At 74.8% G+C, this 57201-nt stretch carries 49 protein-coding genes (2 of these 49 only partly in view); 37 read left to right on the top strand and 12 right to left on the bottom strand.

The genetic code is table 11. From position 1 onward, the window contains the following. The 5 genes from QSK52_RS27780 to QSK52_RS27760 all read left to right on the top strand — a co-directional run. Window positions 1–927 carry the 3' portion of a M18 family aminopeptidase gene (locus QSK52_RS27780; protein WP_285738915.1) on the top strand. 384 nt of this gene lie to the left of the window's left edge, so 927 of the gene's 1311 nt are visible here — the last part of the coding sequence; its start codon lies off the left edge, out of view; it ends in the stop codon at window positions 925–927. 76 nt (window positions 928–1003) lie between these two features. After that, a complete protein-coding gene (locus QSK52_RS27775; RefSeq protein ID WP_285738914.1) occupies window positions 1004–1780 on the top strand; it encodes a thioesterase II family protein in 777 nt (258 codons plus the stop codon). 14 nt (window positions 1781–1794) lie between these two features. Next, a complete protein-coding gene (locus QSK52_RS27770) occupies window positions 1795–3672 on the top strand; it encodes a non-ribosomal peptide synthetase (RefSeq protein WP_285738913.1) in 1878 nt (625 codons plus the stop codon). Beyond that, window positions 3669–4856 carry an argininosuccinate synthase-related protein gene (locus tag QSK52_RS27765; RefSeq protein WP_285738912.1) on the top strand — a complete coding sequence of 396 codons (1188 nt, stop codon included), beginning with the start codon at window positions 3669–3671 and terminating at the stop codon, window positions 4854–4856. Before QSK52_RS27770 ends, QSK52_RS27765 begins: the two co-directional genes overlap by 4 nt. 188 nt (window positions 4857–5044) lie before the next feature. Continuing rightward, on the top strand, window positions 5045–6313 hold the full coding sequence (locus tag QSK52_RS27760; RefSeq protein WP_285738911.1) for an MFS transporter: 1269 nt from the start codon (window positions 5045–5047) through the stop codon (window positions 6311–6313). 77 nt (window positions 6314–6390) lie between these two features. Here QSK52_RS27760 and QSK52_RS27755 read toward each other — a convergent pair whose 3' ends face one another. The 5 genes from QSK52_RS27755 to QSK52_RS27735 form a co-directional block, all read right to left on the bottom strand. Next, window positions 6391–7647 (bottom strand): ATP-grasp domain-containing protein, encoded by a 1257-nt coding sequence (locus QSK52_RS27755; protein ID WP_285738910.1) that lies wholly within the window; start codon window positions 7645–7647, stop codon window positions 6391–6393. Window positions 7648–7686: 39 nt separating this feature from the next. Beyond that, window positions 7687–8781 carry a hypothetical protein gene (locus QSK52_RS27750; RefSeq protein WP_285738909.1) on the bottom strand — a complete coding sequence of 365 codons (1095 nt, stop codon included), beginning with the start codon at window positions 8779–8781 and terminating at the stop codon, window positions 7687–7689. A gap of 108 nt (window positions 8782–8889) precedes the next feature. Then, on the bottom strand, window positions 8890–10248 hold the full coding sequence (locus tag QSK52_RS27745; RefSeq protein ID WP_285738908.1) for an aldehyde dehydrogenase family protein: 1359 nt from the start codon (window positions 10246–10248) through the stop codon (window positions 8890–8892). Between the two features lies 1 nt (window position 10249). Beyond that, a complete protein-coding gene (locus QSK52_RS27740) occupies window positions 10250–11467 on the bottom strand; it encodes a DUF362 domain-containing protein (RefSeq protein WP_285738907.1) in 1218 nt (405 codons plus the stop codon). 29 nt (window positions 11468–11496) lie between these two features. Next, window positions 11497–12168, bottom strand: coding sequence for a cyclase family protein (locus QSK52_RS27735; protein ID WP_285738906.1), 672 nt, complete (start codon window positions 12166–12168; stop codon window positions 11497–11499). Between the two features lie 382 nt (window positions 12169–12550). On the opposite strand from QSK52_RS27735, the gene aroF reads away from it, so the two are divergent. The 9 genes from aroF (at window position 12551) to QSK52_RS27690 (ending at window position 23366) form a co-directional block, all read left to right on the top strand. Further along, entirely contained in the window at window positions 12551–13606 is a 1056-nt protein-coding gene (gene aroF, locus QSK52_RS27730; RefSeq protein ID WP_285738905.1) for a 3-deoxy-7-phosphoheptulonate synthase, read from the top strand. Window positions 13607–13632: 26 nt separating this feature from the next. Further along, entirely contained in the window at window positions 13633–14730 is a 1098-nt protein-coding gene (locus QSK52_RS27725; RefSeq protein ID WP_285738904.1) for a phenazine biosynthesis protein, read from the top strand. A gap of 2 nt (window positions 14731–14732) precedes the next feature. Then, window positions 14733–16193 (top strand): isochorismate synthase, encoded by a 1461-nt coding sequence (locus tag QSK52_RS27720; protein WP_285738903.1) that lies wholly within the window; start codon window positions 14733–14735, stop codon window positions 16191–16193. Next, window positions 16190–17056, top strand: coding sequence for an ATP-dependent sacrificial sulfur transferase LarE (larE, locus tag QSK52_RS27715; RefSeq protein ID WP_285738902.1), 867 nt, complete (start codon window positions 16190–16192; stop codon window positions 17054–17056). The genes QSK52_RS27720 and larE overlap by 4 nt, the downstream gene beginning before the upstream one ends. Further along, window positions 17046–17879, top strand: a complete 834-nt coding sequence (gene larB, locus QSK52_RS27710) for a nickel pincer cofactor biosynthesis protein LarB (protein WP_285738901.1) — start codon at window positions 17046–17048, stop codon at window positions 17877–17879. The genes larE and larB overlap by 11 nt, the downstream gene beginning before the upstream one ends. Then, window positions 17876–19102 (top strand): nickel pincer cofactor biosynthesis protein LarC, encoded by a 1227-nt coding sequence (larC, locus tag QSK52_RS27705; protein ID WP_285738900.1) that lies wholly within the window; start codon window positions 17876–17878, stop codon window positions 19100–19102. Before larB ends, larC begins: the two co-directional genes overlap by 4 nt. A gap of 10 nt (window positions 19103–19112) precedes the next feature. Continuing rightward, window positions 19113–20309 (top strand): NAD(P)/FAD-dependent oxidoreductase, encoded by a 1197-nt coding sequence (locus QSK52_RS27700; protein ID WP_285738899.1) that lies wholly within the window; start codon window positions 19113–19115, stop codon window positions 20307–20309. A gap of 79 nt (window positions 20310–20388) precedes the next feature. Continuing rightward, entirely contained in the window at window positions 20389–21522 is a 1134-nt protein-coding gene (hisC, locus tag QSK52_RS27695) for a histidinol-phosphate transaminase (protein ID WP_285738898.1), read from the top strand. Between the two features lie 119 nt (window positions 21523–21641). Continuing rightward, the gene (locus QSK52_RS27690; protein WP_285738897.1) at window positions 21642–23366 is read left to right on the top strand and encodes an LCP family protein; all 1725 of its coding nucleotides are present in this window, start codon (window positions 21642–21644) and stop codon (window positions 23364–23366) included. 46 nt (window positions 23367–23412) lie between these two features. Here the strand turns inward: QSK52_RS27690 and QSK52_RS27685 are convergent, their stop codons facing one another. Both QSK52_RS27685 and QSK52_RS27680 read right to left on the bottom strand, forming a co-directional pair. Beyond that, window positions 23413–24864: a serine/threonine-protein kinase gene (locus tag QSK52_RS27685; protein ID WP_285738896.1), complete on the bottom strand. Its 1452-nt coding sequence runs from the start codon at window positions 24862–24864 to the stop codon at window positions 23413–23415. 106 nt (window positions 24865–24970) lie between these two features. Next, window positions 24971–25918, bottom strand: coding sequence for a quinone oxidoreductase family protein (locus QSK52_RS27680; RefSeq protein ID WP_285738895.1), 948 nt, complete (start codon window positions 25916–25918; stop codon window positions 24971–24973). Between the two features lie 92 nt (window positions 25919–26010). On the opposite strand from QSK52_RS27680, the gene QSK52_RS27675 reads away from it, so the two are divergent. The 19 genes from QSK52_RS27675 to QSK52_RS27585 all read left to right on the top strand — a co-directional run bounded on the left by QSK52_RS27675 (window position 26011) and on the right by QSK52_RS27585 (window position 48019). Next, window positions 26011–26445 (top strand): MarR family winged helix-turn-helix transcriptional regulator, encoded by a 435-nt coding sequence (locus tag QSK52_RS27675; RefSeq protein ID WP_285738894.1) that lies wholly within the window; start codon window positions 26011–26013, stop codon window positions 26443–26445. Between the two features lie 204 nt (window positions 26446–26649). Then, the gene (locus tag QSK52_RS27670) at window positions 26650–27642 is read left to right on the top strand and encodes an ABC transporter ATP-binding protein (protein ID WP_285738893.1); all 993 of its coding nucleotides are present in this window, start codon (window positions 26650–26652) and stop codon (window positions 27640–27642) included. Then, window positions 27642–28436, top strand: coding sequence for an ABC transporter permease (locus QSK52_RS27665; RefSeq protein WP_285738892.1), 795 nt, complete (start codon window positions 27642–27644; stop codon window positions 28434–28436). Before QSK52_RS27670 ends, QSK52_RS27665 begins: the two co-directional genes overlap by 1 nt. 127 nt (window positions 28437–28563) lie before the next feature. After that, a complete protein-coding gene (locus QSK52_RS27660; protein ID WP_285738891.1) occupies window positions 28564–29511 on the top strand; it encodes an ACP S-malonyltransferase in 948 nt (315 codons plus the stop codon). Further along, window positions 29498–31018: a class I adenylate-forming enzyme family protein gene (locus QSK52_RS27655; RefSeq protein ID WP_285738890.1), complete on the top strand. Its 1521-nt coding sequence runs from the start codon at window positions 29498–29500 to the stop codon at window positions 31016–31018. The genes QSK52_RS27660 and QSK52_RS27655 overlap by 14 nt, the downstream gene beginning before the upstream one ends. Further along, window positions 30999–31241: an acyl carrier protein gene (locus QSK52_RS27650; protein ID WP_285738889.1), complete on the top strand. Its 243-nt coding sequence runs from the start codon at window positions 30999–31001 to the stop codon at window positions 31239–31241. Before QSK52_RS27655 ends, QSK52_RS27650 begins: the two co-directional genes overlap by 20 nt. 13 nt (window positions 31242–31254) lie before the next feature. After that, window positions 31255–32460 (top strand): PLP-dependent aminotransferase family protein, encoded by a 1206-nt coding sequence (locus QSK52_RS27645; RefSeq protein ID WP_285738888.1) that lies wholly within the window; start codon window positions 31255–31257, stop codon window positions 32458–32460. Then, window positions 32457–34802, top strand: a complete 2346-nt coding sequence (locus tag QSK52_RS27640; protein ID WP_285738887.1) for a lantibiotic dehydratase — start codon at window positions 32457–32459, stop codon at window positions 34800–34802. Before QSK52_RS27645 ends, QSK52_RS27640 begins: the two co-directional genes overlap by 4 nt. After that, window positions 34799–35854 (top strand): 2,3-diaminopropionate biosynthesis protein SbnA, encoded by a 1056-nt coding sequence (sbnA, locus tag QSK52_RS27635; RefSeq protein ID WP_285738886.1) that lies wholly within the window; start codon window positions 34799–34801, stop codon window positions 35852–35854. Before QSK52_RS27640 ends, sbnA begins: the two co-directional genes overlap by 4 nt. Continuing rightward, window positions 35851–36882 carry a 2,3-diaminopropionate biosynthesis protein SbnB gene (gene sbnB / locus QSK52_RS27630; RefSeq protein WP_285738885.1) on the top strand — a complete coding sequence of 344 codons (1032 nt, stop codon included), beginning with the start codon at window positions 35851–35853 and terminating at the stop codon, window positions 36880–36882. Before sbnA ends, sbnB begins: the two co-directional genes overlap by 4 nt. Beyond that, on the top strand, window positions 36879–37631 hold the full coding sequence (gene fabG / locus QSK52_RS27625) for a 3-oxoacyl-ACP reductase FabG (protein WP_285738884.1): 753 nt from the start codon (window positions 36879–36881) through the stop codon (window positions 37629–37631). The genes sbnB and fabG overlap by 4 nt, the downstream gene beginning before the upstream one ends. 52 nt (window positions 37632–37683) lie before the next feature. Next, window positions 37684–37974 carry an acyl carrier protein gene (locus QSK52_RS27620; RefSeq protein WP_285738883.1) on the top strand — a complete coding sequence of 97 codons (291 nt, stop codon included), beginning with the start codon at window positions 37684–37686 and terminating at the stop codon, window positions 37972–37974. Window positions 37975–37976: 2 nt separating this feature from the next. Continuing rightward, window positions 37977–38507, top strand: coding sequence for a 3-hydroxyacyl-ACP dehydratase FabZ (gene fabZ / locus QSK52_RS27615; protein WP_285738882.1), 531 nt, complete (start codon window positions 37977–37979; stop codon window positions 38505–38507). 49 nt (window positions 38508–38556) lie between these two features. After that, window positions 38557–40584, top strand: coding sequence for a GNAT family N-acetyltransferase (locus QSK52_RS27610; protein ID WP_285738881.1), 2028 nt, complete (start codon window positions 38557–38559; stop codon window positions 40582–40584). A 28-nt stretch (window positions 40585–40612) separates the two neighbouring features. Further along, a complete protein-coding gene (locus tag QSK52_RS27605) occupies window positions 40613–41641 on the top strand; it encodes an aminomethyl transferase family protein (protein WP_285738880.1) in 1029 nt (342 codons plus the stop codon). Beyond that, window positions 41641–43965, top strand: coding sequence for a beta-ketoacyl-[acyl-carrier-protein] synthase family protein (locus tag QSK52_RS27600; protein WP_285738879.1), 2325 nt, complete (start codon window positions 41641–41643; stop codon window positions 43963–43965). The genes QSK52_RS27605 and QSK52_RS27600 overlap by 1 nt, the downstream gene beginning before the upstream one ends. A 446-nt stretch (window positions 43966–44411) precedes the next feature. Next, window positions 44412–45107, top strand: coding sequence for a hypothetical protein (locus QSK52_RS27595; RefSeq protein ID WP_285738878.1), 696 nt, complete (start codon window positions 44412–44414; stop codon window positions 45105–45107). After that, window positions 45104–46273: a hypothetical protein gene (locus QSK52_RS27590; RefSeq protein ID WP_285738877.1), complete on the top strand. Its 1170-nt coding sequence runs from the start codon at window positions 45104–45106 to the stop codon at window positions 46271–46273. The genes QSK52_RS27595 and QSK52_RS27590 overlap by 4 nt, the downstream gene beginning before the upstream one ends. 51 nt (window positions 46274–46324) lie before the next feature. Continuing rightward, window positions 46325–48019: a DHA2 family efflux MFS transporter permease subunit gene (locus QSK52_RS27585; protein WP_285738876.1), complete on the top strand. Its 1695-nt coding sequence runs from the start codon at window positions 46325–46327 to the stop codon at window positions 48017–48019. A 26-nt stretch (window positions 48020–48045) separates the two neighbouring features. On the opposite strand, the gene QSK52_RS27580 is transcribed toward QSK52_RS27585, so the two are convergent. From QSK52_RS27580 to QSK52_RS27560, 5 genes are all read right to left on the bottom strand, one after another. Further along, window positions 48046–49041, bottom strand: a complete 996-nt coding sequence (locus QSK52_RS27580; RefSeq protein ID WP_285738875.1) for a helix-turn-helix domain-containing protein — start codon at window positions 49039–49041, stop codon at window positions 48046–48048. A gap of 138 nt (window positions 49042–49179) precedes the next feature. Beyond that, on the bottom strand, window positions 49180–51042 hold the full coding sequence (locus QSK52_RS27575; protein ID WP_285738874.1) for an AfsR/SARP family transcriptional regulator: 1863 nt from the start codon (window positions 51040–51042) through the stop codon (window positions 49180–49182). A 62-nt stretch (window positions 51043–51104) separates the two neighbouring features. Then, window positions 51105–51311 (bottom strand): hypothetical protein, encoded by a 207-nt coding sequence (locus QSK52_RS27570; RefSeq protein ID WP_285738873.1) that lies wholly within the window; start codon window positions 51309–51311, stop codon window positions 51105–51107. Between the two features lie 167 nt (window positions 51312–51478). Further along, complete coding sequence (locus QSK52_RS27565; protein WP_285738872.1) at window positions 51479–51715, bottom strand: hypothetical protein; 237 nt, start codon at window positions 51713–51715, stop codon at window positions 51479–51481. A 246-nt stretch (window positions 51716–51961) separates the two neighbouring features. Further along, the gene (locus QSK52_RS27560; protein WP_285738871.1) at window positions 51962–53197 is read right to left on the bottom strand and encodes an ROK family transcriptional regulator; all 1236 of its coding nucleotides are present in this window, start codon (window positions 53195–53197) and stop codon (window positions 51962–51964) included. 143 nt (window positions 53198–53340) lie between these two features. Here QSK52_RS27560 and QSK52_RS27555 point away from each other — a divergent pair, with 143 nt between their 5' ends. From QSK52_RS27555 to QSK52_RS27540, 4 genes are all read left to right on the top strand, one after another. Continuing rightward, window positions 53341–54648 carry an ABC transporter substrate-binding protein gene (locus QSK52_RS27555; protein ID WP_285738870.1) on the top strand — a complete coding sequence of 436 codons (1308 nt, stop codon included), beginning with the start codon at window positions 53341–53343 and terminating at the stop codon, window positions 54646–54648. Between the two features lie 4 nt (window positions 54649–54652). Beyond that, window positions 54653–55651: a carbohydrate ABC transporter permease gene (locus QSK52_RS27550; protein WP_285738869.1), complete on the top strand. Its 999-nt coding sequence runs from the start codon at window positions 54653–54655 to the stop codon at window positions 55649–55651. Further along, window positions 55648–56490 (top strand): carbohydrate ABC transporter permease, encoded by an 843-nt coding sequence (locus QSK52_RS27545; protein ID WP_285738868.1) that lies wholly within the window; start codon window positions 55648–55650, stop codon window positions 56488–56490. The genes QSK52_RS27550 and QSK52_RS27545 overlap by 4 nt, the downstream gene beginning before the upstream one ends. 72 nt (window positions 56491–56562) lie before the next feature. After that, on the top strand, window positions 56563–57201 hold the 5' portion of the coding sequence (locus QSK52_RS27540; protein ID WP_285738867.1) for a GH1 family beta-glucosidase. The gene runs 705 nt beyond the window's last position; only the first 639 of its 1344 coding nucleotides appear in the window; its start codon is at window positions 56563–56565; the stop codon falls past the right edge of the window.

Raw genomic sequence — 57201 nt, 5'->3', positions numbered from 1 at the left:
GGACGGCTGACCCTGCGCGACGGCAGCTCCCGACTGCTGAAGATCGACGAACCGCTGTTCCGCGTCCCGCAGTTGGCCATCCACCTGGACCGCGGGGTGAACGACGGACTGAAGCTCGACCGGCAGCGCCAGACCCAGCCGGTCTGGTCGCTGGGCCGTGCGGAGCAGGGCGCGCTGCTGGAGCGGCTCTCCCGGGGGGCCGGTCTGGAACCGTCCGACGTGCTCGGCTGGGACCTGATGCTGCACGACCTCCAGGCCCCCGGACTGCTCGGTGCGGACCGCGAGTTCCTGGTGTCGTCCCGGCTCGACAACCTGGTCTCGGTGCACGCCGGGGTCGCCGCGCTGGTCGCCGCCGCCGAGGCGTGGCGGACGGGCGCGGTCGCCGCCGACGCCGTGCGCATCCCGGTGCTGGCCGCCTTCGACCACGAGGAGGTGGGCAGCGGCTCCGCGACCGGGGCCAAGAGCCCGCTGCTGGAGCAGGTGCTCGGCCGCTCGGTGGCCGTCCGCGGCGGCGGCGGCGAGGACTGGGCGCGGGCCGTGGCCGGCTCGTTCTGCGTCTCCTCGGACATGGCGCACGCCGTGCACCCCAACTACAGCGAACGGCACGACCCGGACAACCAGCCGCTCCCCAACGGCGGCCCCGTGGTGAAGATCAACACCAACCAGCGGTACGCCACCGACGGCACCGGCCAGGCCCTCTTCACCGCGGCCTGCGAGCGGGCCGGGGTGCCCTGGCAGTACTTCGTCGCCAACAACGGCATCCCGTGCGGCACCTCGATCGGGCCGCTCACCGCGGCCCAGTTCGGCGTGACCACGGTCGACGTCGGGGTGCCGGGCCTGTCCATGCACTCCGCGCGCGAGCTGGTCGGCGCGGCCGACCCCGCCCACCTGGCGCGGGCGCTCCTCGAGGTCGCCACCACCGGCTGACCCACCGCCCCCGCCGGTTCCGGGCCGCCGTCCGCGCGGCCCGGAACCCGGCGCACCTTCTCCTGGAGAGACCCACGTGTCCCCACGCACTTTCACCCTCAAGGGCGCCGACCCGGCCGCGGCGGCGCTGCGCGTCCTGCTCGTCCCGCACGCGGGGGCCGGGGCGTCGAGCGGCCTGGCCTTCGCCGGGCACGCGCCCGCCGACTGGCTGGTGGCGACGGTCCGGCTGCCCGGGCGCGAGTCGCGGATCCGAGAGCCCGTCCCGGAGCTGCCGGGCCTGGTCGAGGAGGTCGCCGCGGCGGCCGCGGCGCTGCCCGGCACGGCCCCGCTGGTCGTGGTCGGCGTGTGCTCCGGCGCGGTGATCGCCCTGGAGGCGGTGCGCGCCCTGCAGCGCGACGGCGGCGTCCCGGTCGCCGGGCTGGTCGTCGTCTCGCAGTGGGCGGTGACCGAGCGGCCCGACCCCGGCCGCCGCACCCTCCGGGACACCGAGGACGTCCCGGAGGTGCTGGCGCTCCTCGAGGGGTTCGGCGGCGTGCCCGACGCGCTCGCGGCCGACCCCGAGATGCTGCGGCTGCTGCTGCCCGGCCTGGTCGGCGACCTCCGCGCGGTCGAGGACTACCGGTCCGACCCGGAGCCGCTGCTGCACTGCCCCTTGCTGACCGTGTTCGGCGACGAGGACCCGCTGTGCCCCGAGGAGCGGACCGCCGACTGGGCGCTGTTCGCCCCGCGCACCCGCAACGTGCTGGTCCCGGGCCGCCACCTGCTGCTGGCCGAGGACCCGGCCGCCGTGGTCGACGCGCTGGCCGACCACCTCGACCTGTTCGCCGCCGCGCCGCTCCCCGCGACCCGATGACGAGGACCACCGCCATGACGACCGACCTGACCGCCGGGGCGAGCGCCGCCGCCACCGACCTGACCGCCGCCGGGCCCGACCACCCGCACCGGATCGACGCCCTGCTGCTGGAGCGCTGGGATCGCTCCCCGGAGCTGCCCGCACTGGTCAGCGGCGCCACCACCGTCACCATGGGCGAGCTGCGCGACCGGGTGCTGGCCGCGGCCGCGGCCCTGCGCGGGCACGGCGTGCGGCCCGGGGACCGGGTCGTGGTCTACCACGAGCGGTCCGTCGAGTTCGTGGTGGCGATGCTGGCCGTGGTGTTCGCGGGCGCCGCCCACGCCGCCGTGGACGTCGGCGAGCCGCCGGCCCGGACGCTGCGCACCGTCGAGGACTGCGCCCCGCGGGCGGTGCTGACCGGCCGGCTGCTGCGCGGCCGGCTGGCCGGCCTCCCCGCCGGGGTCCCGGTCCTCACCGAGGACGACCTCGCCGCCTGGCCCGCGGCCCGGGTCGCGGCGGGCGGGAGCGCCGACGACCCGGCGGTGGTGCTGTACACCTCGGGCTCCACCGGCCGTCCCAAGGCGTCGCTGATCAGCCACCGCGCCCTGGTCTCCCGGCTGCTGGCCCTGCAGGAGACGCACCGGATGGACGAGCGGGACCGGATGGTCCACCACACCGCGTGCAGCTTCGACATGTACCTCAGCGAGACGTACTGGCCGATGCTGGCCGGGGCGGCCGTCGTGATCGCCGAGCCCGGCCGCCAGCGCGACCCCGACCACCTCGCGGCGCTGATCCGCGAGCACCGGATCACCACCTTCTACTGCGTGGTCTCGCTGCTCGACCTCTTCCTGCTGACCCGCGACCCGGCGGAGCGCTACGACGGCCTGCGGCAGGTGCTCACCGGCGGCGAGCCGCTCGCCCCCGAGCTGGTCCGGCGGTTCCACGCCCGCTCCACCGCCTCGCTCACCAACCTCTACGGTCCGAGCGAGTGCACCGTCTACTGCACCGCCTGGGTGTGCCCGCGCGACCCCGACCCGGAGCAGGTGCTGATCGGCTCCGCGATCCGGGACACCGAACTGTGGATCCTGGACGAGCACGGCGCGCCCGTCCCGGACGGGGAGCCGGGCGAGCTCTGGATCGGCGGCGCCGGTCTCGCCCTGGGCTACCTGGACCGGCCGGAGCTCACCGCCGAGCGGTTCGTGGAGAGCCCGCCGGTGCGCCCCGGGGGCCGGCTCTACCGGTCCGGTGACCTGGTCCGGGCCCGTCCGGACGGGAACCTCGAGTTCCTCGGCCGGGTCGACAGCCAGGTGAAGGTCCGCGGCATCCGGATCGAGCTCGGCGAGATCGAGGCCACCGCGCTGCGGGTGCCCGGGGTCCGCCGGGCCGCGGTGGTCGCGCACGGCTCGGGCGGCGACCGGCGGCTCGCCGGGTACCTCGAACCGGCGGGGGACGCGGACCGGGAGGCGCTGGTGGCCCGGGTGCGCACCGCGCTGCGCACCTGGCTGCCGACCTACATGGTCCCGGCCGACCTCACGGTCGTCGACGGGCTGCCGTTGACCCCGAACGGGAAGCTGGACCGCCTGCTGCTGGAGCGCCGGGCCGCCGAGCGGGCCGCCGAGCAGCGGGCCGCCGGCCGGGAGGCGGCCCCGCCGGCGCCGACGGACGGGCCCGCCGGGCTGGAGCAGGTGGTGGCCCAGGAGTGGTGCCGGGCGCTGGGGCTGTCCGGGGTCGGCCCGGAGGACGACTTCTTCGAGCTGGGCGGCGACTCCTTCAAGGTGGTCGGCGTCGTGGAGGCGCTGCGCGCCCGGCTGTCCCTGGAGATCCCGCTGACCGCGCTGCTGCTGGAGCCGACCGTCGCCGCGTTCGCCGCGGAACTGCGCCGCCTCACGGAAGACCAGGAGACCGCCCGATGAGCACCGACACCGCCGTCCGCCCCGTCCGCCCCGTCCGCTCGTTCGCCGACCTCGCCCCGGGCCGGGCCGACCGGTCGCGCCCGGTGGTCACCCTGTTCAGCGGCGGCCTCGACAGCAGCTACCTGCTGCTGCGGCTGGTGCGGGCGGGCTTCACCGACGTCCACGCGGTCAGCGTCGACCTGGGCGCCGGGGAGGACCCGGACGAGCTGCGGCAGGTCGCCGAGCAGCTCTCCGTCCGGCTGCACCTGGTCGACGGCCGGGAGGCGTTCGCGCAGCGGTACGTCCGCCCGGCGATCGCCGCGCAGGCCGTCTACCTGGGGACGCACCCGATCAGCTCCTCGTTGAGCCGGCCGCTGATCGCCGAGCTGGCCGCGGGCATCGCGGCCGACCTGGACGCCTGGGGCGTGCTGCACACCGCCAACCGCTCGCAGAACACCCTGCGCCGTCTCAACGGGGCCTTCGACCTGCTCGGCTACCGGGGCCGCTACGGCACCCCGTACGACCTGGAGCCGGTGGACCGGGAGACGAAGACCCGGGAGCTGGAGGAGGCCGGGCTGGTCCACGTGAGCAAGCGGCTGGTCAGCATCGACGCCAACCTGTGGTGCCGGGAGTTCGAGTCCGGGGTGGTCGACGACCCGGAGGAGCACACCGTCCCCGAGCACCTCTACCACTGGAGCGTGCGGGACGGGGCGCCGGACGGGACGGTCGAGATCGGCTTCGAGGCCGGGGTGCCCGTCAGCGTGGACGGCGTCCGGCTGCCGCTGCGGGTGCTGGTGGAGGAGCTCAACCGCCGGGTCGGCGCGCACGGCATCGGCCGCTACAGCGGCCTGGAGCACCTGGCGGGCGGGCAGAAGGTGCTGGAGCTGCGCGAGATGCCCGCGGCCGCGCTGCTGCTGCCGACCTACCGGCACCTGGAGACCGCGACGCTGTCCGCCGAGACCGTCCGGGAGAAGATGCACGTCGAGCAGCTGTGGGTGCGGGAGGCGCTGGAGGGCCGCTGGTTCGGCGAACTGCGGCTGGCCGCCCAGGCGTTCGTCGACGCGTGCGCGGCCCGGGTCAGCGGGACGGTGCGCTGGCGGCTGCGGCCGGGCAGCGCCGAGACGCAGTCCATCGTGGCCCGGGCACCGCGCTACCTGCGCAACCGCGAGGACTGGGAACGCGATTCGGTCCGGCTCGACGGCTGAGCCGCCGGGCTTTTCCGCCCGGTCACCGGATCGGGGGAATTACTTCCGTTTGGTGGTGCCGGGCGGCTTGGCTATGTACGCTCAACCGGAATTGTTTCGCGCTTTCCGGGGGCCGGGAGGGAATTCGCCCCGAGAACCCGCGACCACCATCGGCCCGCCGAGCTCTCGACACTCCTTTGGAGACCCTCTTGTCACTCCTGCCGCGCTCCCGCTTCCCCGGTGAACGCTCGCTGGTCGCCGGAATAGCCATCGACGCACTCGGCTCCGGCATGTACGTCCCCTTCACCCTGGTTTTCTTCCAACATGTCACGAAGCTGCCACTTCCCACCATCGGGCTTGTGCTGACCGTCACCGGTTTGCTAGCGATGTCGGCATTGCCGATCGCCGGGGTGGCCGTCGACCGGTTCGGCGCGAAACGCGTGCAGCTCTCGCTGTATTTCATCCGCGGCATCGGATTCGCGCTGTACCCGCTGGCCCACGGAATTCCCGCGTTCGCCGTGCTGGCCCTGATCACCGCGGCCGGCACCCGGGCCTTCCCGGCCGCCCAGCAGGCCCGGATCGCCGAACTCGTCGACGGCGCCGACCGGGAGCGGATGCAGGCGCTCACCCGCAGCCTGAGCAACGCCGGTCTCGGCGGCGGCACCCTGATCGCCTCCACGCTGATCGCGCTGGTCGGCGGCTCCGGCTACCTGCTGGCCGCCTGGCTGAACGCCGGGAGCTTCCTGCTCGCGGCCGTCCTCGCCGCCCGCACCCCCGCCTCCGTCCGGCACGTCCGGGACAGGGCCGACAACCGCGGCGGCTACCGGCTGGTCGCCAAGGACCGCCCGTTCCTGGTGCTGACCGTGGCCAACCTGCTGGTGGCGCTGGGCTACTCCTCGCTCAGCGTGCTGCTGCCGGTGTTCGCCACCGACTGGCTGCACCTGCCCGAGGGCCTCACCGGCATCGCGTTCGTGGTGAACACGGTGCTGTGCGCCACGCTCAGCGTCCCGGTCGCCGCGCTGGCCCGGCGCCGCTTCGCCACCCGCACCCGGGCCGCCGCGTTCGGGGCGGGCCTGTTCACCGTCGCCTTCCTCGGCCAGGTGCTGCTGGGCGTGGTGCGCCCGCACAACGCCGCGGTCCTGGTGACCGCGCTGGTGGTCGGCGTGGTGGTGGCGACCGCCGGCGAGCTGGTGCACGGCCCGTCCTCGGGCGCGCTGTCCCAGGCCGCCGCCCCGGCCGGGCTGCGCGGCCGCTACATGGCCTCCTACCAGCTCTCCTGGTCGATGGCGTACGTGCTGGCGCCGACGCTGTTCACCACGCTGCTGGACGTCGACGGCCGGCTGCCCTGGCTGCTGGTCGCGGTCACCAGCGCGTTCGGCGGGCTGATGCTGCTGCGGGTCGAGCACCGGCTGCCCGCGGAGGCGGTCAACACCCCGCGGCCGCCCGTCGCCGGGAAGCAGCCGGTCACCGCGGCCTGAGGCCCGCGCGGGACGCCGAACGGCCGGGCCCCGGAACGCGGTTGCGTTCCGGGGCCCGGCCGTTCGCGCTCCCGGGGTCAGGCCGTCTCGTAGAAGCCCGGGCCGTCCAGGTACCGGGTGGTGAGCGCGTCCCGGGCCACCGCACTGGCGCTCTCGTTCAGCAGGTAGACCCGCAGCGGGAAGGTCCAGTCGTCGATCGAGCGGTGCAGCCGGCCGCCGGGGGAGACCCGGTACAGCACCTCGTGGAAGCTCTCCAGCGCCTCCAGCTCGGCCATCCGCGGGTAGGAGACCAGCGTCCCGGCCACCGGCGAGACCATGTTGACGATCCGGGCGTGCCGCAGCACCCGGTAGCCCTCCTCCCAGCCGTCGAGGAAGCGCTCGGGGTCGACGAAGGCGTCCACCACCCGGTCGAGCTGGCTCACGCCGAGCGCGGCCCCGGTCGGCACGTGGACGTCCGCGCCGCAGACCCGGGCGCCGGTCTCGACCAGGCGCGGGCCCTGCGGGGTCAGCTTGAGCTCGGTGTGCGCGGGCCCGTTGACGATCCCGAGGGCGTCCAGCACCTGGCGGGTGTGCTCGACCAGCAGGTCCTGCTCGGGGCCGCGGGCGGGCAGCAGCTCGGCGCCCGCGGCGACCTCGGGCACCCCGTTCGCGCTGAGGTGGTGCATCTTCCAGACGTCGGTGACCCGGTGCCGGCCGCCCAGGCTCACCGTGTTGACGATGTACTCGTGGCCGACCAGGTACTCCTGGGCCAGCACGGTGCTGTTGCGCTGGCCGAGCGCGCTGCGGGTGCCGATCAGGGCGTCGAACGCCTTGCGGACCTCCGCGGCGGAGTCGCAGAAGTACACGCCGTCGCTCCCGGCGCTGCTCACCGGCTTGAGCACCACCCGGCCGCCGGCCGTCGCGTACCAGTCGAGCAGGGTGTCGAGGTCGTCGGCCAGCACCTGGGACGCCGCGGGCACCCCGGCGGCCCGGACCGTCTCCAGCATCCGGTACTTGTCGCGGCGGGCGGCGCTCAGCGCGGTGCCGTTGGTGGGCAGCCCGAGCCGTTCGGTCAGGGCGTCGGCGAGCAGCACCGCCCGCTCGACGCCCGGGATCAGCGCGACCGGGCCGTGCGCGGCGACGGCCTCGGCGGTGCGGGCCAGGTCGCCGTCGTGGGCGAGGTCGGCGGTGAAGTCCGCGGGCCGGAAGCTCGCCGCGTACGCCTCGGGGATCTCGGGGGTGCTGCGCAGGTGGACGCAGTCGTAGCCGCGCGCCTTGAACAGCGGCGCGAGGCAGCGGGCGCTCGCGAACGCGTCGACGAGCACGACGGTGCGGGGAGCGGGGCCTGTGGTCATGGGGGTTCCTACCTCGTCGGCGCTCGGTGGCGGGGGCGGTCAGGCGGTGAGGAGGGCGATCGGGTCGCCGAACCGCATCAGTTCGCGGTACTGCACGGCCCGCGAGTGCCGCATGAAGCGCAGCACGCCGACGGCGCTCTCGGCCGCGGCGTCGGCGGCCACGATCGAGCTCTCGTCGCCGACCAGGGCCGCCGTGACGGCGATGTGCCGCTCGATGTCCTGCAGGTCGGCCTCCAGCAGGGCGTCGACGGCGACCGCGAGCTCCGGGTCGGCGGCGAACGCCTCCGCGAACGGCGGCGCGATCTTGGCCAGCCGCCGCATCGCCTGGCGGTACGCCTTGTGCTCGGGCTGGGTGCGCCCGGTCAGCGCGACCGGCACGGCGGGCGGCTGCATGGTCGGCCGCACCTTCGCGTCGTAGCAGGGGGCCGACATGTCACCGGAGTGGATCATGGCGGCGGTGAAGCCCCGGACGTACACCAGCGCCTCGGCGAGGGCGGCCAGCGCGGTGTCGCGGTCCCGGTCGAGCAGGGCCTGGGCGGCCCGGGAGACGGAGTGCGCGGCCGCGAGGTTCAGCACGAAGTAGAAGTGGTGGGTGACCACCCAGCGGGTCAGCTCGTCCTGCCCGGGCAGCTCCGGCACCGTGACGGCCTCCGGGCGCTCGACCGGCAGGGACGCCGGGGCCCCCTCGCCGGGCAGCAGCCGCTCCAGCACGGTCGCCATCGCGAGCACGATCGCCGCCCGGTCGTTGAGGTCCAGCCGGGCCCGCCGCAGGTCGGCGAAGGCGCGCCGGACGACGGTGGCGACCTCGTGCACCAGCAGCGGGTCGTCCAGGGGGGCGGTGCGGACGCCGAAGTACTCGTGGTTGGGGACGATCGGCACCAGGACCGAGGTGTCCAGCGGCGGCGCCCAGGCGGCGGCGGCCAGCTCGGCGAGGCGCTCGGCCGCCACGGCCGCGGCCGCGTCGACCGCGGGGCCCGCGCCCTCGGGGTTCAGCAGCTCGGTGCGCAGCCCGCGCAGGGCCGCGGCCGCGTCCCGCAGCGCGGCGGCCACCGGCTCGGCCGGGCGGGTGCGGGCGTGGACGGTGTTGTCCTCGGGGAGGACGACGATCGGCAGGGACGGCAGGGCAGGGGACACGTCGGACACCTCTACTGTTCGGCGGTTCGGCGGTTCGGAGGGCTCGGGAGGGCCACGGCGGGCCGGGGGGCCACGGCGGCGGGCCGCGCCGCCGGGAGGTCGGGGCGGTCAGGCCGTCAGGAGTTCCGGGGCGGCGAAGCCGCGGGCCTCCCGGAGGAACTGGCCGAGGTAGCCGTCGTGCGGCAGGTGCGGGTCGCGCCACCACTCGGCGACCCGGCCGTGCAGGACGGTGCGGATCCCGGGGGAGTCCAGGGCCTGCTCGACCAGGGAGTCGTCCTCGGTGAGCAGGGTCAGGGCCAGCGAGTCGTCCAGCGGGCCCAGGCCCCGGGCCCGCTCCCAGGGCGCCACCCACACGCAGGGGAACGGCAGTTCGGTGCCCAGCGCGGGGTGGTCGGGGCGGTCCACGCACGTCACGGCGGGGCGCAGCGCGGCGGCCCCGCCGGACACCAGGGGCACCGGGTCGTCGGGGTGGTGGCGGCCGACCAGGTCCGGCGCGCCGCCCGCGGCCCGGTCGAGGGCGGCGCGCAGGGCGACCGCCTCCGCGTGCGGGCGCACCGGCAGGACGGCCCGCTCGTCGGTGACCGGCAGGGCCGGGAGCCGGGAGAGCCGTTCGGCGAGGGCCTCGGCCAGGGCGCGGTGGTCGCCGGAGGTGAGGACGGCGGTGGTGTTGGTGCAGCGCACGCCGCCGTCCCCGGCGATCTCGGCGACCAGGTGGTCCAGGTCCGCGTCGTCGAACGGGCGGTCCAGCAGGACCTTGCTGCGCCCCGGGCCGCGGACCAGGACCCGGTCGTTGCCGCGCAGCCGGGCCACGGTGTCCTCGCTGCCGTAGACCAGGGCCAGGTCGGCGGCGTCGACCAGGCCGTCCGCCGCGGCGTGGGTGCCGGGCAGCAGGCTGACCCAGCCCGAGTCCAGACCGGCGGCCAGCAGGGCCCGGGCCAGCCGCAGCGGGGTGAACGGGTCGCGGGCGCCGGGGCGGACGGCGACCCGGTAGCCGAGCGCGATCGCCTGCAGCCAGGCCCCGTGGGTGCCGGGGTGGTTGCTGGGCGCGACCACGCCGAGGACGTCGCCGCGGCGGGCCCAGCGGGCGGTGCGGCCGGTGCCGACCGGGCGCTGGCGCTCGACGACCTCGCCGAGCCGGGCGCAGTCCGCGGGCATCCGGGCCAGGGCGCGCCGGGCCACCGCGGCCGGGACGCCGGAGGCCAGCGCCTGGCGCCGGACGTACTCCTCGGGCGTCTCGCCGCCCAGGGTGTCCTCGGCGAAGCGGCGTCCGGCCTCGGCGAGCACGGCCAGCCGGGCGGCCCGCGGCATCGCGGCGGAGCGGCGCATCGCCTTCACGGCGAGCCGGGTCACCAGGGCGGGGGCCTCGTTGACCTCGGCGAGCAGGCTCCCGTCGACGGCGTGCAGCGGGCGGGTGTCCCGCGAGGTGCGCTCCTCGCCCTCGCGCAGGACGGGTACGGACGGCGGCATGTCAGACCAACTCCTCGGGTGCCGGCCAGGAGAGGCCGTCGGTGGACTCCGGGTCGCGGCCCGGGACGCGGAACTGGGTGCGCTCCGCCTCGGAGACCTCCCGGCCCATCGCGTGGCGCAGGCCCGCGACCTGGATCGCCCGCGGCGGGCACCCCTCCAGGTAGACGCCGGCCTCCCGGTGCTCGTACATGGCGTTGCCGACCAGGACGACCTGGCCGCGCAGTTCGGGCAGCCGTTCCATCGGGCCGGAGACGATGGTGAGTTCGCCGGGGTGGGCGAGCAGTTCGTCGTGCAGCAGGCTCAGGGCGGCGGCCAGCCAGCGGCGGCAGTCCGGGCAGGCGGTGTCGGCGTGCAGGTGGATGCCCTCGCGGGGCGGGGTGAGCACGGCCGGTGCGCGGTCGATCTCGAAGGCGGCGTCCGCGACGCTCTCGCCGCGGACCTCGATCAGTCCGGGGTCGGCGGGGCCGAGGCCGCGCCGGGCGGCGTCGCGCAGGTAGGCGAGCTCCCACGGTTCGACGCCGGCGACGGTGGCCATGACGGTGTCCAGCGCGACGGCGTTGCGGGAGGCGGCGACCAGCCCGACCGGGCGGGAGTGGCCGGCCATCGGGTAGTTGCCCTCGATCACGGTCAGCGCGTCGCAGACCACCAGGTGCTGCGGGCGCAGCAGGTTGAGGTCGACGATGCTCTCCTCGACCCCGGCCATGTGCACGATGCGGGTGGTGAACCCGGGCAGCAGGCCGACCAGGTTCTTCATCGCGTTGGTGAGCACCACGCTGGAGTGGGTCCGCAGTTGGGGCGCGCCGATGAAGAAGTCGCAGTCCTGCACGATGTCGGGCACCGCGATCGGCACCCGCAGCGAGGTCGCCCCCGGGACCTGGACGATCCGCAGCGGGCGGTCGTCGAAGCTGACCACCCGGGCGTAGCGGTGCAGCGGGCTGCCGTCCAGCAGCTCCTTGAGCACGTGGGTGCGTTCCGCGACGAAGACCTCCGCACCGCGGGCCGCGGCCCGCCGGGCGACCGCCAGCAGGAGGTCGGGGCTGGTGATGAAGCCGGGCTTGCGCTGGAACATGTTGGGCTTGATGACGACGCGGTCGCCCCGGCCGAGGTCGTCCAGCGGGTCGCCGAGCAGGGCCAGGGCCTGTTCGACGGCGCCGTCGACGGCGGCGGCCGTCGGTGCCGGGGACCGGGTGAGGGCGACGGCCGTGGGGTCGGAGCTCATCCGGACTCCCTCTCGGTGCGGGCGGCCGGTCAGAACGGCCAGCCGTCGAAGACCACCGCGCGGGCCGGGGCGGCCTCCACACCGGCGATCTTGACCGGCAGCGCCATCAGCTGGACGACCCGGTTGGTGACCTGGTCGAGGTTCTGGATGTTCTCCAGGATCGGGATGCCGGCGCCCAGCAGGCGGCGGTGCACCTGGCCGCTGCGGTCGTCGGGGCGCTCGGTGATGCAGTCCATGCCGACCAGCCGGGCCCCGTTGTCGACGGCCCAGTCCGCGGCGGACAGGGTGGTGTACGGGGGCTTGTCCCAGTAGTCGTCCCGGCCGAGGTAGCGGTTGGGGTGGTCGGTGCGGATCAGCAGCCGGTCGCCGGGCTGCCACACGTCGCGCAGTGCCGTCTCCAGGTCCTCCCCGGTGACCGGGTCGAGGTCGCGCTTGTGCGAGAGGTCGGCGACGCAGGTGCGGCCCACGAAGGTGTCCAGGGGCACCTCGTCGATCTTCTCGCGGTCCTCGAAGAAGTGGTACCCGGATTCCACGTGGGTGCCGTTGTGCGGAAATATCTGGAGGTCGGAGAAGGTGCGGCCGCCGGACGCGGGGTCGGTCTGGGGAGTCATCGCGCGGCGGATTCCGAATTTCGGGTACCAGGGCGCGTCGTAGGAGGGCATTCCCTCGTGCCAGCCCTGGCTGATATCGATCATCTGCATGGTTTTCTCCATCGTGGGGGAGGGGCCTCGCGGCCTGCCGGCGACAATTTCATATCACGCCGAAAGTGGCCCCGGCGGGTGGTTCCGGAGGGGTCGACAGGAACTGGACAGGGCCGTTTCATGAAGTGGACACGCACCTTGACTGCCAGTCAACTGCCAAGGTAGACAACGGGAGTGACGGGTCCTGGAGATGGTCGGGATGTCCGTTTCCGGTACGGCTGTCGGGTTTTGCGATCGCCTGTCTTTGTGCGGTCCGGTTCGGCTGCAGATCTGCCGACATCTCCGCATCTCTTTATTTGCTTGCACCGCCGAATGGCGTTCGGTTAGCGTGCCGGCAATCCGTGGATATTCTCGCCCTATGGCCCCATGAAAGGGGAATCCCGTGATCGTGGTATTGCATCGTCATGCCACTCGCGAGCAGGTTGATTCGGCGCTGGAAATCCTTGCGGGGCACGGTGTCCCGGTGGTGTCCGGCACGGTACGGGGCGCGGTCGCGCTCATTTCCGAGCAGGACGTCCCGGCGGCGGTGGCAGCGGAGCTGGAATCCGCCCCGGCCGTCGAGCGGGTGGTCGTCGTCCCGGGCGTGCAGCGCCTCACCAGCCGGGTGTTCTCCCCGGAGGACACCCGGGTGGCGGTCGGTGCGGGCGGTGCCGTCGTGATCGGCGGCCCGGAGTTCGTGGTGATCGCCGGGCCCTGCGCGGTGGAGAGCCGGGCCCAGATGCAGGCCGCCACGGACGCGGTCGTCGCGGGCGGCGCCGTCATGCTGCGCGGCGGGGCCTTCAAGCCGCGCACCTCGCCGTACAGCTTCCAGGGGCTGGGCCTGGCCGGCCTGACCCTGCTGGCCGAGCAGCGCGGCCGCACCGGCCTGCCGGTGGTCACCGAGGTGGTCACGCCGAAGGACGTCGAGTCGGTCGCCGAGGAGAGCGACATGCTCCAGGTCGGCACCCGGAACATGCAGAACTTCGAACTCCTGCGGGAGGCCGGGGCGTCCGGGAAGCCGGTACTGCTCAAGCGCGGCATGTCCGCCACCGTCGAGGAGTGGCTGCTCGCCGCCGAGTACCTGATGCACACCGGCAACGGCGGCGTCGTGCTGTGCGAGCGCGGCATCCGCAGCTACGACCGCAGCACCCGGTTCACCCTCGACCTCGCCGCGGTCGCCGAGGCCAAGCGGCGCACCCACCTGCCGGTGATCGTCGACCCCAGCCACAGCACCGGGCAGCCGCACCTGGTCGGCCCGATGTCGCTGGCCGCCGCCGCGGCCGGCGCCGACGGCCTGATCATCGACGTCCACACCGACGCCGCCGGTGCCCTGTGCGACGGCCCCCAGGCGCTGACCGGGGAGCAGTTCGCCGCCCTGACGGCCCGGCTCGCCCCGGTGGTGGAGGCGGTCGGCCGCACGCTCGCCACCCGCCGCACGCAGTCCCTCGCCTCGGTCTGAGACCCCCACCCGCCCGGAGACAGCAGATGCCCGACACCACCGTGCCCTTCGACCCCGCCCTCCCGGCCGAGGAGTTCCTCCGCGCCGCGATGCGCTGGCACTTCTCCCCCGAGACCGGCTCCCCGTTCTGGCTCAAGCGCGCCGCCGAACTCGACTTCGACCCGCTGACCGACATCAACGGCTGGGACGACCTCGACCGCTTCCCCGACGTGAGCGAGGAGTGGCGGGACGTCCCCGTCGACGCCCTCGTCCCCGCCGGGACCGGCCGGGACGCCTGGGACTTCCAGGTCTTCGACAGCGGCGGCACCACCGGCCGCCCCAAGCGCATCGTCGAGTCCACCTCCCGCCGCAACGGGGTGCGCTGGGTCAGCGACGTCCTCACCGAGCACGGGATCCCCGGCGAGGGCGAGGGCCACTGGCTGCACGTCGGCCCCACCGGGCCGCACATCGTCGGCCGCTCCGTCGGCCTGCTGGCCCAGCTGCGCAGCACCTTCTGCCACTACATCGACTTCGACCCGCGCTGGGTCAAGGGCAGCGTCAAGGCCGGCCGCGCCGAGGAGGCCGCCCGCTACGTCGCGCACATCCTCGCGCAGGCCCGCGACGTGCTGGCCACCCAGCCGGTCTCGGTGCTCTTCGCGACCCCGCCGGTGCTGGAGGCGATCGCCGCCGACGAGCACCTGCTGTCCCTGGTCCAGCAGAAGGTGCGCGGCATCGTCTGGGCCGGCACCAGCATCGGCCCCGAGACGCTGCGCGCCTTCGAGGAGGAGATCTTCCCGGACGCCGTCGTCGTCGGCCTCTACGGCAACACCATGATGGGCATCGCCCCGCAGCGGCCGCGCACCGGCGAACCGGACGACGAGCGCTGCGTGTTCGTCCCGTACCACCCGTTCAGCCGGGTCCGGGTGGTCGACCCCGAGGACACCCGCACCGAGGTCGGCTACGGCGAGCGCGGTCAGGCCCGGATCAGCCTGGTCTCCCGCGACCTGTTCCTGCCCTGGACGCTGGAGCGCGACTCCGTGCTGCGGATCGCGCCCACCGCCGGCTACCCGCAGGACGGCCTGGCCGACGTCCGCCCGCTCACCGCCCCCGGCGGCGCGCAGTCCGTGGTCGAAGGGGTGTACTGAGCATGACGGTCGGCCACACCAGCACGGCGCTCGCCGAACGGCCCGACGCCCTCCTCGACGAGGACGACCTGCGCAGCCTGCTCGACACCTGCCGCTACGCGGTCCGCCGGGCGGCGACCACGGACACCCCGGTCCTCGCGACCTGGGCGGTGCCGGTGGAGGTCGACGACCCCGCCGCGCTCTGGGCCCGCGGCCGCGGCACCGCGACCCGCTCCCTGCTCTGGCGGTCGGCCTGGGGCGGCGGCACCGTCGTCGCCCTCGGCAGCGCCCACGACCTGCCCGGCACCGGCGCCGACCGGGTCGCGGCCGTCCGCCGCGGCTGGGCCGCGCTCTCCCGGCACGCGGTGGCGGGCGGCCTGCCCGGCGGCGGGCCGCTGGCCCTCGGCGGCTTCGCGTTCGCCGCCGGGGCCCCCGCCGCGCCCGGCCCGCTGCCCGACGCCCTGTTCTGGGTACCGGCGCTGCAGCTGCGCACCGCCGCCGACGGCACCGGCGAACTGCGGCTGAACGCGGTCCTGGGCCGCGACGGCGACGCCGGGCGGACCGCCGACGCGCTCGCCCGCCTCGCCGACCTCGTGCACCCCCGCGACCTCGGGGCCGTCCCCGCCGCACCGGCCCCCCGGCCCGCCGCGCACCTGCGCAGCAGCACCGAACTGCCCGGCGCCGAGGAGTGGAAGGGCCTGGTCCGCCGGGCGACCGACCGGATCTCCGCCGGCGACTTCGCCAAGGTCGTGCTGGCCCGCGAACTGCACGTCACCGTGGACGCGCCGTTCGACGTCCCCGCCGTGGTCGAGCGGATGCGCCGGGCCAACCCCGGCACCACGCTCTTCGCGGTCGACCACGACGGCCAGACCTTCCTCGGCGCCACCCCCGAGTACCTGGCCCGGGTCGAGGGCCGCACCGTGCACGCCCTCGGCCTGGCCGGCACCACCCCGCGCGGCGCCACGCCCGCGCAGGACGCCGAGTTCGAGCGCGAGCTGACCGGCAGCCACAAGCTCCGCCACGAGCACGACGTGGTGGTCCGGATGCTCCGCGACTCGCTGCACGGCGCCGGGGTCGAGGTGGCGGCCGCCCAGCCCACCCGGGTGCTCAAGCTCGGCACCGTCCAGCACCTGTCCACCGACGTCAGCGGCCGGCTCTCGCACACCGACCCGGCCGGGATCCTCGACTTCGTCGAACGGCTGCACCCGACCCCCGCGCTCGGCGGCCACCCGCGCGAGCGGGCGCTGCACTGGCTCGCCGAGCACGAGGGCTTCGACCGCGGCTGGTACGCGGGCGTGGTCGGCTGGAGCGACGCCGGGGGCCAGGGGGAGTTCGCCGTGGCGATCCGCTCCGCCCTGCTCCGCGGCAACACCGCCGTGCTGTACGCGGGCTGCGGCCTGGTGGCCGACTCCGACCCGGAGACCGAGTACGTCGAGACCCGGGCGAAGCTGCGCGCCATGATGTCCGCCCTGGAGGTCGAATGACCACCGCCCCGCCCGTGGCGGACCGGCTGCTCGACGAGCGACTCGCCCTGCTGGAGCGGGAGTTGACCTCCCTCGGCTCCGTCGTGGTGGCGTTCTCCGGCGGCGCCGACTCCGCGCTGCTGACCGCGGCCGCGGTCCGCGCGCTCGGCTCCGACCGGGTGCTCGCCGCCACCGGCGACTCCGCCTCCCTCTCGCACCGCGAACGCGGCGCCGCCGCGCGGACCGCCCGGCAGCTGGGCGCCCGGCACGTCTTCGTCCGGACGCACGAGCTGGAGTCCGACGGGTACCGGGAGAACTCCCGCTCCCGCTGCTGGTTCTGCAAGGACGAACTGGCCGGACGGCTGGTGGAGCTGGCGGCCGGGCACGGCCTGGCGCACGTCGCCACCGGCACCAACGCGGACGACCTCGCCGACCGCTTCCGCCCGGGCATCCGGGCGGCCGCCGGGCACGGCGTCGTCACCCCGCTGGCCGCCGCGGGCCTCACCAAGGCGCAGGTCCGCGCGGCCTCCCGGCGCTGGGGCCTGCCCACCTGGGACAAGCCCGCCTCGCCCTGCCTGTCCAGCCGGATCGCCTACGGCCTGACCATCACCCGGCAGCGACTGGACCGGGTCGACGCCGCCGAGCAGGCGCTGCGGGAGAGCCTGGCCCGGGCCGGGATCGCCAGCTACGACCTGCGGGTGCGCGACCTCGGGGAGCGCGCCCTGATCCAGGTCGACCGGGCGGCGGCACCGGCCGTGGCGGCCCGCCCCGAAGTCCTGGCGGCCGTCCGCGGCGCGGGGTTCGCCTCCGTCGAGGTCGACCCGCTGGGCTTCCGCTCCGGTTCGCTCAACACCGTGCAGGAGGAGGTCGACAGTGGACCGTGACACCGTGCGCGCCCTGCTGCACCGGGTGGCCGACGGCACCGAGGACGCCGAACGGGCCCTCGCCGCGCTGGTGGCCGGTCCGCTGGGCGGCGCCCCCGGCCGCAGCGGCGTGGAGGACCTCGGGTTCGCCCGCCTCGACACCCATCGGGCCCTGCGCACCGGCGACCCCGAGGTGGTCTACGGCGCGGGCAAGACCCCGGACCAGACCGTCGCGCTGCTGCGGGCCCTGGAACGCCAGCCCGGCGGCCGGGCCGGACTGGCGACCCGGCTCACCGACGAGGCCCTGGACGCGGTGGCCGCGGCCTTCCCCGCCGCCCGCCTCGACCGGACCGCCCGCTGCGCGGCCGTCGGCCCCCCGCTCGCCCGCCGCGGCCGGGTCCTGGTGGTCACCGCGGGCACCTCGGACGAACCGGTGGCGCGCGAGGCGGCCTTCGTGGCCGGTGAGTTCGGCTGCGACGTGGAACTCCAGCGGGACCTCGGCGTGGCCGGCCTGCACCGGCTCCTCGGGGCCCGCGCCGCGCTCGACGCCGCGGACTGCCTGATCGTGGTGGCCGGGATGGACGGCGCGCTCCCCAGCGTGGTGGCGGGCCTGGTCACCGCGCCCGTCCTGGCCGTCCCGACCAGCGTCGGCTACGGCAGCGCCTTCGGCGGCATCGCCCCGCTGCTGACCATGCTCAACTCCTGCGGCCCCGGCGTGATGGTGAGCAACATCGACAACGGCTTCGGCGCGGCCGTCGCGGCGGCCCGGATGGTCCGCCGGACCGCGGCGGCCCCCGCCGACCCGGCGGCCCCCGCCGACGGGCCGGGGCCGGTGCGCGGATGAGCGGCCCGGTCACCGCCTGGTTCGACTGCTCGGCCGGGGCGGCGGGCGACATGCTGCTGGGCGCACTGGTCGACGCCGGGGCCTCGCCCGCGGCGGTGCAGCGGGCCGTGGACGCGGTGGTGCCCGGCGTCCGGATCCGCACCGAGCGGGTGCGCCGCCGCGGGCTGGCCGCGACCAAGGTGCACGTGGAGACCGAGCCCGGTCCGCCGCACCGCACCTGGCACGACATCCGGGCCCTGCTGGCCGCGGCGGCCCTGCCCGGGCCGGTCCGGGACGCGGCGCAGGGCGTGTTCGCCCGGCTGGCCCGGGCGGAGGCGGCCGTGCACGGCATCCCCGTCGACGACGTCCACTTCCACGAGGTGGGGGCCCTGGACGCGATCGCCGACGTGGTCGGCGTGTGCGCGGCCCACCACGACCTGGGGGTCGTCGCGGCCACCGCGACCCCGCTGGTGCTGGGCGCCGGACGGACCTCCAGCGCGCACGGGCGGATCCCCGTCCCGGTGCCGGCGGTGCTGCGGCTGCTCGCCGACGCGGGCGCCCCGGCCGCGTCCGGGGGCTTCCGGTACGAGATGTGCACGCCCACGGGCGCCGCCCTGGTGCTCTCGCTCTGCTCGGGCTGGGGCGACCTGCCGCCGCTGGAGCTGTTCGCGACGGGGGCGGGCGCCGGCACCCGGGACCTGCCGGAGGTGCCCAACGTGGTCCGGGTCGTGCTGGGCCGCCCGTCCGCCGCCCCGCGGCCGGGCGCCGGGACGGCGGTGGCGGACGGCGGGACGGCGGTGGCGGAGGCAGTGGTGCTGGAGGCCAACGTCGACGACCTCGACCCGCGGATCTGGCCGCACGTGCTGGACCGGCTGCTGGAGGCCGGGGCGTCCGACGCGTGGCTCACCCCGGTGCTGATGAAGAAGGGTCGCCCCGCCCACACCCTGTCGGTGCTGTGCAGCCCCGAGCTGCTGCCCGCGCTCCGCGGGACGGTGCTCGCCGAGACGTCCACCATCGGGTTCCGCGAGCACCGGGTGGCCAAGCACGAGGCGGCGCGGGAGTTCCGCACCGTCACCGTGGACGGGATCGCCGTCCAGGTCAAGATCGCCCGGCACGGTGGCCGGATCGTCAACGTCCAGCCGGAGTACCGGGAGGTGGCCGAGGCGGCCGCCCGGCTGGGCCTACCCGTCAAGACCGCCCTGGCCAGGGCGGTCGCCGCCGCCGGGGACGGCGCGGAGAGCTGAGGACTGGACGATGGAGAACGTGATCGTCGTCGGCGGCGGCCTCGCCGGGCTGCGCACGGCGCAGGCCCTGCGGGAGCAGGGCTACCGGGGCGCGCTGTCCCTGGTCGGGGCCGAGCCGCACGGGCCCTACGACCGCCCGCCGCTGTCGAAGGAGGTGCTGTCCGGGGAGAGCGACGACACGGCCCTGCCCGCCGACTGGACCGCCCTGGACTGCCGGGTGCACCTCGGGCGGCGGGTCGGGTCGCTGCGGCTCGACCCGGACCGGCCGGGCGGCGTGCTGGGGACCGCCACCGGCGAGCTGCCCTTCGACGGGCTGGTGGCCGCCACCGGCGCCGCACCGGTCCGGCTGCCGGGCGAGGGACCGCAGCACGTCGTCCGGACCCTCGACGACGCCCTCGCGCTGCGGGCCGCCCTGCGCCCCGGCGCCCGGGTGGTGGTGGTCGGAGCGGGCTGGATCGGGGCCGAGGTGGCGACCGCCGCGGCCGCGAAGGGCTGCGCGGTGACGGTGCTGGAGGCGGCGCCGGCGCCGCTCGCCGACGCGCTCGGGCCGGAGGTCGGCGCGCTGACGGCCCGCTGGTACGCCGAGGCTGGGGTGGAGCTGCACTGCGGGGTCGCGGTCCGCTCGGTGGACCACGGCGGACTCACCCTCGGCGACGGCGGGCAGCTGGCCGCGGACGTCGTGGTGACCGGGGTCGGCGCCCGCCCCGAGACCGGCTGGCTGGCCGGCTCGGGCCTCGCGCTCGACCGCGGCGTGGCCGTGGACGCCTCGCTGCGCACCGCCCGGCCCGAGGTGGTGGCGGTCGGCGACTGCGCGGCCCGCTGGTCGCACCGCTACGGGCGCCGCCTCCCGGGCGGCCACTGGGACGACGCGGTGAAGGCCGCGGAGGTCGCCGCGGCCGCCCTCCTCGGCCGGGACGAGGTGTACGACCCGGTCCCGTACTTCTGGTCCGACCAGTTCGGCCGGACGGTGCAGTACGCGGGCGACCGGACCGTGGCGGACCGGGTGGTGCTCCGCGGGGCGCCGGACGGCCCCGGCTGGACGGTCCTGTGGCTGGACGGCGACCGGCTGGCGGCGGTCCTGGCCGTCGACCGCCCCCGCGACCTGCTGCAGGGCCGTCGGCTGGCCGCGGCCGGGACCCCCGTCGACCCCGACCTGCTCGCCGACCCCGACCGCCCGCTGCGCGCCGCGGCCCTCGCCGCGCACTGAACCGCCCCGCGGCCCGGCCCGCCCCGCAGCCCGCCCCGTAGCCCAGCCCAGCAGCCCAGCCCAGCAGGAGGAACCGGAGATGGCCGACGACGCCACCGCCCCGTCCACCCCGCGGATCCGTTCCGCGGTCGCCCGCCTCGCGGGCTACCGGCCCGGCCCCCCGGTGCGCTCGCCCGAGGGCCGCGCGTACCCGCTGGCCGCCAACGAGTCGCCGTACGGGCCGCCGCCCGCCGTGCTGGCGGCGATCGCCGCCGGCACGGCCGACGCCCACCGCTACCCCGACCCGGGCTGCGGGGCGCTGACCGCGGAGCTCGCGGAGCACCTCGGCGTACCGGCGGACGCCGTCGCGGTGGGCTGCGGCTCGGTCGGGGTGACCCGGACGCTGCTGGAGACCGTGGCCGAGCCGGGCACCGAAGTCCTGTACGCCTGGCGGTCGTTCGAGGCGTACCCGCTGCTGACCGCGCTCTCCGGCGCGACCCCGGTGGAGGTCCCGCTGCGCGACGGGCGGCACGACCTGGCCGCGATGGCGGCGGCGATCACCCCGCGGACCCGGATGGTCCTGGTCTGCAACCCCAACAACCCGACCGGGACGGTGGTGCGGGGCGCCGAACTGGAGGAGTTCCTGGACCGGGTCCCGGCGGACTGCCTGGTGGTCCTCGACGAGGCGTACCGGGAGTACGTGCGCGACCCGGGGACGCCCGACGGACTCGACCTGCTCGCCGGGCGGCCCAACGTGCTGGTCCTGCGCACCTTCTCCAAGGCGTACGGCCTGGCGGGCCTGCGGGTCGGCTACGCCGTCGGGCGGCCGGAGCTGGTCGCGCAGGTCCGCAAGGCGGCGGTGCCCTTCGGGGTGAGCGGTGTCGCCCAGGCCGCCGCGGTCGCCGCCCTGCGCTCCGGGCCGCAGCTGCTGGCCCGGGTGGAACGCACGGTGCGCGAACGCGAGCGGGTCGGGGCGGCGCTGCTCGGGCTGGGCCTGCCGGTCCTCCGCAGCGAGGCCAACTTCCTCTGGCTGCCGCTGGGCGCGGCCACCGACGCCTTCCACGCCCGCTGCTCGGCGGCCGGCGTGGCCGTCCGCTCCTTCCCCGGCGAGGGCACCCGGGTCTCGATCGGCTCCCCGGAGGAGAACGACGCCTTCCTCACCGCGGCGGCCGCGGCGTCCGCCGAGGTCACGGGGGCCGTCGGGGCCGCGGCGGACGCCGCCGCCCGGCGCTGACCGCCGCGCGCGGACGGCGCCGCCGGACACCTGTGCGAACTCCGGTGCAACACCTGCGGGCCATCGTGCATCTATAGGGGTGACAGCCCGGAACGGCCGGGCCACGGGGGTGCGATGTGATGCGCGGACAGGCCGAGACCGCCGAGCCGGCGGAGGACGGGTCCGGGGGCGCGGTGCCCGGGCCGCGGTCGGGCGGCCGGGCGGCGGCCCGCCGGGCGGCCGGGCGGCAGGGGCGGCGGGGCAGGCGCCGGATGCGGCGCTGGCAGCGGGGCCTGGTGTACGGGGTGGCCGGGGTGGTGGTGCTGACCGTCGCCACCGGCGGCTACCTGTACTACCGGTTCAACGCCAACATCCACCAGGCGCCGCTCTACGCGGGCGAGGACGGCGACGCCGGGAAGGAGGTGCCGGACGCCTTCGGCCGCACCCCCATCAACGTGCTGGTGATCGGCTCCGACTCGCGCGCGGACCCGGCGAACTGCACCATCGGCGGCGCCTGCGAGGACAGCGGCACCAACGCCGACGTCAACCTGCTGCTGCACGTCTCCGCGGACCGCAGCAACGCGACCGTGATGAGCATCCCGCGCGACCTGATCACCGACCTGCCGGGCTGCAAGGACCCCAAGACCGGCAAGTCCGTGTTCAAGGCCCAGCGCGGCATGATCAACTCCACCCTGCTGGGCGGCCCCGGCTGCACCGTGGCGGCGGTGCGCAAGCTCACCGACCTGCCGATCGACCACTTCGTGCAGGTCGACTTCAGCGGCGTGGTCAAGATGTCGGACGCGGTGGGCGGCGTCCCGGTCTGCGTCACCGACAACGTGTACGACCCGCAGTCGCACCTCAAGCTGTCCAAGGGCGAGCACACCCTGCAGGGCATGGCGGCGCTGCAGTTCGTCCGGACCAGGCACGGGTTCGGCGACGGCAGCGACACCGGCCGCTCCTCGGCCCAGCACCTGTTCCTGGGGTCGATGGTCCGCCAGCTGAAGAGCGCCGGGACGCTCACCAACCCGGCCGGACTGCTCTCGCTCGCCGACGCGGCCACCAGTGCGCTCACCGTCGACCCCGGGCTGGACGGCGTCACCAAGCTGGTCGGCCTCGGCCAGGACATCAGCAAGGTGCCCTCCGAACGGATCACCTTCACCACCATGCAGGTCATCCACGACCCGGCGGACGACAACCGGCGGCTGATCGGCCCGGGGGCGGCCGACCTGTTCCGGATGATCAAGGAGGACCAGCCGCTCACCGGCGGCCCGGCCTCCGCCGCGCCGTCCACCGCCCCCTCCGCTCCCGCCTCCGCTCCGGCCTCCGCCTCCGCTCCCGCCGCCCCGTCGACGCCCCCGGCCGCGAGCGGCCCGGCCCGCAGCAGCACCACCGTCGTGGTGCGCAACGGCACCGGGGTCACCGGCCGCGCCGCCGCGCTCGCCGACACGCTCCGGCAGGCGGGCTTCGCCAAGGGCACCGCCGCCGGACCGGCCGTCACCGCCCAGCACAGCGCGGTGACCTACCCGGCGGGCAAGGAGGCCGCCGCCCAGCAGGTCGCGGCGGCCCTCGGCCTGCCCGCGAGCGCCGTCCGGGCGGGCGACGGCCCCTCCGTCGAGCTGTGGATCGGCGCCGACTGGACCACCGGCACCAGCTACCCGGCCGCCGGCGGCGGCACCGCCCCGTCCGCCCCCGCCGCCGTCAACACCGCGGCCGCCCTGAAGGGCGCCGACGTCAGCACCGCCGACGACGCCAGCGGCTGCGCGAAGGTCGGCCACGAGAAGACGGTCTCCCTCCCCGCCTGGGGCACCATGACCCCGGTCCAGGCGTACGACCGCAGCAAGGACGTCCCCGACTCGGCGCCCTGACCGCGCTCCTGACCGCCCCGGGCCGCGCGTCCGCCCCGGGGCACCGTCAGGCCGATCGGCGCCGCACCGCGAGGTACTGCTGCAGCAGCACGGCCGGGGCGGCCAGCGACGCGGCCAGCAGCAGCCACCAGCCCGGTCCGTGGTCGACCACGACGTGCCCGGCCAGGACGGGCGGCAGGTGCCGCCGGAAGTAGCCGGTGCCGAGCTGCGACCCGGCCGCCAGCAGTCGGACGGGCAGCACCAGCGATCCGGCCAGGCCCGGCAGTCGGAGGGCCGCGGGGGCGCGGGCGGGCACGGCGGCGGACGCCACCAGGGCGGCCACCGTGGGCAGCAGCCACAGCCAGAACGGCATCCCGGTGGGCCCCGCGGACGGGAACCGGTTCAGGTCGAGCAACTGGTGCACCAGGACGTACTGCTGGCTCAGGTCGGCCCAGGGAACCGACTGCGGGGGGTCCACCCGGGGCAGCAGCGCCTTCAGCGGCAGGGCCGCCGCGAACAGCGCCAGCACCGCCAGCGGGAGCAGCACCGCGGCGACCGTACGGCGCGCAGCGGGCGCGGCGGCGGGCGCGGCGGTGGGCGGGGCGTCGCACAGGGCGGTGGCCGGCGGTCGGTGGAGGACGGTGGCGGGTGCGGTGAGGGCCGGGGCCGGGACCGGGTGCGCGGGCGGGGTCGTCGGCGGCAGGGCGGCGAGCAGGGCGGCGGCCTGCGGCCCGGTGAGCCGGGCGGCCGGGTCCTTCGCCAGCAGGCCGTCGAGCAGCGGGGCGAGCGGCCCGGCGAGCGCGTACGGCGGGGGCGGGTCGAACAGGACGGCGGTGAGGGTGCCGGCCGGGGTGTCGCGGCGGAACGGCAGTCGGCCCTCGACCGCCTGGTACAGCGTCGCGCCCAGCGAGAACAGGTCGCCGGAGGGGGCGGCGACGGCGCCCCGGGCCCGCTCGGGAGCGACGTAGTCGAGCGAACCGAGGAACACGCCGTCGGTGGTCAGCGCGGTCTGGTCCTGCTGGACGGCGATCCCGAAGTCGGCGAGCAGCACCCGCCCGTCGTCGGCGAGCAGGACGTTCGCCGGTTTCACGTCCCGGTGCACGATCCCGGCCGCGTGCGCGGCCTCCAGCGCCGACAGCACCGCGGTCGCGACCCGGACCGCCTCCGGGACGGGCAGCGGTCCGTCCGCGGCGATCCGCTCGTGCAGCGACCGGCCCACGATCAGCTGCATCACCGTCCACGGCGCACCGCCGTCCAGCACCACGTCGTGCACCCCGACCACGTGCGGGTGGTCGCGCAGCCGGGCCGCGTGCCGGGCCTCCCGCCGGGCGCGCTCCAGCAGTTCGGCGCGCTCCGCGGCCGTCCCGGCGGGTGGCAGCCGCACCTCCTTGACCGCGACGTCCACCCCCAGGGTCTCGTCCCGGGCCAGCCACACGCTGCCGAACCCGCCCGCCCCGAGCGCCCGCACCAGCCGGTACCGTCCGCCGACCAGCCGCCCGGCCTGCCGGTCCTCCGTCACCCCGACCCCCGTTGATCGTCGTTGCTCCAGCAGTCTTGCAGAACTCCCGTTCGCGTAGCGGCCGTTCGTGTCGATGCGGTGGTGGTGCCGGTAACTGCGCCGCTGGTCAGACGAGTTCGGGCAGCAGGGCGAGCTTGCCGAGGTTCTCGCGGCGCTCCATCAGGGCGACGGCCTCCGGGAGCCGGGTGAACGGGAGCGTGGTGCAGGCGGGCCGCAGGGCGCCGGTGGCGAGGTGGTGCCAGAGTTCGGTGCGGCAGGCGGTGACGAGGTCGGGCCGGTGGCGGGAGAGTCGGGCCATCGCCAGGCCGGTGGCGGTGTGGGCGCCGCGGAGCAGGGCGCCCGCGTCGAGGGTGCCCCCGGCGCCGCTGTTGACGACCAGGCGGCCGAACGGGGCGAGGGCGGCGTGGGCGGCGGCCAGCGTCCCGCCGCCCGCGTTGTCGATCAGCAGGTCGACGGGTTCGAGCCCGTCGGGGTCGGCGAGCCGGTCGTAGGTGACCACCTCGGTGGCGCCCAGGTCGTGCAGGAACCCGGCCTTGGCGGCGGAGCCCACGGCGGCCACCACGCGCTCCGCGCCCAGGACGCGGGCGAGTTGGACGGCGAGGTGGCCGACGCCGCCCGCGGCCGAGGTGACCAGCACGGACTCGCCGGGGGCGAGGGCGCCGGTGCGCAGGGCGGCGAGGGCGACCAGGCCGCTGCGGACCACCGCGAGGGCCTCGGCGGCGGGTACGTCGTCCGCCACCGGTGTGACGAACTCGGGCCGCACCACGGCGAGTTCGGCGTACACGCCGGAGAAGGCGACCCCGCCGACCCGGTCGCCGGGCCGGTGCCCGGTGACGCCCTCGCCGACCGCGAGCACCCGGCCGACCAGGTCGCCGCCGGGGGAGTACGGCAGCGGGGCCCGGCCGTGGCCGCGCAGGGTGCGCAGCAGCGGTGGGGTGAGCCCGGCGGCTTCGACCCGGACCAGCAGTTCGCCGGGGCCGGGGGTGGGTTCGGGGCCGTCCTGCAGGCGGAGCCCGGCCGGGCCGTCGTAGCTGTGCAGGGTGAACTCGCGCATGACACAAGGCCCTTCAGGAGATCGTTGGGGGCTCCAACGGTAACTCCGAACTCATGGGGGTGTCCAACGTTTTCGGGAGTAGGCTGCCGACCATGGACGACCCCGCACTCACCCGCCTCCAGTCCCTGCCCAGCTGGCTGCTCGGCCGGGCCGGTGCCCTCGCCCACCGCCTGGTCGCCGAACGCCTCGCCGAGGCGGGCCTGCGGATGGGCCATCACGCCGTGCTCTGCGCCCTCGCCGAGTACGGCCCGCTGGCCCAGGCCGAGCTGTCCCGCGCCGTCCGGATCGACCCCAAGGACATGGTCGCCGCCCTCAACGAACTGCAGTCCCGCGCCCTGGTCACCCGCGAACGCGACCCCCGCGACGCCCGCAAGAACCTGATCACCCTCTCCCCGGCCGGCCGCACCCTCCTCCACGAGGCCGAACGCCTCGGCGAGCAGGCCAACGCCGACCTCACCGCCCCCCTCACCCCGGCCGAGCGCGACCGACTCACCGCCCTGGTCCGCAAGCTGATCACCGACCGCTGAGCCGCCCCGAACGGTGTGGCGCACTGCAGCACGGCGCAGTGGAGGTCGTCGCGGTCTGACGGCGGTGCCCCCGGAGCACCGCCATCGGCGTGCCGGAGCGGGGGATAGGGGGCCGATAGGCGGGGCGGTTCGGGGGGATAGCGGCGGCCGGGAGAGTGGTGCTCACAGCAGGCGGGACCCCGCCGGAGCGTGAGGACTCGGATGATGACGGAATATCAGGAGCGAACGGCGTCGAGGGGGACGGCGTCCGAACCCCTGGCGGCCGAACTGACCGGTGTGGTCAAGCGGTTCGGGGACGCCAAGGGCGAGGTGTTCACCGCGGTGAACGGGCTGGACCTGCGGATCCGGCGGGGTGAGGTGGTGGCGTTCCTCGGGCCGAACGGCGCGGGCAAGACCACCTCGATCGACATGCTGCTCGGCCTGACGCGTCCGGACGAGGGCGAGGTGCGGCTGTTCGGGACGGACCCGGAGCGGGCCGTGCGGTCCGGCCGGGTGGCGGCGGTGCTGCAGTCCGGCGGGCTGCTGCCGGACCTCACGGTCGAGGCGACGGTGCGGATGCTGGCCTCGCTGCACCCGGGCGCCGACCCGGAGCGCTGCATGGAGCGGGCCGGCGTCACCGGGCTGCGCGACCGCCGGGTGGCGGCCTGTTCGGGCGGTGAGCAGCAGCGGCTGCGGTTCGCGGTGGCGCTGCTGTCGGAACCGGACTTCCTGGTGCTGGACGAGCCGACGGCCGGCATGGACGTGGTGGCGCGGCGGGACTTCTGGGCGGCCGTCCGGGAGGACGCGGCGCGCGGCACCACCGTCATGTTCGCCACCCACTACATGGAGGAGGCGGACCAGTTCGCCGACCGGGTGGTGATGATCGACAAGGGCGCGGTGGTGGCCGACGGCTCGGCCTCCTCGATCCGCGCGGCGATCAGCGGCCGGACCGTCTCGGCGCTGATCAGCCCGTACGAGGCCGAACTGGCCGCCCGGACGCCGGGGGTGCGCTCCACCACCGTGCGCGGCGAGCGCACCTACTTCAGCTGCGCCGACTCGGACGCGCTGCTGCGGGTCCTGGTCGGCGAGACCCGGGCCCGCGAGGTCGAGGTCGCGCCGCGCAGCCTGGAGGAGGCCTTCCTGGCCATCACCGAGAACGCCCGCGCCGCCCGTGGGGCGCGCACCGCGACGCCCGCCCTCGTGAAGGAGAACGCCTGATGGCCGCCGTCTCGGCGCCCGCCGCCGCCCGCACCTCGGTCTTCAACGGGGTGAACCCGACCTTCGTCCGGTACGAGCTGCGCCGGCGCTTCAACCGCCAGACCACGATCTTCACGGTGCTGCTGCCCGCGGTGCTGTACCTGGCACTGTTCCGCACCGCCCCGTCCGGCGGGGCGAGCCTGCCGCACGGGAACTTCGCGGCCTGGATGATGATCGGCCAGGCGGTGTACGGCGCGGCCACCGCCGCGGTCAGCTCGGCCGCCACCATCTCGGTGGAGAAGTCGGTCGGCTGGATGCGGACCGTCGCGATGAGTCCGCTCACCCCGCCCGGCTACCTGCTGGTCAAGGTGCTGTGCTCGGTGCTGATGGCGGGCGTCCCGGTGGTGATCGTCGGCGTGCTGGGCTCGCTGACCGGTGCGCACGCCGACCCGGCCGTCTGGCTGGTGTCGCTGCTGGTGGCCTGGGTCGGCTCGGCGGTGTTCGCCGCGCTCGGCATCGGGATGGGCCTGGCGATGAAGCCCGACGTGGTGATGCACATGCCGGGCCTGGTGATGACCGCGCTGGCCTTCCTGGGCAATCTGTTCATCCCGCTGAGCGGCACCATGCTGGAGGTCTCCCGCTACACCCCGATGTACGGGGTGGCGACGCTGGCCAGGTACCCGCTGAACGACGGCTTCTCCTTCCACGGGGAGCACTCCAGCGTGGCCGGCGCGGTGTTCAACCTGCTGGCCTGGTTCGCCGGCTTCTCGTTCCTGGCGGTCCGCCGCTTCCGCAAGTCCACCGGCCGCCCGTAGCGCCGGAACCCGAGTTCCCGAGCACGTCTTCCCGAGCACGTCTTCCCGAGCACGTCTTCCCGAGCACACCGCCGTCCGGCGCCCGCCTCCCCGGGCGCGGGCCCCACCCGAAAGGGGGTTAGAACACATGTTCGCATTCATCGCACCGGGACAGGGGTCCCAGACCCCGGGCCTGCTGGCCGCCTGGCTGCGCGACCCGGCCACCGCCGAGCGGGTGCGGGCCTGGTCCGAGGCCGCCGACACCGACCTGGTCCACCTCGGCACCAGGGCCCCGGCCGCCGAGATCGCCCGCACCGAGCACACCCAGCCGCTGCTGGTGGCCGCCGGTCTGCTCGCCCACCACGCCCTGCACGACGCCGTCCCGGACGGCGGCGCGGTCGCCGCCGGCCACTCGGTCGGCGAGCTCACCGCCGCCGCGTACGCCGGGGTGCTGAGCCCCGTCGACGCCGTCCGCCTCGCCGCCGTCCGCGGCCGGGCGATGGCGGTGGCCTGCACCGAGGCACCCACCTCGATGGCCGCCGTGGTCGGCGGTGACCAGAGCGAAGTCCTGGACCGAATAGGTGAGTTGGGCCTCTTCCCGGCGACCTTCAACGGCCCCGGCCAGATCGTCGCGGCCGGCCTGGTCGACGCCCTCGACCAGCTCGTGGCCGCCCCGCCGACCGGTGCCACGGTCAAGCGGCTCGCCGTCGCCGGCGCCTTCCACACCCCGTACATGGAGTCGGCCCGGCAGACCTTCGAGGAGGCCGCCGCCCTGGTGCCCTTCGCCGCGCCGAACCAGCTGCTGCTCTCCAACGCCGACGGCGCGTCCGTCGACGACCCGGCGGAGATCCGCCGGCGGCTGGTCGGGCAGCTGGTCGGTCCGGTCCGCTGGGACCACTGCCTGACCCAGCTCGCCTCGGTGGCGCCGGAACTGACCGTGTCGCTGCCGCCCGCCAAGACGCTCGCGGGCATCCTCAAGCGCCAGCACCCCGAGCTGGACGTCCTGTCCGTCACCACCGCCCGGGACGTCACCCGGGTCCGGGAGCGGCTGGCCGCCCCCGCCGGCCGAGGAGCGACCGCCCGTGCTGGTGTCTGACCTGCTGGAGTACCCGCGCGCCGAACGGGCCGCCCACACCGCCCTGATCGACGCCGAAGGCCCGCTGGACTACCGCCGGTTGGGCACCGCCGTGGACCGCGCCGTCGGCTGGCTGCGCGGCCAGGGCATCGCCCCCGGCGACCGGGTGGTGTACGCGGGCGGCAACGACCGGGCCTTCCTCGCCCTGTTCTGGGCCACCCTGCGGGCCGGCGCCGTCTTCGTCCCGGTCCACCCCGAACTGACCGACCAGCAGATCGACCACATCGTCGCCGACAGCGGCGCCGCCCTCGCGGTCTGCCGCCCGGCGGCCGGCCGCCGGGCCGCCCGCAGCACCGACGTCGAGTCGGCCTGGGAGCAGGTCCTCGCCACCGCCGAGGACCCGTACCGGGCCGAGGTCGACGAGGACGCGGTGGCGATGCTGATCTACACCTCCGGCACCACTGGCCGCCCCAAGGGCGTGGTCTGCCCGCACCGGCAGATGCTCGCCGCCGTCGACGCGGTGCACGCCTGCCTCGGCTACCGCGCCGACGACGTGGTGCTGTGCCGACTGCCGCTCTCCTTCGACTACGGCCTCTACCAGGCCCTGATGACCGCGCTGGTCGGCGGCACCCTGGTGCTGGCCCGGCGCAGCGACGACATGGGCCTGCTGAAACTGGTCGAACGCACCGGCGTCACCGTCGTCCCGCTGGTGCCCTCGCTGGCGCAGATCCTCACCCTGCTGCAGGGCAGGGCGCACCGGCCGACGAAGGTCCGGCTGTTCACCAACACCGGCGCCCGCCCCGGCCGGGCCGTCACCGCACAGCTGCTGGAGCTGTTCCCCGGCTCCGCGTTCGCCTCGATGTACGGCATGACCGAGTGCAAGCGGATCTCCATCCTCGACCCCGCCGAGTACGCGGCCCACCCCGACTCGGTCGGCACGCCGATCCCCGGCGACCGGATCCGGATCCTGGCCCCCGACGGCACCGAGCTCGGCCCCCGCTGCACCGGCGAGATCGCCGTCCGCGGCGCCACCGTGATGGCCGGCTACTGGAACGTCCCGATGGCCGAGCAGAACCGGTTCGTCCCGCACCCCGACGGCGGCCTGGAACTGCGCACCGGCGACAACGGCTGGCTGGACGAGGAGGGCCGGCTCTACTTCGTCGGCCGCGACGACGACGTCATCAAGCGCCGCGGCGTGCGGATCGCCCTCACCGAGGTCGAGGACGCCGCCGAGCGGATCCCCGGCATCAGCGCCGCCGTCGCGCTGCGCCCCGAACCCGAGGGCGGCCCGCTGCTGCTGGCCGTGTACGGCAGCGTCCCGGCCGACCGGGCCCGCACCCTGCTGGCCGCCGAACTCGACCACAGCCGGATGCCCGACCGGGTCGTCCCGATCGCCACCGTGCCGCTCACCGCCAACGGCAAGCCCGACCGCGCCGCCGCCCGGCGCCTGGTCGAGGCCGCCGAGGCCGCCACCGAGACCGCCGAACCCACCGCCCTGAGGAGCAGCCATGAACCAGTCGCAGTTTGACCAGCTCGTCGAGCGGACCTGCTCCGTGCGGGTCACCGACTCCGAGACCCCGCTGGTGGACCTGGGCGTCGACTCCCTGCACACCGTCGCCCTGCTGATGGCGATCGAGGAGGAGTTCGGCTTCGAGGTCGACCCCGACGCCCTCGCCGACCCGGCGCTCGCCTCCCCGGCCGGCCTGCTGCGCTACGTGCACGCCAACACCGCCTCCCCGGCCGGGATCTGAGGAGCCGGCAGCCATGTGGACCGACACCAGACCCCCGGCCGAGCTGCCGAAGCTCTTCGAGCGCGGCGCGGACGTGATCTCCCTGGCCGGCGGCCTGCCCGACCTGGGCGTCCTCCCGCTGGACGAGATATCCGCCCAGCTCGGACGGCTCGTGCGACTCGGCGGCAGACTCGCCCTGCAGTACACCACCCCGCACGTCGCCAAGTCCCTCGTCCCCGCCGTCGCCGACCTGATGGGCCGTGAGGGCGGCCGGGCCGACGCCGACAACCTGATCCCCACCAGCGGCTCCCAGATGGGCCTGACCGCCGTCGCCCTCGCCCTCGGCACCCCCGGCGACACCATCCTCACCCAGACCCCCGCCTACCCCGGCGCCACCGCCGCCTTCCGCACCGCCGGCCTGCTCCCGCACGCCGCACCGGAGGACGCCGAGGGCCTCGACCCGGCCGGACTCAGAAGGGTCGTCACCGAGCTGCGCGCCGCCGGGCGCACCGTCCGACTGCTCTACACCAACCCGACCTTCCAGAACCCGACCGGTGCCACCCTCGCCGTCCCGCGCCGCGCAGAGGTCCTCGCCGCCTGCCGCGAGCTCGACCTGCTGCTGGTCGAGGACAACCCGTACGGCCTGCTCGGCTTCGACGGCACCACCACCACGCTGTTCCAGGCGCTCGACCCCGAGCGGGTGGTCTACCTCGGGACGTTCTCCAAGATCTTCGCGCCCGGCCTGCGCTCCGGCTGGATCGCCGCCCCCGCCCACCTGCGGTACGACCTGGCCCGGGTCGCCGAGATCATCTCGCTGTCGCCCTCCGCGCTCGCCCAGGGCGCGCTGGCCGCCTACCACTCCCGCTCCGGCTGGGACACCCTGATCGACCGCTACCGGGACAGCTACCGCGAACGCTGCACCCTGATGGCCGACGCGCTGGACGCCGAACTCGGCACCGACAGCCCCTGGCACTGGCAGCGGCCCGACGGCGGCTTCTACCTCTGGCTGCGCCACCGCGACCGGGCCGACGCCGGACCGTACGCGCGGGCCGCCGCCGACCGCGGCGTCTCGGTCGTCCCCGGCGGGCACTTCTCGATCGACGGCGAGCACGCCCACGGCCTGCGACTGTGCTTCAGCAACGTGCCCCGCAAGAAGATCACCGAGGCGGTCGGCCGACTGTCCGCCGCGCTCACCGAACTTCCCTCGGAACGACGCGAGTTGGCGGAGGTGGCCGGATGACCGCGCCCGTCGCCGTCGGGCCCGCCCCCGTCGACTGGGCGGACCTCGGCCCGCGCCACCGGCTGGCCGGCACCGACTGGCGGGTCTGGGGCGTCGGACTGCTCCGCAACGCCGGGTTCCCGGTCTCCGGCCTCGACCTGCTCGGCGGCACCCGCGCCCCGGCCGCCGCCGCCGCGCTCGCCGCCGGCCACGGCACCGAGGACGCGTTCCACGCCGCCTACGCCGCCGACGCCGACCGCGAGGGCGCCGCCCTCGCCCGCCTCGCCACCGACCCCAAGCTCCGCCTGGCCATCGCCTGGCAGAACCGCACCGTCTACCGGATCCTCGACTCGCTCGCCGCCCCCGGCGGCAAGGAGACCAAGCGCCGCCAGCGCGAACGCACCCTCGCCATGTACTGGCTGCGCTACTGCGCCAAGGCTGACACCATCGGCTTCTTCGGCCCCGCCGCCTGGATCGGCGTCGGCCGCACCGACCGCGCCCTGGCGATCGAGCACGGCCCGGGCCTGGTCGCCGCCACCCACACCGCCCTGGAGCGCTGGACGGTCGCCGCCGTCGCCGACTGGATGGCCGAACAGCCCGGCGCCCGCTGGTGGTTCCCGCCGGTGCTGCGCCCCGACGTCCACCTGGACGGCGACCGGCTGGTGCTGCCCACCCGCAAGGTGCTCCGGCTGCGCCCCGAGGAGGCCCAGCTGCTGCGCCTCGCCGACGGCGACCGCAACGCCGAGCGGATCACCGAGCTGCTGGTCGCCGAACACGGCTGGGACGCCGCCACCGCCCGCGACACGGTGGAGCACACCCTCGGCCGGCTGCTGCGCCGGCGCGTCCTCGACTGGGACGCCAACATCCCGGTCGACGTCCGCGCCGAGCAGGTGCTGCGCCGCCGCGTCGACGGCATCGGCGACCCCGCCCTGTTCGTCCGCTACGACGCGGTGCTCGCCGAACTCGCCCGCCACAAGCGGGAGATCGACCGGGCCGAGACCGCCGAGCAACTGGTCGAGGCACTGGACGCACTGGACGCCTACTTCGTCGCCACCACCGGCGAGGCCGCCTCCCGCGAGGAGGGCAAGGCCTACGCGGGGCGCACCCTGAGCTACCAGGACGCGCTGCGGGACTGCCGGATGGAGCTCGGCCGGGACTTCCTGGACGGGCTGGCCCGTCCGCTCGCCCTGGTCGCCGACGCCGCCGACTGGTTCGGCAACCGGCTCGCCGAGCTCGTCGAGGCCGAGGTCGCCGGATTCGTCCGGGCCGCGGCGGCCAGGCAGCCGGCCGGCGCGCCCGTCACGCTCGCCGACGTCTGGCCGCAGACCCTGGCGCTGTTCTGGGGCGAGCACGACCACCCCGTCCGGCGCGCGGTCGGCGAACTCGCGGTGAAGTGGCGCGAGGTGATCGGTGAGGTCCCCGCCGACGCCACCCGGGTCGAGCTGTCCGCCGACCGGATCGCCGCCCGGGTGCGGGAGGTCTTCGCCACCGGCCCGGTGCGCTCCCCGCACCTCGCCGTGCACAGCCCCGACCTGCAGGTGGTGGCCCGCTCCGCGGACGCCGTCGACGCGGGCGAGCACCTGGTGGTGCTCGGCGAGATGCACGCCTGCCTGGCCACCCTCGACCTGCCCTTCCTGGACTGGACGGCCGGGCCCGACGGCTCGGTCCGCGACAAGGTCAACCGGGTGATCGGCGCCGAACGCCTGGTGCCGCTGCTCCCGGTCGGCTGGAAGCGCAACAGCGGCCGGATGGTGCCCGCCCCGATCGGCGCCGACGACCGGCTGATCGGCTTCACCCGGGCCCCGTTCGACCAGCGCGAGCGGATCGAGCCCGCGGTCTCCATCACGCTCGCCGAGCAGGACGGCCGGGTCACCGCGACCACGGCCGACGGCCGCACCCGTTCGCTCCCCGAACTGCTCGCGGTCCTGATCTCGATCATCGCCTGCGACGCCTTCAAGATCGGCCTGGACCGGCCGCACGCCCCCCGGGTCACCCTGGACGGCCTGGTGCTGTTCCGGGAGACCTGGCGGCTGCCGCCGACCGGCATCGACCTGCCCGCCAAGGCCGACCGGCACCGCGACTACCTGGCGGTGCGCCGCTGGGTGAGCGACAACGGCCTGCCGGACCGGGCCTTCGTCAAGTTCCCCGAGGAGACCAAGCCCTCCCTGGTCGACTTCACCAGCCCCGTGCTGGTGCTCTCCTTCGTCAACCTCGTCCGCCGCGCGGTGCGGTCCGACCCGGACGCCGTGGTGACCGTCAGCGAACCGCTGCCGGCCCCCGAGGAGTCCTGGCTGTCCGACGCCGACGGCGAGCGCTACGTCAGCGAGCTTCGGCTCCAGATCAGCCGAGAGGTGCCGCAATGACCGTGCTCGTCCCCGACGGCGCCGCGGTACGGGCCCGCCCGCACCGGTCGTCGGACCCCGACATCGTCGCCACGATCGGCGGAACTCCGCTGGTGGCGCTGGACCGCCTCTTCCCGCCCGCCCGTTTCCAGGTGTACGCCAAGTGCGAGCGGTTCAACCCCGGCGGCTCCATCAAGGACCGCGCCGCCAAGTCGATGGTCGAGCAGGCCATCGCCAGCGGCCGGATCGTCCCCGGCGTCTCCACCGTGGTGGAGTCCTCCTCCGGGAACCTGGGCATCGCGCTCGCCCAGCTGTGCAACTTCCACCGGCTCGACCTGGTCGTCGTGGTCGACCCGCGCACCACCCCGCAGAACCTCGCCATCATGCGGGCCTACGGCGCGAAGGTGGAGGTGGTCGAGCACCGCGACCCCGCCACCGGCGAGTACCTGCCGGCCCGGATCGCCCGGGTCCGGCACCTGCTGGAGACCGTCCCCGACGCCTGGTGGCCCAACCAGTACGCCAACGAGGACAACGCCCGCGCCCATCACGGCACCATGCGGGAGATCGTCGAGGCGCTGCCCGCCGCCCCCGACTACCTGTTCCTGGCGGCCGGCACCACCGGCACCCTGCGCGGCTGCGCCGAGTACGTGCACGCCGAGAACCTGCCCACCCGGGTGGTCGCGGTGGACGCGGTCGGCAGCGTGATCTTCGGTCCGCCGGAGCCCTGGGAGGCCGCCCACAAGCGGACCATCCCCGGCCACGGCGCGGCGGTCGTCCCCGCGCTGCTGCGGCCCGGACTGGCCGACTGGGTGGTCAAGGTGACCGACTCCGAGTGCATCCGGGGCTGCCGCAGCCTGCTGGCCGAGGAGTCGATCCTGGCCGGCGGCTCCTCCGGCGCGGTGATCGCCGCGCTCCAGCAGTCCGCCGCCTGGATCGAACCCGGCGCCACCTGCGTCGCCGTGCTCCCGGACGGCGGCGACCGCTACCTCGACACCATCTACGACGACCACTGGGTGGAGTCCTACCTCCAGCAGTACCTGCCGCCCACCGAGCAAGAGAGGAACACGCCATGAGGATCCTCGGGCGGGAGGACGTCAGGGCCGCCCTGACCGACCTCGACCCCGCCGTCATCGACCTGGTCCGCGACGCCTACGTGCTGCACGGCCAGGGCAAGTCCGACCTCCCCTTCTCGACCTTCCTGCGCCCGTTGCACCGCTCCGACTCGCGGATCATCGCGCTGCCCGCCTACCTCGGCGGACCGGCTCCGGTGATGGGCCTGAAGTGGATCTCGTCCTTCCCGGAGAACGTCAAGCGCGGGATGCAGCGGGCCAGTTCGCTGTGCATCCTGAACGACCTGGAGTCCGGCTACCCGCTGGCCCTGATGGAGGGCAGCCAGATCTCCGCGGTCCGCACCGCGGCCGGCGCGGCGCTCGCCTCCGGTCTGCTGAACGCCGGACGCGAGGTCCGCACCGTCGGCCTGGTCGGCTGCGGCACCATCAACCACCGGGTGGTGCACTACCTGACCCGGGTGCACGAGGGCCTGGAGACCGTCCTGCTGCAGGACGCCTTCCCCGAGCGGGCCGAGGTGTTCGCCGCCGAACTCGCCGCCGAGCACCCGGGCATCGACTTCCGGGCCGCCACGCTGAGCCGGGTGCTGGGCGCCGACACGGTCTCGATCGCCACCACCGACTCCACGTACTGGCTCGACCTCGCCGCCCACCCGCAGCGCCCGCACGGCCAGGTCGTGCTGCACCTGTCGCTGCGCGACCTGTCGGTGGAGTCGGTGCTCGGCGCGGTCAACGTGGTCGACGACGCCGAGCACGCGATCCGCGAGCAGACCTCGCTGCACCGGGCCGAGCAGCAGGCCGGCCACCGCCGCTTCGTCACCGCCGAGATCGGCGCGCTGCTCGACGGCACCGCCGAACTGCCGTCCGGCGCCCGCACCGTGGTGTTCTCCCCGTTCGGCCTCGGGGTGCTCGACCTGGCCGTCGCCGAGGCGGTGCTGACCGCCGCGGAGAAGGCCGGGCTCGGCACCGAGGTCGACGGCTTCGACCCCGGCACCCACAAGGTCACCTCGCACTTCACCGGGAGCCCGGCGTGACAGGTCTGTTCCCCGAGGGCACCCGGGCCGTCGTCACCGGTGCCTCGCGCGGCATCGGCGCCGCGATCGCCCTCCAGCTCGCCGAGCACGGCTGCGACGTCGCGCTCAACTACCGCTCCAGCGCCGGGAAGGCCGAGCAGCTGGCGGAGAAGATCGAGGGCCTGGGCCGTCGCGCCCTGCTGGTGAGGGCCGACGTCTCGGACGAGGCGCAGGTCACCGCGATGTACAAGGAGATCCGCACCGCCTGGGGCGGGGTCGACGTCGCCGTCCTCAACTCGGGCGTCACCGCCGACGGGCACTTCGCGGCGATGAGCGCCGCCAAGTGGCAGGAGGTGATCTCCACCAACCTGACCGGTGCCTTCCTGACGGCCCGCGAGGCGACCAAGCAGATGTACGCCTCCGGCGGTTCGATCGTCTTCATCGCCTCCACCTCGGGCATCGCCGGCCGGGTCGGCCAGGCCAACTACGCCGCCTCCAAGGGCGGGGTGATCGCGATGGCCAAGACCCTCGCCTACGAGGGCGCGCCGAAGAACATCCGGGTCAACGTGGTCGCGCCGGGCTTCATCGACACCGACATGGTGAAGAAGGTGCCGCGCGCCCAGCTCAAGGAGGCGGCGGCGGCGATCCCGCTGGGCCGGATGGGCACGCCGGAGGAGGTCGCCCGGGCGGCGGTCTTCCTGGCCAGCCCGGCAGCCTCGTACATCACCGCCAAGGTGCTCACCGTCGACGGCGGGATGCTCTACAGCTGACCCCCGCAACCGAACTGACGTTCCATCCATTCCGACCGAGAGGAACCCCACCATGTCCACCGCCACCTTCGAGGACGTCCGCGCCCAGGCCGAGCAGCGCCTGGAGCGGAACCTGAAGATCAAGTCGATGATCATCGACCGCCTGGGCCTGGACGCCGAGGCCGAGGTCGTCTCCGACAACCAGCCGCTGTTCGGCCGCGGCCTGGAGATGGACTCGCTGGACACCCTGGAGATCGTCGTCATGATCAACAACGAGTACGACGTGCTGATCAGCGACGACGACTTCGAGGCCTTCGGCTCCGTCAACGCCCTGGTCGACTTCATCGAAGCCCGCGAGGTCTGACCGTGACCCCCGCCGCCACCGTCGCCGCCCCCGCCGGGGGCGCCGTCCGGGAGAAGCCGAAGACCTTCGCCTACTCCTCCGACGACATCAAGCGGATGCTGCCGCACCGCTGGCCGATGCTGATGATCGACCGCGCCTACGACGTGGTCCCCGGCGTCTCCGGACGCGGCGTCAAGAGCGTCTCGGTGAACGAGCCGTTCTTCGCCGGCCACTACCCCGACCACTCGATCATGCCCGGCGTGATGATCGTCGAGGCGATGGCCCAGCTGGTCGCCGTGGTCTACGTCGCGGAGCTGCTGGAGGCCCCGCCGACCCAGGACGGCCCCGCCGACCCGTCGTCGAGCGTCGGCTACCTCGGCTCGATCAGCTCGATGAAGTTCTCCCGGCTGGTCGTCCCCGGCGACCAGCTCACCCTGGAGGCCAAGCTCGGCCAGCGGCTCGGCGGCCTGCGCTCGGTCTCGGTCCGGGCCTCGGTCGGCACCGAACTCGCCGCCGCAGGCTCGCTGATCGTCACCACCGAGCGCAAGGGCTGACGCCGCCCCCCCCGCAGGACCCGCCCCAGCACAGACAAGGAGGTGTGCCATGTCCATCACGATCCGCCCCTACCAGGAGGGCGACGCGCACGACATCGCCGAGCTCTACAACCGGCACCGCGACAACCCCAACCCGGTGGCGGGCGGGATCACCGGCGCCGAACTGGAACGCGAACTCGCCGAGCGCGACACCGCGACGTTCCTGGTGGCCGTCGAGGACGACCGGGTGGTGGGCACGTTCGGGCTGTTCCACAGCACCGGACGGCGCTCCGCCCGGGCCGGCGAACTGATCGCCGACATGTTCTTCGTCGCCCCGGCCTACCGCAACGGCGTCATCACCGGCCGGCTGTTCACCGAGGCCGTCGAGTGGATGATGCGCTGCGGCTGCCTCGTCCTGCGGCTGACCGTCAACCCGGCCAACACCGTCGCCTTCAAGCTCTACCGGCGGGTGGGCTGCGTCTCGGTCGGCGAGACCGTCCCCGGCGAGGACGGCAACGTCGAACTGCACAACTACATCCCGCTGATCCTGCGCGGCGTCTTCCACGACCTCGGCCCCGAGGCCGTGGCGGAACTCGGCAAGCTCAGCAGCTTCGGCAGCGTCACCAGGGGCCGGGACGGCGAACTCCAGTCCGACGTACGGCTGGTGGACGGAGTCCGGACGGTCGGCTACGCCCTCGTGCTCGGCGGCTTCACGCTCACCGCCGACATCGACGTCGACCGCGGCCTGCTGCTGGGCGCCACGCTCACCGACCCGGACGGCGCCACCCGGCCGCTGCGGACCGCCGCAGCCCCGTACGAGGTCGAGGAGCCGGTCGGCGGTCGGCCGCACCGCTTCGGCGACGACGGCCTCACCGCCGAACTCGACCCCGCCGAGGGCACCCTCACCGTGCACGCCGAGGGCCACCACGGTCCGGTGTTCGTCTCCACCTGGCCCAGCGCCGAGGCCGACCGCTCGGCCGGCTGGCGCGAGGGCCAGGCCCGCAGGCTGGAGGTCAGGCCCGTCGAGCACGGCGTCGAGGTCTCCGAGCGCACCGGCGGCAACCTGGTCACCGGCACCCTCACGCTCCACCGGGGCGTGCTGGAACAGCGGTTCGCGTACACCACCCGGCCCGGCCGGATCTTCCAGACGGTCGGACTGCGCCAGGGCGAGTTCGCCCTGACCGGCCCCGACGGCGTCGAACGGCACCCGATCGGCACCGGCATCGGCGTCCGCGACACCTCCGAGGTGGTCGCCGCCGCCCGGACCGCCCCGGCGGGCAGCGCGCTCGCCTGGACCGACGGCACCACCCGGGTCGCGCTCCCGGCCGGACACCCCGTCCGGCTGATCACCACCACCCTGGTCGAACGCCACCTGGTCCCCGACGCCGACGGCACCGCCCGGCTGCGCACCGAGTTCGCCACCGGCACCGCACCGGCCGCTCCCCGCGCCGCAGTGCACGGACAACCGCTGGACGGCCAACGGAAGGTGACCGTCAAGGCGACGGCCGGCGGGATCACCGGCTGGACCGAGGCCGGCACCAAGGTGCTGCGCAGCCCCGCACCCCGCACCCGCGCCTTCGGCTGCAACCCGCGCTGGCGCGCCGGGGCCTGGGTCACCCGCGAACACCACCGGCACAGCCTCGCCACCGGCCTCGGCTGGGGCGTCGCCGCCACGGAGTGGGAGCAGAAGCACCCGCTCGGCCTGGCCGCCCCGCAGGAGGGCGTCAGCTGGGAGGTCACCGCCCCCGAACGGACCGCCGAACCGGTCCGGATCGACGTCCGCGCCCCCGGCGCGGACGAGGAGACCGTCCTGTGGCTCACCCCCGACACCCCGGCGGACACCACCGTGGTGATCGACACGGCCGGCACCCGGCACGAACTGGAGAGCGGCGCCTTCCGACAGGTCTGGGCCGCCGCCGCCTCCGTCCGGCTCAGCAGCGGCCACTGGCTGCACATCGCTCCCGCCGACCCCGCCGACCCCGTCGGCACCCGGGAGCTCGTCCTGCGCACCACCTCCTCCGGACTGCTGGTCGGCTGCGCCTCGGCCGACCCCGAGGCCGCCTGGCAGCTGTCCGTCCACCCCGCACCCGCGATCTGACCACTCCCCGAAAGGACACCGAGAGACCATGACCACCGCCCCCGCCCGCACCGCGCAGGACGACTACACCACCGTCCGCACCACCATCGGCGCCTACCGGATCACCGCCCCGCTGGTCCGGATCTCCGGCGGCGACCGCTACGAGTTCCTCGACCTGTTCCTGGCCAAGTCCAGCGAGTACGTCGAGCCGGACACCGTCCGCGAGGCCCTGGCGCTCAACACCGACGGCTCGCCGTTCGCGATCCTGCTGCACTTCGAGATCGGCGACGACTCCTGGCTGCTGCCCCGCACCCCGGTCACCGCCGCGGAGCTGACCGCCTACCTGGACGCCGTCGACGCCCCGTCCGACGTCACCGTCGAGGTCGAGCCCGAGGGCTGGGGCGCCAGCGCCTTCGAGGGCCCGCAGGCCTGGTCCGCCGCGGCGAAGTTCGTCGAGCTCGACATCTCCGGCCTGACCCTGCACGGCGTCACCGAGTCGGCCGTCCCCGGCGAGCCGGCCGCGCTCGCCCACCTCGCCCGGGTCGGCACCACCGGCGAGTACGGCTACCTGCTGCTCTCCAACGCCCCCGAGGCCGCGCACGCCGCCGTCGTCGAGGCGGTCACCGCCGAGGGCGGCGCCGAGGTCGGCCCGCAGGGCCTGGCCCGGGTCCAGGCCGAGGCCGGGATGGCCGTCTACGCGGTCGGCTTCGCCGGGCTGCCGGTGCACGAGGCCGACCTCGCCTGGATGGTCGACTGGAACCGGATCGGCGAGTTCCAGGGCTCCGACGACCTGGTCAAGCCCACCGCCGAGACCGCCAGGACCACCGCCCTGGTCGCCCCCGCCGGCGCCGTCGTCGCCCCCGGCACCGCCGTCACCGCGGGCGGGCAGCAGGTCGGCACCGTCGTCTGGCAGGCCCCGTCCGCCAACGCCGACGAGGAGCTGGTCGTCGCCCTGCTGGACGCCCCGTTCTGGGTCCCCGGCCTGGAGCTCGCCGCCGCCGACGACGCCGCCACCCCGCTGCGCACCGTCACCCAGCCCCGCGTCATCGCCCGCTCCCTCACCACCCGGATCCACTGATGACCGACACCACGACCGAACGGATCGCCCTCACCGGGATCGGCCTGATCACCGGAGCCGGCGACGACGCCGAGAAGAGCTGGACCGCGATCTCCCAGGGCATCTCCGGGATCAAGACCAACACTCTCTTCGACACCACCGAACTGCTCACCGACTGGGCCGGCATGGTCACCGCCGAGCAGCCCGCCGACCTCGACCGCTGCTACGCGCTGGCCGCCACCGCGATCCGCGAGGCCCTGCACAGCTCCGGCCTCGACCTGGACACCGTGGACCGCGACCGGGTCGCCGTGGTGGTCGGCTCCAGCCTCGGCGCGATGCCGACCCTGGAGAGCGTCCACCGCGGACTGGTCAAGGACGGCGAACTGGACGCCCCGGCCGCCGCCGCCTCCCAACTCCCCTGCGTCGGCGACTACATCGCCGCCGAGTTCGACCTGCGCGGCCCGCGCATCGTGCTCTCCAACGCCTGCGCGGCCAGCGCGGTGGCACTGGGCTACGCGGCCGAACTGCTCTGGAAGGGCGAGGTCGACCACGTCATCTGCGGCGGCGTCGACCCGCTGGCCGAACTCTCCGCGTACGGCTTCTCCGCCCTCGGCGCGCTCGACCCCGAGCCGTGCGCGCCGATGTCCGCCTCCACCGGGCTGACCCTCGGCGAGGGCGCGGGCTTCATGGTCCTGGAGTCGGCCGAACGGGCCGCCGCCCGCGGCGCCGCCGTGCTCGCCGAACTCGGCGGCTACGGCCTCTCCTGCGACGGCTACCACCAGACCGCCCCCGACCCCAGCGGCAAGGGCGCCGCCGCTGCGATGGCCCAGGCCCTGAAGACCGCCGGGCTGGCGCCGGAGGACGTCGACTACGTCAACCTGCACGGCACCGGCACCCCCGCGAACGACGTGTCCGAGCCCAAGGCCGTCAAGCTGCTGTTCGGCACCGAGCTGCCGCCCGCCAGCTCCACCAAGTCGATGCTCGGCCACACCCTGGGCGCGGCCGGCGCGGTCGAGGCGATCGTCTCCACCCTCGCCATTGACCGGGGCGTCATCCCGCCGACCGTCAACACCCGGGGCACCGCCTCCCCGTTCGGCCTGGACATCGTCCCCGACACCGGACGGCCCGCGCCGCTCGAGGTGGTCGCCTCCAACTCCTTCGCGTTCGGCGGCAACAACGCCACCGTCGTCCTCAACAAGCCCGGTCGGCCCGCCCGTGCGGCCCGGCACACCCGGCCGGTCCAGCACGTCGTGGTCACCGGCGTGGCCGGCCTGGCCGGTTCGGCCGGGTCCACCGCCGAACTGACCGCCGTCCTCGCCGAGGGCCGGGTCGGCTTCGAGGCCCTGGAGCACGTCACCGGCATCGGCGACCGTCCGATCGGCCGGGTGGACGTCAAGGCCGTCACCAAGCGCCTCAACCCCAGCAAGGCCCGCCGGATGGACCCGCTCGGCGTGCTCGCGGCCGGTGCCGTCGGCGACCTGTACGAGCGCCACGGCAAGCCCTCCCGGGCCGAGGCCGAAGGCACCGGCATCGTCTTCGCCACCGGCTACGGCCCGGTCACCTCGGTGCTCAACTTCCACCAGGGCGTGCTGGAACAGGGCATCACCGGCGCCAACCCGGCGATGTTCGCCAACACCGTGGTCAACGCCGCCGCCGGACACGTCGCGATGCTGCACCGCTACCGCGGCTACACTGCGACCATCGCCAACGGCGGCACCTCCTCCGTCCTGGCCCTGCAACTCGCCGCCCGGGTGATCGCCCGCGGCATGGCCGACCGGATCATGGTCGTGGTCGCCGACGAGTTCCCCGAGCAGGCCCTCGCCACCCAGGCCCGGCTGCCCGGGTACGCGAGGACCGCGCACGTCGTCCCCGACGGCGGCACCGGCACCGTCCTCGCCGAGGGCGCCGCCGCGATCCTGCTCGAGTCCGAGGCCTCCGCCGCCGCCCGCGGCGCGACCGTCCTGGCGGACGTCCGCGGCTTCGGGGCCTCCGGCGAGTCCGTCGGCATCGGCCGGATCGGCCGCGACGGCGAAGCCTGGGCCCGCGCCCTGCGCGCCGCCCTCGCCGAAGCCGGCACCACCCCCGAGCAGATCGACACCGTGGTCTCCGCCGCCTCCGGCTACCGCCTCGTCGACCTCGCCCAGCGCCGCGCCCTCGCCCTGGCCGGCCTCGCCGGACGCCCCACCCGCACCCCCAAGGCCCAACTCGGCGAGACCTACGGCTCCGCCGGCGCCCTCGGCCTGGTCGCCGCCCTCGCCGGCGACGCCCCGGCCGGCCGCCTGCTCCTCTCCAGCTTCGCCTACGGCGGCTCCTACGCCGCCGCGGTGTTCGACGCGAGGCCCTGATGAGCGGCACCCTGCGGACCGCCACCGGCTCCACCGCCCTGACGGCCAGCTGGTCGCTCAGCCTCGGCCCGCTCCAGCACGCGGCGGGCCTGACGGGGCGACCCGCCCCGCTCGGAGGGACGTCGACGGGGCCCGGCCTCCCGGCGGCCCCGGCCGACGCGAGGGTTCCTGCGGGGCACCTCGTTTCGGGCGCCAGGACGTCGGCAGGACCCCTCCTGCCGACGGCTCCTGCGGGCGCCGGGCGTCCTGCTCCGCGCGGTGGTTCCTCGGCGGCGCCCGGACTCCCGACGACTCCGGCCGGCGCCGGGAACCCCGCGGGCCGACCCGCTCCGCCCGGTGGCCCGGGGACGGACCCCGACCTGCCGACGACCCCCGCAGGTCCCGGCGGGGCCGGCGGCCGGCTGGCCGCGGCGTGCCTCGCGGCCCGGCGGCTGACCGTCCGGCTGGTGGGCGGCGGGACGGCGGGACGGCCCGGCGGCGGTCCCGAGCGGCCCGCTCCCCGGACGGCCGTGGCGCCGGGGGCGGGGTCGGAGCCGGAGGCGGTCGTCGACTGCCTGGTCACCCGGCACCCGCAGCTGCCCCGGGACCGGATGGGCAACCGGCTGAACGACGCCGGGCGGTGGCTGATCGCCGAGGCGGTGGCCGGACTGCACGGGGTCCGGATCCCGCCCCGCGCGCTGGCCCGGGACGAGCACCGGCGTTGGAGCGTACCGGAGTTGGGCCTGACCGCCTCGGTCGCGCACTGCGCCGGGTACTCGACGGTGGCGCTGGTGGCCGGGCAGAGCGTCGGGGTGGACCTGCAGGACCACCGGGACCGGCCGTTCGCGATGCAGTGGCTGGGCGCGCTGCTCGGCCGCCCGGACGGCGAACCCGCCACCATGCGGGACTTCGCCGAGTGCGAGGCGCTGATCAAGGCCTCGCACCTCCGCAAGGAGACCTTCGCCGGCGTCCGCCTCCCGGACTGGCGGCCCGGCTGGCGACCCACCAACGTCGGCTACCTGGTCCGCTCCGCCGACCTCGGCGACGGCCTCCAGCTCGCCCTGGCCACCGACGCCCCCGCCCACGTCCGCTGGTGGTGGCGGCCGGACCCGGCCGCCCCGGCCGTCCCCCTGTCCACCCCGTCCCTGGAGTCCGTCGCATGACCGCCACCGCCACCGTCACCACCGCCCCGGGGAAGGCGTACACCCGGCGGATCTCCCAGATCGAGCGCGGCTACCTGAACGCCAACGCCACCGGCACCCCGCAGCTGATCCAGATGGTGATCGAGGGGGAGGGCCGGATCGACCCGGCCGAACTCGCCGACGCCGTACGGCGGTCGACCGCCGCCAACCCCGGTCTCGCGGTGCGCCGCAAGGGCGCGAACTGGCGGGCCGAGGGTGCGCTGCCGCCGATCACCGAACTGCCCGCCGAGGCCGGGTACGCGCACCCGTTCTTCCACCGCGACCTGGACGTGGTGACCGGCCCGGTGTGCGAACTCGGCCTGGCGAACGGGCCGGTGACCCGGCTGGTGGTGCGGGCCAGCCACATCGTCACCGACGGCCGGGGGCTGCGGTACTGGATCGAGGACCTGTTCCGCGCGCTGCGCGGCGAGCCGCTGCTCGGGGCGGACTCCACCGTGGACGACACGCACTTCCGGGCCGCCGCCGCCCCCGTCCCGGCCGCGCCCGTACCGGCCCGGGTGGCCGGGTTCCCGGCGATCCTCGGGCAGGGCCCGGCGGACGGCGGCGCGCTGTGGCTGCGCCGCTCGGTCGCGGCGGCACCGACCGCGGTGACCGCCCGGGTGGGGGCCGCGGTCTCCCGGCTGCTGGCGGCCGAGGGAGGGCGACTGATCATCCCGGTGGACCTGCGCCGGCACGACCGCGAGGTGCGCTCCACCGCCAACCTGACCTCCCAGCTGGTGCTCGACCTGCACCGCGAGGACCGCTGGAACCGGCTGCACAGCCAGCTGCTCGCCGCGATGCTCCGCAAGCGCGAAGTCGCAGCTCTGGCAAGGGACTTCCTGCGCGAAAACCCGTTCGCGAACTCGCTGCGCGAGGCCCGGGAGCTGGACGGCAGCCGCTTCCCGTGCACCGCGATCCTCACCGACCACGGCCGGATCGACACCGGGCTGTACCGCACCGCGGACTTCCGCCCCACCGGCTACCACACGCTGCCGATGCTCGTCCCGTACGCCGAGATGTTCCTGAGCACCTGCCAGATCGACGACCGCACCGAGCTCACCCTGTCCTGCCGCAACCGCCCCGACGCCCGCCCGGCCGCCGAGGCCGTGCTGGACGAGGTCGAGCGCGCCCTGCTCGCGGCCGACTGACCCCGGCCCGGCCCCGATCCCCTCCTCCCCGCTGACGAAGGACCTGCGAAGATGCCCACCACACCTGCCCGCACCACGGTGAACGCGGCCAAGGGCAAGGCCCGCCGCAAGCCGGGGCCGGCCCGCAAGCCCGTCCCGAAGCCCACCGCCGACGCGTCCAGGCCCAAGCCCGCGTCCAAGCCCGCCCCGAAGTCCGCCTCCAAGCCCGTTTCCGAGCCCGCGTCCACCGCGAAGGCGTCCGAGCCCGCCGCCGCGGCGCCCGTCGCGGTCGAGGAGCGCCCCGCCGCGACCGCGGCGCCCGCGGCCGGGACGCCGGCCCCCGAGCAGGCGGCCCCGGCGCCCGCCGAGGCGCCGTCGAAGGCCGCACTGCTCACGATGGTCATCGCGATGGCCGGCGGTTTCGTCGCGCTGCTGGACACCACGATCGTGAACGTCTCGATGCAGGAGACCACCGCCCGGTTCGGCGGCCTCGACCAGGTGCAGTGGGTGGTGACGGCGTACCTGCTGGCGCTGGCGGCGGTGATGCCGGCGACCGGCTGGCTGGCGACCCGGTTCGGGACGAAGCGGGTGTTCGTCGCGGCGGTCACGCTGTTCGCGCTGGGGTCGGCGGGCTGCGCGGCCGCGCAGTCGCTGGACCAGCTGGTCGCGGCGCGCGGCCTGTCGGGTGCGGCGGCGGGCGTGCTGACACCGGTGTCGACGATCCTGCTGACCCGGGGGGTGCCGCGCGAGCACCTGGGCCGGGTGCAGGCGCTGAACGGCTCGGTGATGCTGATCGGCCCGCTGCTGGGCCCGACCATCGGCGGCCTGCTGGTGGACTGGGGCGGCTGGTCGGCGGTGTACGTGGTGAACGTGCCGTTCTGCGCGGTGCTGCTGGCGGCGGCGCTGCGCTGGGTGCGCCGGGACGCGCCGCCGGAGGGCGGGGCGCGGCCGCTGGACGTGCTGGGCCTGGTGTCCTCGGCGACGGCGACGGTCTCGACGGTGCTGGCGATCCACGAGTACGCCGAGCACGGGGCGCGGACCGGGGCGGCGCTGCTGGTGCCGCTGGGCCTGGCGGTGCTGGGCGCGGTGGTCTTCGTGGTGCGCGAACTGCGGGCGAAGGCGCCGCTGCTGGACCTGCGGCTGTTCCGGATCCCGGTGTACGCGGCCGCGGTGGTGAACGTCTTCTGCCTGGGCTTCGTGCTGTACTCGCCGATGATGCTGATCCCGCTGTACTTCGAGGACGCCCGCGGCGAGACGGCGGTGGCCACCGGCCTGCTGATGTCGACCGGCGGTCTGGGCGTGGTGACGGCGGCCTGGCTGTCCCGGGTGCTGCTGCGCCGGATCGGCGGCGGCGCGACGGTGCTGATCGGCATCGGCCTGACCATGCTGGCGACCGTCCCGATGACCGGCCTGACCGGCACCACCGCGTACCCGCTGATCTGCGCGAGCCTGGTGGTGCGCGGCCTGGGCACCGGGCTGACCATCGTCCCGACGATGACCCGGGCGTTCCAGTCGATCCGGCAGCAGTCGATCCCGGACGCCTCCTCGCAGCTCAACCTGACCCAGCGGATCGGCGGCGCGCTGGCCGTCGCGGTGGTCACGGTGGTGCTGACCGACTCGGCGAAGGCGCACCACGGCATGGTGCCGGCGGCGTTCGCGCACTCCTTCGGGTGGCTGCTGGGGGTGTACGGGGTGACGCTGCTGCCCGCGCTGGCGCTGCTCCTGGCCGATCTCCGGGAGAAGCGCCAGGCGGCGCGGGCAGTCTGACGGTGCGTCGGCGGGGGCGCCCGCGGTCAGCGCGTGGCGGGGAGCCAGCCGTCCTGGACGGCGTGCACCCCGGCCTCGAAGCGGCTGCGGGCGTCCAGGCGTTCCATCAGGTTGGCGGCGAACCGGCGGGCGGTGCGCGGCGAGACGCCCATCCGTTTGGCGATGGCCTCGTCGGTGTGGCCCTGGGCGAGCATCTTCAGGACGGCGAGCTCCTGCGGCGGCATCTCGTCCGCGCCGCACCTGGGGACGTCGCCGATCGGGATCGCGTTGTCCCACACGCTCTCGAACAGGGCGCACAGCGCGGCGACCGTGCCCGCGCCGCGCAGCACCACCGCGCCGGCCCGGGCGTCCTCGGTGTCGATCGGGAGGACGGCCTGCCGCCGGTCGAAGATGATCATGCGGATGGGGAGTTCCGGCGCCGTCCGGACCTGGCCTCCGTGCTGGTTCAGCCAGGTCACGTGGTCCAGGGTGGGCCGGTGGTTGCGGACGCTGTCCAGGTAGACGGTGCGCATCTGCACCCCGCGCTCCAGCAGGGCGGCGTTCGGCGTCCGGCTGGCCCGCAGGTCCTCCTCGGAGTGCGCGCCGCCGGGGGCGAAGGTCGCCACCTCGTGGCGGACCGAGCCGGCCAGGACGGCCAGCCGCTCGCGGATCGCCTCCGGCCCGCTCAGCTGCTCGGAGGCCGCGTCGGTCGCGGTCGACCGGAACGCCGAGCACTCCGCGATGAGTTGGGCGGCCGCGGCCCGGGAGGCCTCCACCCGCAGTTGCTGGGCGGCGAGTTCGGCCTGCTGCCGGGCCAGCAGCATCTCCATCGCGGTCTCCGGGCCGACCGCCCGGAACCCTATGCCCTCCCGGGCGGACGGTTGGACCAGGGCCAGTTGGCTCAGCCGGTCGAGTCCGCGGCGGACCCGGTCCTCGCTGATGCCCAGGCCGAGGGCCAGGGCGAGGACCCCGGACTGCGGTTCGGCCAGCATCCTCCGGTAGATGGATTCGGCTTCGGCGTCGAGTCCCAGTGTTTCCAGCATGAATCGTTCCCCGTTGCGATCAGCGCCAGTAACGTGTGCTCGGGGCCAGAGCTTACTGATCCAGGGCAACCGTGTACCTACCGTGACCTTCCGGAAGGGCGACCGGACGACGGACGGGCGGTTGACGGGAGCACGGGGTCACACCGCGGCGGGCACCCGCAGTCGGCCGACCGGTCCGGTCACCTCGGGGAACGGCTCCGGGAAGGCTTCGGCCGCGGGTTCCGGAAGGGCCGACGAGCAGTCACGGAGCAGGCGGTGGAAGGAGAACAGCGCCGACGCCTCCTGCCGGACCAGGTTGTGCTCGAACAGCACGTCCAGCACCCCCTCGGCCTCGTCCGGGCTCAGGCCGGTGACCGCGGCGGCCCGGCGGGCGTCGAAACTTTCCGCCTCCTGCCGGCTCATCAGCCGGGAGAAGCGCCGCTGCGAGCGGTCCAGGTACTGGTAGGAGGCGCGCAGCAGCGCCATCAGGTCCCGGTCGGGGGTGCGCAGGCAGTGCGCCCGCCGGGCCGGGTCGGCCAGCCGGGCGGCCAGCTCGGCGACCGTCCAGGCCGGGCGGTCGCGCAGCTTGGTCGCGGCGATCCGCACCGCCAGCGGCAGGTGGCCGCAGAGCGCGACGGCCTCGGCGGCCGCGTCCGGCTCCCGGGCCACCTGGGCCCGGCCGGCCACCCGGGCCAGCAGCTCCACCGCGTCGGACGGCGGCAGCACGTCCAGCGGGAGGGCCACCGAGCCGTCCAGGGCGCCCAGCTTGCGGCGGCTGGTGACCAGCACCAGGGTCTCCCCGGCGCCGGGCAGCAGCGGACGGACCTGCGCGCTGTCCGCCGCGTCGTCCAGCACCAGCAGGCAGCGCCGCCCGGCCAGCCGGGAGCGCCACAGCGCGCCGCGCTCCTCCAGCGAGGCCGGGATCTCCTCCGACCGCAGCCCGTCCGCACGCAGCAGCGCGGCCAGCGCCTGGAGCGGCGGCACCGGCGGCCGCGACTCGTCGAAGCCGTCCAGCGCGACGAAGAACTGCCCGTCCGGGAAGCGGTCGGTCAGCCGGTGCGCGATCCGCACCGCCAGGGTGGTCTTGCCGACGCCGCCCATGCCGTCGATCGTCAGCATCAGCGGCGCGCCCGGCGCCCGCCGCTCGACGGCCTCCAGCAGCAGCGCGCACTCGGCGCTCCGGCCGGTGAAGTCCGTCAGGTCGTGCGGCAGGCAGTTCGGCCGCCCGGCCGACTCCCGCACCGCGGGCGGGAGTCCGGGGGCGGTGCCGGTCGGTCCCGCGCCGTGCACGCCGGGGCCGTCGGCCAGGATCTCGGCCTGCAGGGCGCGCAGGCCCGGGCTCGGCTCCAGGCCCAGCTCGTCGGCCAGGAAGCGCCGGCCCTCGTCGTACACCGCCAGCGCGTCGGCCTGTCGGCCGCTGCGGCACAGCGCGGTCATCAGGCTCCGCCGCAGCGAGTCGCGCAGCGGGTACTCGGCCAGCAGCGCGGTCAACTCGCCGACCAGGGAGGAGGTCTCACCGGCCTTCAGGCGCAGCGCCATCAGGTCCTCGACGGCGGTCAGCCGCTGCTCGTTCAGCTTCACGGCGGCGCTGGTCACCGCCGGGCAGTGGAGGCCGGCGAAGGCCTCGCCGCGCCACAGGTCGACCGCCGACTGGAGCAGCCGGATCGCCTCCGCGGGCCGTCCGTCCCGCTCCGCGGCCCGGGCCTCCCGGACCTTGCGGGTGAACCGGTTGGCGTCCACCGCGTCCTCCGGCGCGGCCAGCCGGTAGCCGACGTCCGCCGTGACCAGCCGGTGCTCGCCGGCGGCCAGGACGCGTCTCAGGTCCCGGATCGCGTTGTGCACCTGGGGCCGGGCCGAGGGCGGCGGGTCCTCCCAGAGCTCGTCTACCAGGAAGTCCATCGACACCACCCGGCCGACGTTCAGCAGCAGCAGTGCCAGCAGCCGCTGCTGCCGCAGGCCCCGGACGTCCACGGGGACACCGCTCTGGCGGGCCTCCAGGGCACCCAGTACCAGGAATTCCATCGTCCTTCACCCCCGTGAACGCGATCAGGTCCTATGGGTCGTGCTCGTCGTGCGGGCGGGGCTCAGCCGCCCCAGGTGACGTCGCCCTGCGGGGAGGCGGCCGGGTGCGGGGTCACGGTCGGGAGCGGGAGGGCGGTCGGGTCGACCTGCACGGTCCCGGCGCCGTCCGCGACGTTTCCGGAGAATTCCACCGAGCCCGCGGAAACGGTCAGTGCGGCGGCGGCGACGGCCAGCGAAATCACGAACTTGGAGACACGGGTGACCAGCACGGAATTCTCCTCGAAAGTGTGGTGGGTTCTCCCGGGAAATCCCTCCGGGACTTCCCGGCCGGGGCGCTCGCCCCTGCCGACACCACTACTGTGCGCCCCTCGCGCTCCGGAGGGAACAGCCGACGGCTGGACGGAACATGCACTGACCTAAGCCGTCCACGCCGGCCTCACTCGAAGCCCCACCAGGGCCCGGGCACCGGTGCCACGCCCACGGACAGCACGGTGAAGCCGGCCAGTTCGGGCTCCGTCGCCACCACCCGTGCCAGCAGTGCGGCAGCCAGCGACTCGGCCTCGGCCAGACCGGACGCCAGGCTGAACACCCCGACGGTGACCTCGCCGGGGACGTCCGGATGAACGCTCACGTGCTCCAACGCGTCGCCCTCGACGGCGTGGGAGCGGACCATTTCCGCGAGACCGGGCGGAACTCCGCCGCCGTCCGGTATCCGAATGCGCGCATGAATGAGGTACATGCTCCCATCTTCGACCAGTCCGCTCAGTGCGCGAACGACTCGGAGGTGGTCGTTTCATGCCGCGGCATAAACCGTCCAGCCGGGGGAGCGGGCGTCCGGGGCCCGGAAACGGACCGTCCCGCCCGCGCCGTCTTGAGCGGGACGGGGCGCGGGCGGGACGGCGTCTGGGGGCGGGGCGGGTCAGACGGCGGCGACCGCCGCGAGGTGGTCGGGCATCTCGCCGCCGCTGTCCAGGAAGTGGGTCAGCGGCAGCGTCGCGGCGCCGAGGGTCACCGCGTCGGGCCCGAGGTCGGAGAGGGTGATGGTGGTGCGGGAGCGGGGGTAGGCGAGGGCGTAGCGGGTCGCGGCCTCGCCGATCGCGGGGAGCAGGCGGGGACCGAGCAGCAGGCCCGCCCAGCCGCCGATGACGATCCGCTCGGGGTTGAACAGGTTGACCAGGTCGGCGATGGAGGCGCCGAGCAGTTCGGCGGCCTCGTCGAGCAGGGCGACGGCGCTGGGCCGTCCCTCCTCGGCGGCGCGCAGCAGTGCGGCCAGGCCGGCCTTCTCGCTGGTGCCGGGCACGGTGCCGTCCCAGCGCTCGACCAGGGCCTCGGCCCCGACGTACGCCTCCAGGCAGCCGCGGGAGCCGCAGCGGCAGGGGCGGCCGCCGACGTGCACCTTGGTGTGGCCCCACTCGCCGGCCGAGCTGGTGGCGCCGCGGAAGCGGACGCCGTCGGCGATCACGCAGGCGCCGACGCCGGAGCCGAACAGGGCGACCACGGCGTGCCGGCTGCCGCGCCCGGCGCCGAACCACATCTCGGCCTGGCCGAGGGTCTTGGCGCCGTTGTCGACGTACAGCGGCAGCGGGGTGTGCTCGCGCAGCATCCGGCCGAACGGGACGGCGTCCCAGCCGAAGGTCTGGCCGTGCACGACGGTGCCGGCGCCCGGGTCGGCGCCGGTGCCCTGCTCGACGATGCCGGGCACTCCTATCCCGATGCCGAGGACGTTCTCGGCGGGGACGCCCGCGGCGGCGAGCACCTGGTCGAGGCCGCCGGCGATCATCCGGACCACCCGCTCGGGGTCGTGCGCGGCGAGCAACGGCTGGTCGGCGGAGGCGAGTTCGGTCAGCGCGAGGTCGAACAGGGTGACCCGGACCTGGGTCTCGCCGATGTCGATGCCGACCAGGTGGGCCTGGCCGGGGGTGACGCGCAGCAGGATGCGCGGGCGTCCCCCGTCGGAGTCGACGGACCCGCACTCCTCGATCAGCCCGTCGGTGAGCAACTCGCCCGTGACGTTGCTGACCGATCCGGCGCTCAGTCCGGTCGCGGTGCCCAGCTCCTGGCGGCTCAGCGGACCGTGGAAGTACAGGTGCCGCAGGAGCGTGGAGCGGCTGCTCCGGCGCAGGTCACGCACGGTCTGCTTGCCTCGGGGTGTCATCGGTTTCCCTTCTTCGTTGCAGAATCTACGCCGTCACGCCTCTTGACGTCTACTTTTCTCAGACGTTAAATCTCGGCGTGAAGTAAGCAGCGCAGCCTGCCTCTTCACCCCCACGAGACGACAGCCCGAGAGGGGCTCCTCCCATGCGCACCCACCGGATCTCCGCCGCCCTCGCCCTGACCGCCGCGATCGTCCTGACCGCCTCCGCCTGTGGCGGCGGCGACAGCGGCGGCAGCAACTCCAGCCCGAAGACCCTCACGTACTGGGCCTCCAACCAGGGCAGCAGCCTGGAGAACGACAAGCAGGTGCTGGAGCCCGAGCTCAAGAAGTTCGAGCAGCAGACCGGCATCAAGGTCAACCTGGAGGTCATCCCCTGGTCCGACCTGCTGAACAGAATCCTGGCGGCCACCGCGTCCGGCCAGGGCCCGGACGTGCTGAACATCGGCAACACCTGGTCCGCCTCCCTCCAGGCGACCGGGGCGCTGCTCCCGTTCGACCAGGCCACCTTCGACAAGATCGGCGGCAAGGACCGCTTCCTGGAGTCGACCATCGCCTCCGCGGGCGCCAAGGGCAAGGACCCGGCGGCCGTGCCGCTGTACTCGATGGCGTACGGCCTGTACTACAACAAGAAGCTGTTCCAGGCGGCCGGGATCGCCAACCCGCCCGCCACCTGGGAGGAGCTCGTCGAGGACGGCAAGAAGCTGACCTCGGGCGACAAGTACGGCCTGGCGATCGAGGGCGGCAACGTCTCGGAGAACGTCCACCACGCCTTCACCCTGGGCATGCAGCACGGCACCGGCTTCTACGACGCCTCGGGCAAGCCGACCTTCGACAGCCCGGAGGCCGTCGCCGCGGTCAAGCAGTACGTCGACTTCATCGCCAACGACAAGATCGCCGCCCCGGGCAACGCCGAGTACGCCGCCAACCAGTCGGTGACCGACTTCGCCACCGGCAAGGCCGCCATGCTGATGTGGCAGTCCGCGGGCGCCAACCTCAAGTCGCACGGCATGAACCCCGACGACTACGGCGTCGTCCCCGTCCCGGCCCCGGCCGGCGCCACCGGCGACAAGGCCACCACCTCGATGGTGGCGGGCATCAACCTCGCGGTGTTCAAGAACACCAAGAACCTCGACGGCGCCCTGAACTTCGTGAAGTTCATGACCAGCGACGAGGAGCAGAAGACCCTCAACGGCACCTACGGCTCGCTGCCGCCGGTGAAGGCCGCCCAGTCCGACGCCGCGTTCTCCACCCCGGAGCTGCAGACCCTCGCGGGCGTCCTGCAGAAGAGCGCCGCGCCGCTCCCGCAGGTCCCCAGCGAGAGCCAGTTCGAGACCCTGGTCGGCACCGCGGTGAAGAACCTGCTGGCGTCCGCCGCCGCGGGCAAGCCGATCACCGAGGCCACGGTCAAGGACGAGCTGTCCAAGGCCCAGCAGCAGATGCCGGCGAGCTGACCCCGTGCCCGAGAAAGTGATCGACCGCCAGGCCGCCGGCACCGGCAAGGAGGCCGCCCCGCAGGGGGCGGCCCCCGCCCGCCGGCGCCTCCGTGACAAGTTCGGGCGCGGCGCCCTGCCCTACCTGCTGCTGCTCCCGGCCCTGCTGGCCGAACTGCTGATCCACCTGGTGCCGATGGTCACCGGCATCGTGATGGCGTTCAAGCAGCTCACCCAGTTCTTCATCCGCGACTGGTCCTCCGCCCCCTGGTCCGGCTTCGACAACTTCGAGGTGGCGCTGGAGTTCAACGCCCCGGTCGGCAAGGCGCTGCTGCACTCGTTCTGGGTGACCTGCATGTTCACCGTGCTGTCGGTGGGCCTGTCCTGGCTGATCGGCGTGACCGCCTCGATCTTCACCCAGGACGCCTTCCGCGGCCGCGGCCTGCTGCGCGCGGCGTTCATGCTGCCGTACGCGCTGCCGGTGTTCGCAGCCGTGATCACCTGGTCGTTCATGTTCCAGCGGGACACCGGCCTGATCAACCACGTGCTGCACGACCAGCTGCACCTGACCGACGACAAGCCGTTCTGGCTGATCGGCGACAACAGCTTCTGGGCGCTGCTGACCGTCTCGGTCTGGAAGTCCTGGCCGTTCGCCTTCCTCACCCTCACCGCGGGCCTGCAGAACATCCCGCGCGAGCTGTACGAGGCCGCCGCGCTGGACGGCGCGGGCGTGTGGCAGCAGATCCGCCGGATCACCCTGCCCTCGCTGCGCCCGGTCAACCTGGTGCTGGTGCTGGTCCTCTTCCTGTGGACCTTCAACGACTTCAACACGCCGTTCGTGCTGTTCGGCAAGTCCGCCCCGCAGGCCGCGGACCTGATCTCGATCCACATCTACCAGTCCTCCTTCATCACCTGGAACTTCGGCCAGGGCTCGGCGATGTCGGTCCTGCTGCTGCTCTTCCTGCTGCTGGTGACCGCGGTCTACCTGTTCGCCACCAACCGCCGCCGGGAGGAAGCAGAATGATCAACCCGCCCGCCTCCTTCCGCTGGCTGCGCCGCGTCGTGCTGCTGGTGCTGGCCGTCTTCACGCTGACCCCGGTCGCGGTGATGCTGAGCTCCTCGCTCAAGCCGCTGCAGGACGTCCAGGGCCCGTGGCGCTGGATGCCCAGCCACCTGACCCTCCGGCCGTACGTCGACATCTGGAAGACCGTCCCGCTCGCGAAGTACTTCACCAACTCGCTGATCGTCGCGGGCTCGGCCACCGGCCTGTCGGTGCTGATCGCGCTGCTGGCCGGGTACGCGGTGAGCCGCTACCGCTTCCGCGGCAAGAAGGTCTTCACCATCACGGTGCTGTCCACCCAGATGTTCCCCGGCATCCTGTTCCTGCTGCCGCTGTTCCTGATCTTCGTCAACATCGGCAACTCCACCGGCATCGCGCTCTACGGCAGCCGCGGCGGCCTGATCCTCACCTACCTGACCTTCTCGCTGCCGTTCTCCATCTGGATGCTGGCCGGGTACCTGGACTCCATCCCGCGCGACCTCGACGAGGCCGCCGCCGTGGACGGCTGCGGGCCGATCCGCACCCTGGTGCAGATCATCGTCCCGGCCGCCCTGCCCGGCATCATCGCGGTCGCCGTGTACGCCTTCATGACCGCCTGGGGCGAGGTGCTGTTCGCCTCCGTCATGACCAACGACCAGACCCGCACGCTGGCCGTCGGGCTCCAGGGGTACGCCACGCAGACCGACGTCTACTGGAACCAGGTGATGGCCGCCTCGCTGGTCGTCAGCCTCCCCGTGGTCGCCGGATTCCTGCTGCTGCAGCGCTACCTGGTGGCCGGTCTGACCGCCGGGGCCGTCAAGTGAGGCACCGTCAGGGTGCCTCCGACTGACGCCCCGCCAGGACCGCCGCCCCCTCACCCTCGAAAGGACCACCCCGTGAACCACCTCGACGCGCTGCCGGCCAACTTCCGCTGGGGCGCCGCCACCGCCGCCTACCAGATCGAGGGCGCCGCGAGCACCGACGGCCGCGCGCCGTCGATCTGGGACACCTTCTCGCACACCCCGGGCAAGGTCGACAACGGCGACACCGGCGACACGGCCTGCGACCACTACCACCGCTGGCCGCAGGACCTCGACCTGGCCGCCTCGCTCGGCCTGGACGCGTACCGCTTCTCCATCGCCTGGCCCCGGGTCGTCCCGCTGGCCGACGGCCGGGTCAACGCGGCCGGCCTCGACTTCTACGACCGCCTGGTCGACGGCATGCTGGAGCGCGGCCTCACCCCGTTCCCCACCCTCTACCACTGGGACCTCCCGCAGGCCCAGCAGGACCGCGGCGGCTGGCCCGAGCGCGCCACCGCCGAGCGCTTCGCCGAGTACGCGGCCGTGGTCGCCGAGCGCCTCGGCGACCGGGTCCGCGACTGGTGCACCCTCAACGAGCCGCTCTGCTCCTCCTGGATCGGCCACCTGGAGGGCAAGATGGCCCCCGGCCTGACCGACCTCACCGCCGCCGTCCGCACCTCCTACCACCTGCACCTCGGCCACGGCCTCGCCGTCCAGGCGCTGCGCGCCGCCGTC

This window comes from Kitasatospora phosalacinea (assembly GCF_030268885.1).
In the GTDB taxonomy this organism is placed as follows: Bacteria; Actinomycetota; Actinomycetes; order Streptomycetales; family Streptomycetaceae; genus Kitasatospora; species Kitasatospora phosalacinea_C.
The sequence above is the reverse complement of the archived record's forward strand: the minus strand, read 5'-3'. Positions and strand labels throughout refer to the sequence as shown.

Bases quoted from the DNA above. Each gene is read 5' to 3' on its own strand.
- QSK52_RS27555 (WP_285738870.1), top strand. From the start codon at position 53,341: ATGCGCACCCACCGGATCTCCGCCGCCCTCGCCCTGACCGCCGCGATC.
- QSK52_RS27735 (WP_285738906.1), bottom strand. From the start codon at position 12,168: ATGCAGATGATCGATATCAGCCAGGGCTGGCACGAGGGAATGCCCTCC.
- QSK52_RS27765 (WP_285738912.1), top strand. From the start codon at position 3,669: ATGAGCACCGACACCGCCGTCCGCCCCGTCCGCCCCGTCCGCTCGTTC.
- QSK52_RS27725 (WP_285738904.1), top strand. From the start codon at position 13,633: ATGCCCGACACCACCGTGCCCTTCGACCCCGCCCTCCCGGCCGAGGAG.
- QSK52_RS27770 (WP_285738913.1), top strand. From the start codon at position 1,795: ATGACGACCGACCTGACCGCCGGGGCGAGCGCCGCCGCCACCGACCTG.
- QSK52_RS27560 (WP_285738871.1), bottom strand. From the start codon at position 53,197: ATGACACCCCGAGGCAAGCAGACCGTGCGTGACCTGCGCCGGAGCAGC.
- sbnA (WP_285738886.1), top strand. From the start codon at position 34,799: ATGACCGTGCTCGTCCCCGACGGCGCCGCGGTACGGGCCCGCCCGCAC.
- QSK52_RS27755 (WP_285738910.1), bottom strand. From the start codon at position 7,647: ATGACCACAGGCCCCGCTCCCCGCACCGTCGTGCTCGTCGACGCGTTC.
- QSK52_RS27545 (WP_285738868.1), top strand. From the start codon at position 55,648: ATGATCAACCCGCCCGCCTCCTTCCGCTGGCTGCGCCGCGTCGTGCTG.
- QSK52_RS27605 (WP_285738880.1), top strand. From the start codon at position 40,613: ATGACCACCGCCCCCGCCCGCACCGCGCAGGACGACTACACCACCGTC.
- QSK52_RS27645 (WP_285738888.1), top strand. From the start codon at position 31,255: ATGTGGACCGACACCAGACCCCCGGCCGAGCTGCCGAAGCTCTTCGAG.
- QSK52_RS27585 (WP_285738876.1), top strand. From the start codon at position 46,325: ATGCCCACCACACCTGCCCGCACCACGGTGAACGCGGCCAAGGGCAAG.
- QSK52_RS27690 (WP_285738897.1), top strand. From the start codon at position 21,642: ATGCGCGGACAGGCCGAGACCGCCGAGCCGGCGGAGGACGGGTCCGGG.
- QSK52_RS27670 (WP_285738893.1), top strand. From the start codon at position 26,650: ATGACGGAATATCAGGAGCGAACGGCGTCGAGGGGGACGGCGTCCGAA.
- QSK52_RS27575 (WP_285738874.1), bottom strand. From the start codon at position 51,042: ATGGAATTCCTGGTACTGGGTGCCCTGGAGGCCCGCCAGAGCGGTGTC.
- QSK52_RS27600 (WP_285738879.1), top strand. From the start codon at position 41,641: ATGACCGACACCACGACCGAACGGATCGCCCTCACCGGGATCGGCCTG.
- QSK52_RS27680 (WP_285738895.1), bottom strand. From the start codon at position 25,918: ATGCGCGAGTTCACCCTGCACAGCTACGACGGCCCGGCCGGGCTCCGC.
- QSK52_RS27610 (WP_285738881.1), top strand. From the start codon at position 38,557: ATGTCCATCACGATCCGCCCCTACCAGGAGGGCGACGCGCACGACATC.
- larC (WP_285738900.1), top strand. From the start codon at position 17,876: ATGAGCGGCCCGGTCACCGCCTGGTTCGACTGCTCGGCCGGGGCGGCG.
- QSK52_RS27620 (WP_285738883.1), top strand. From the start codon at position 37,684: ATGTCCACCGCCACCTTCGAGGACGTCCGCGCCCAGGCCGAGCAGCGC.
- QSK52_RS27580 (WP_285738875.1), bottom strand. From the start codon at position 49,041: ATGCTGGAAACACTGGGACTCGACGCCGAAGCCGAATCCATCTACCGG.
- QSK52_RS27675 (WP_285738894.1), top strand. From the start codon at position 26,011: ATGGACGACCCCGCACTCACCCGCCTCCAGTCCCTGCCCAGCTGGCTG.
- QSK52_RS27720 (WP_285738903.1), top strand. From the start codon at position 14,733: ATGACGGTCGGCCACACCAGCACGGCGCTCGCCGAACGGCCCGACGCC.
- larE (WP_285738902.1), top strand. From the start codon at position 16,190: ATGACCACCGCCCCGCCCGTGGCGGACCGGCTGCTCGACGAGCGACTC.
- QSK52_RS27745 (WP_285738908.1), bottom strand. From the start codon at position 10,248: ATGCCGCCGTCCGTACCCGTCCTGCGCGAGGGCGAGGAGCGCACCTCG.
- QSK52_RS27590 (WP_285738877.1), top strand. From the start codon at position 45,104: ATGACCGCCACCGCCACCGTCACCACCGCCCCGGGGAAGGCGTACACC.
- QSK52_RS27640 (WP_285738887.1), top strand. From the start codon at position 32,457: ATGACCGCGCCCGTCGCCGTCGGGCCCGCCCCCGTCGACTGGGCGGAC.
- QSK52_RS27660 (WP_285738891.1), top strand. From the start codon at position 28,564: ATGTTCGCATTCATCGCACCGGGACAGGGGTCCCAGACCCCGGGCCTG.
- QSK52_RS27700 (WP_285738899.1), top strand. From the start codon at position 19,113: ATGGAGAACGTGATCGTCGTCGGCGGCGGCCTCGCCGGGCTGCGCACG.
- hisC (WP_285738898.1), top strand. From the start codon at position 20,389: ATGGCCGACGACGCCACCGCCCCGTCCACCCCGCGGATCCGTTCCGCG.
- QSK52_RS27565 (WP_285738872.1), bottom strand. From the start codon at position 51,715: ATGGTCCGCTCCCACGCCGTCGAGGGCGACGCGTTGGAGCACGTGAGC.
- sbnB (WP_285738885.1), top strand. From the start codon at position 35,851: ATGAGGATCCTCGGGCGGGAGGACGTCAGGGCCGCCCTGACCGACCTC.
- QSK52_RS27665 (WP_285738892.1), top strand. From the start codon at position 27,642: ATGGCCGCCGTCTCGGCGCCCGCCGCCGCCCGCACCTCGGTCTTCAAC.
- QSK52_RS27740 (WP_285738907.1), bottom strand. From the start codon at position 11,467: ATGAGCTCCGACCCCACGGCCGTCGCCCTCACCCGGTCCCCGGCACCG.
- QSK52_RS27650 (WP_285738889.1), top strand. From the start codon at position 30,999: ATGAACCAGTCGCAGTTTGACCAGCTCGTCGAGCGGACCTGCTCCGTG.